We start from the raw sequence: 56060 nt of genomic DNA, 5'->3' as shown, positions 1-56060 counted from the left end.
ATGATCCGCTTCCGCCCGGAACTGCTGACGGCGGAGAGGCTGGCTGGCGAGATCGCCACCCGCGATCTGTCCGCCCGTATCCCGCCCTCCGACGAGCTCGTCGAGATCCCCGTCCGCTACGACGGCGAAGACCTGGGAGACGTGGCGCAGTTGACCGGCCTTTCCGTCGAAGACGTCATCCGCCGCCACACCGGGAGCACATTCACCGTCGCCTTCTGTGGCTTCGCGCCCGGCTTCGGTTATCTCGTCGGCGGCGATCCAGCGCTGCACGTGCCGCGCCGCCAGAGCCCGCGCACAAAGATCCCAGCCGGCTCGGTTGCCTTGGCGGGTGCCTTCAGCGGCGTCTATCCGCAGGCAAGTCCCGGTGGCTGGCAGATCATCGGCACGACGCCGGAAAAGATGTGGGACCTGTCGCGTGATCCGCCGGCGCTGTTCCAGCCGGGCTATCGCGTGCGATTCTTTGATCTGGAAAAGAGCTCGGTCCCGGTTTCCGCCGCGGCGATCAAAACTCCTGACGCCGGCTCGACCGAGTGCACCGCCGAGGCGCTGACGCTGAAGGTTCTGACCGCTCCAATGGCGGCGCTGTTCCAGGATCTTGGTCGCTTCGGCCAGACCGGTCAGGGTGTATCCTCCTCCGGCGCGCTCGATCGGGGCGCGCTCAAAGCCGCCAACCGAGTCGTCGGCAATGCCATTGGCACGCCTTGCCTTGAAATCATCCCCGGTGGCTTCTCGTTCGAATCATCGGGCCGTACGGTGGTGGCGCTCACCGGCGCCCCCTGCCCAATTTCGATCAGTGACGCCGCCGGGCGCACCATCACGGCAGAACCCTATCAACCGATCTCACTTGAGTCCGGCGATGTCGTGACACTTGGCCATGCGCAGAGAGGAATGCGCAGCTATCTGGCCATCCGCGGCGGCTTCCATGTAAAGCCGGTGCTCGGCAGCGCCTCGACCGATACGCTCGCCGTCGTCGGCCCGGATCCAGTCACGGCAGACACGATTCTAACCGTGGAACGAGAAACCTCGGCCCTGACCAGCGTGTCTCTCACCGAAACGCCGGCTTACGAGCTTCCCGCTCCCGGCGAGGTCGTGACGCTTGACGTGATCATGGGTCCGCGCAGCGACTGGTTCACCCAGGCGGGCGTTGACAGCCTCTCCGACCAGCTCTGGCAGGTGACGCCGCAGTCGAACCGCGTCGGCATCCGTCTCTCCGGGGAGATCGCCCTCGAGCGCAAAGGCAAGGAGGAATTGCCGAGCGAGGCAACGGCGACCGGCGCCATCCAGGTGCCGCATAGCGGTCAACCGGTCCTTTTTCTCGCCGACCATCCGCTCACCGGCGGCTACCCGGTCATCGGCACGGTCGCCGAATACCATCTCGATCTCGCCGGCCAGATTCCGGTCAATGCCCAGATCCGCTTCCGGCCCGTGACGACTTTCGCGGATATTCGGCCCGCACGGGCGTAAGACCGCGGGCCGGGCCGTTAAAAAAATCCAGGAGGAGCCATCCATGAAGAGAGTCCTGATCGCCAATCGCGGCGAGATCGCAGTGCGCATCATCCGTGCCTGTCGCGACCACGGCCTGCAATCGGTCGCCGTCTATGCCGATCCGGACATCGACGCGCTCTTCGTCAAGCTTGCCGACGAGGCCTATGGACTCTCCGGCAGCCGTCCCGTCGAAACCTATCTCGACATAGACAAGCTGATCGACATCGCCGTGCGCTCCGGGGCCGATGCCGTGCATCCCGGCTACGGTTTCCTCTCCGAGCGAGCCGAATTCGCCCGGGCGGTAATCGATGCCGGCCTCATGTGGATCGGCCCGGACCCGCACGTCATCGAAGCGCTCGGCGATAAGGTCGAGGCCCGACGCATTGCTCTGAGCGTCGGTGCACCGTTGGTGGCCGGCAGCGATGGCCCGGTCGCAACAGCGGCCGAAGTCGTCGCCTTTGCCGAAAAGCACGGATTGCCCGTGGCCATCAAGGCGGCCCATGGCGGCGGCGGACGTGGCTTGAAGGTCGCCTGGAAGATGGAGGAAGTGGCGGAACTTTACGAATCCGCCGTGCGTGAAGCCAAGGCTGCCTTCGGCCGCGGCGAATGTTTTCTCGAACGCTTCCTCGATCGTCCGCGCCATATCGAGGCGCAGGTTCTGGCTGACAAGCACGGTAATGTCCTGGTGCTCGGCACCCGTGACTGCTCGCTGCAGCGGCGCAATCAGAAGCTCGTCGAGGAGGCGCCCGCCCCATTCCTCACCGACGTTCAGCGCCGATCGATCCATGATGCCGCGAAGAAGATCTGCGAAGCGTCCGGCTATTCGGGCGCGGGCACGGTCGAGTTCCTGCTCGGCGTCGACGGCACAATCTCTTTCCTTGAAGTGAATGCTCGCCTTCAGGTCGAGCATCCGGTAACCGAGGAGACCACCGGCGTCGACCTCGTCATCGAGCAGTTGCGCATCGCCGACGGGCTGCCTCTGCGCGTGACCGAAACGCCTGTCCCGCGCGGCCATTCGATCGAGTTCCGCATCAATGCCGAGGATCCTGGCCGCGGCTTCTTGCCGACACCGGGTGCGATCACGAATTTCGACGCCCCTTCCGGTCCCGGCATCCGTCTCGACAGCGGCGTGGTTTCGGGTTCGACCGTGCCCGGCAGCTTCGATTCGCTGTTGGCGAAGCTGATCGTCACCGGCGGAACACGCGAGGAGGCGTTGAGACGTGCCCGCCGCGCTCTGAAAGAATTCACCGTCGACGGTGTTGCCACGGTACTCCCATTCCATCGCGCCGTGATCGAGAGCGAGGATTTTATCGGCGAGAACGGCTTCAAGGTCCATACGCGCTGGATCGAGACCGATTTCGCCGCCCGTATGGAGGCGGAGGCCCGGCCCGAGCCGGTCGCCGATGCCCATCTGGTCCGCACCCATGTCGAGATCGACGGAAAGCGCCATGAGCTCGGCATTCCGGCGGCACTACTGGGGTGTCTCGGAGGACTTGCGGGCAAGGGGGCGAGTTCGGCGCTGGCAGCCGAGGCAGAAGATCCATTGAGCATAGCCGCGCCGATCTCCGGCACCGTGCAGGCCTTCAAAGTCGAGGACGGGGCAGAGGTCGCTGCTGGCGATCTCATTGCCGTCATGGAAGCGATGAAGATGGAAACCCAGGTCACGGCAGCGCGGGCAGGCAAGATTCGGATCAGTGTCCAGGCCGGCGCCTATCTGCAGGCCGGCGCGGAAATCGCCCGTTTCGAGAGTCCGCGTGGCAGGCGGTGATGAATCTTCACTGCCGATCGGGGCCCACTCGTGGCGCGGTTGGCTGTCGTAGCGCCGGGATTTGTCTCTGGCGAATCGGCAAGGGACGATTGCGGAGAGTCAGGTGCGCCTCACGCTCGCGATCCAATCGGATTTCAGGATATCCATGCCCGTATCGAGGAGGCTGCGGCCGGAGCACGGGGCTTTGCGCATAACGAGAACATCGTTCGACAATTCCCATGCGGCCAGCGCCCTTGCGGATGAGAGTTAAAGAGCGCATGCTCCGGACTTCAGTAGCCATTGTCAGGGCGCTGCTGCTTCGGGGCCTTTGTGTCCTGGCCCCAACGAAAGGAGGACAGCATGTCTTCCGACCTTCACCTTCACATCCTAGCCCGTAATCTCGTTAGCGTCAGCGAATTTGGATACGGCGAAAACGTGCGGCTTCAGCAGAAAAGCAGAAGCGAGCCAGTGGGGGCACCGCGCATCAAGCGGTTCACTTTGGCAGCGCGAGCCGGCAGCCTTTCCTGCCTTCGTGTAATTCGTGCGCGCTGGGCCTAAGAGTACGGCGATGGCGCAGGGCACGACAGCCAAGTTCGTGAACGGGGTTTCAGTCCCGGTCAGAAGCAGGCTGAACCTTATCTTCCGAGTAAGCCGTTTTAGGATAACCTTATGAAACACACGAACCGCCACGTAGCGGAAAGCCTATTCTCGTGCGCAGCGCCCGAAGGCTCAAATGCTGCCAAACTCCAGGAGATACGCGCTAGACAAATTCGCAGGCTGCGTGAGGTCAGGCCAGTCGAAAGGCAGAGGCGTCTCGAAAAGCGTAGGAGGGGCGCCGACGCTTTGCTTGCCCAGGAGCGGGCTCATGCAAACGTTTGATTACACTGCCGGCGCAGGGCTTTATCCCTGTAAAACCGTGAGAAGGACGAGCCGGCTCCGGTACAAGAGATTTGAATCGGCTGCCGAGGCACTTCGCTTTGCGATCGAGGAAATGCCGGTCTCGATGCTCCGCGGCTCCGTTCTGGAGGTGGACGAAGAGCGCTACGATGGTCAACAGATGCGACGGCTCTACGAAGCCGAGGCATACCCTCTGCCGCGGCGGGCCACGTGACGTGGCAGCGTTAGCGCGGTGCCCCGGCGTCGTCCTTTGCTGTGATGAGCGAGGCGGCAAGGCGATCTCGGCTGCCGATTGCAATCTATGATAGTAAATGGGTGAAACTCAAACAACAAGTTGACGCGCGGCTTAAAGACCGGTACTGAAGACCATCGATACTTTGTTTGCCGATATCTGTTGTTGCTGCGCCTCGTGCGCCTTGACGAAGTTCTCCTTTCAAAAGTCGAAAAAATGCCCCGCCGTGCGTCGCCCGGCGGTGATCAATGTTGCTAAGAAAGGGTTCGTTATGACCACTGGCACAGTTAAATGGTTCAATTCCACCAAAGGCTTCGGCTTTATCCAGCCTGACGACGGCAGCGCCGACGTGTTCGTTCATATCTCAGCTGTCGAGCGCGCAGGCATGAACTCGATTGTCGAAGGTCAGAAGCTCGGCTTCGAGCTGGAGCGCGACAACAAGTCGGGCAAGATGTCCGCAGGCCAGCTCCGCGCTGCCTAAAGCTTTGGCCGCCGATGACCACGGATGTACTGGCATGGCGGTAAGAAGTTCGAAAGGCCAGGCGGATGTCTGGCCTTTCTCTATATTGAGGCTCCGTTCGCCGGCACTATCGCCTTCCTTTCCAAATGCGTCACCTGCTCGTCCCGCCCCGACGAGAATTAAGGAGTTCTATTGAGACACCCGAACGACAATGGCTTTGCCGAGCGCCGCTTGGCTGCGGCCGAAGCCAAGCGTCAGCTTCTGGCAAAATTCGCCTCCGCCCCGAAGGCAACCGACCCGGAGACACAGGAGCGGCTTGCCGCCCGCCAAGCGGTGGCGGTTGCACGCGAGTCCCGTCGGGCCGAACGCAAGGCGCTGAAACTGGCGGAAGCCGCAATGGCGGTGGCGGCAGCCGAAGCCAAGGAGCGGAAAGAAGCCGAAGACCGCGAGGCTGAAATTGCTGATCGCGCTTCACGCGTCCTCGCCGACGAGGCTGCACGCAAAGCCGAGCGCGATCGCCGCTATGCCGCACGCAAGGCTCGTCAGGCCTGACACTTTCCACCAGTCCGCCCGCAACTCAGGCGCAAGCCGCAGGCGTGTCAGATGGTTGGCGGGGCAAGAAAAATACGGATCAGTTTTGATGAACGCACATGTCCATCCACCCGCCGCGCTTGCTAAGGATGACGCCGGAGCATGGTTGAAGATCCTTGCGAAATACCGTCAGCCCCGCTTCGGGCGCAGCGTCTTGGAGCTTCTTGTCACCGTATTTCCGCTCGCCGGCTTCTGGGCTGTCGCCTATTTTTCCCTCGCTCATGGCTTCTGGTACGGGCTGATCGCAATCATTCCGGCGGCGGCCTTCCTCCTGCGGCTTTTCATGATCCAGCACGATTGCGGCCACGGTTCGTTCTTCGCTCGTCGCCGCCTCGACGATTGGACAGGACGTGCGATCGGCGTGCTTACCCTAACTCCTTACGATTGCTGGCGCCGGGCGCACGCCGCTCACCATGCCTCGGCCGGTAATCTGGAGGAACGGGGTATCGGCGACATCACCACGCTCACGGTCTCAGAATACCGCGCACTTTCTCCCATGAAGCGCCTCGGCTATCGCCTGTACCGGCACCCACTGGTAATGTTCGGCCTAGGCCCCGCCTGGCTCTTTCTCCTCAAGCAGCGCCTGCCGATCGGGTTGATGAACGGGGGAGCGCTGCCCTGGATATCGACGATGGCGACCAACCTTGCGATCGTGGTGTGCGCCGCATTGATGGCTTGGGCGGTTGGACTGCTGCCCTTCCTCTTGATCCACCTACCGGTTGTGCTTCTGTCGGGTGCGGCCGGCATCTGGCTCTTCTACGTGCAGCACCAGTTTGAAGAGACGCACTGGTCGGCCGGGGAGGATTGGCACTTTCCCCAGGCAGCCCTACATGGCGCCTCCCACTACGATTTGCCGTTGGTGCTGAGATGGCTGACCGGCAACATCGGCATTCATCATGTGCATCACCTGGCGAGCAGGATCCCTTACTACAGGTTGTCCGAAGTTCTGCGCGACCACCCACAACTCGCGAGCATCGGCCGCATCACCCTTTCGGAAAGCTTTCAGTGCATCAGGCTTGTCCTTTGGGACGAACGGCGCCAGAAGCTTGTTTCTTTTCGTGAGGCCGCTGCCGTTCACGCATAACCGGCTTTTGCGGCGGAACTGGAATTCACGCAGCTCGGTGGGGCGGGGCAGCCGACGGTCCGGCCCGTTACGATGTTGAGCTAGCTGCTTTTCGGTTCTGTTGGATGGTGTAACGCAACCGGTTCGCTCACTTTAGCCCGTCGCTCTCCGGCTTGCCTTTCGCTCGTCTGCGTTCGTCTAGCAGATTGAGCAAGTCCGTTAGATCGTCCGCATCGAAATAGTCCAGGCCGGTCTGGGGTATGCCTTGCCATCGAGCAGGCCAGCCCGTGAAGCGATCAATCACACTCCACAAGCCGTTGCTATCATCATGCAATTCGTATCGCTGGGTCATGTCGACATTTTAGCGCGCCCTTAAGCGCCGCGCTACGGCGCCCGCCGCATCGGCCCGAAGATCGGACCGATTTTTGGAAAGCACGATGCCGAGAACGAAGGCAACCGCCCGGGGGCGAGGCGGCAGAGGCTCTCTGCCGCCCGCAACCTTACTGGCACTTTGGCCTCAACGCACGGCGAGCCATGCCAAACGGGCAGTATACGAGATGCAGTGTGACTTGCGACCTGATGGGGTTCCCTTTGCTGGTGTTCTGTGGAATGCTCCGTCAATAACGACGCGCGCCGAGACCATCGTGGGCGCACAGAGCAATGAATTGCCAGATGCCTGAGAGGCTTGACCTAACACTTGCAGAGTTGATCAGTAACGAGATCGACCTACGCCATGCAAATGAGCTCCGAGCCGTACTCTCAACCGGGAACGAGATTACGATGCACGGAACGTTTACGGTGGGGAGTGATTTCATCATCTATCGAACGGCGAAAGATGCTAGCGGTAAATGGGCAATGACGCCGTTCACCCACATCGTACAGCTGATTATCTGATTTCAACCCAAGCCTTGATTTTTAGAAATCCCAGCTGCAAAGCCGCGGGTTCAGTACGATAGGAACTCGATCGCGCTCATCGAGGATTTCTACAACGCGGGCAAACCGGTTGCGGCCGTCTGCCACGGCCCGGCTGTCCTGAGGGTCACCTACGGAAAGTGCGTCACCGGCTTCACCAATTCCGAAGAGGAGGCGGGTGCAACGAACCGACGTCGTGCCGTTCCTCGTCGAAGACGAGCTGAAGCGCTGCATGCCCATGTATGACTGGAGACAGGGATTAGTATGGCCCGTCGCGTCGCCTCAGCGGCGGGCCTTTCGGGATTGGCGACGCCGCCGATATGTCGGTCGCGAAGCGAGAGCGGTGGAACGCGTGTCGTCAGACGTCGGATTCGAAGGGATGTGCTGGAAACTCCGGGAGCGGCTCTTGTCGTCCATGACACTGTAATTCAATTTCTCCCGTTCCGCGTAGGCAACGGCGGCATCGCGGGACGGGAAGCGCAATTCGACCTGGTTAAGCGTGTCACTGCCACCTGTGTAGCCCATCAGATAATCGATAACGGGCGGGACTTGTCGTTCGAAAACCAGAAGCCAAGGTCGCTTCGACACGCGCGCCGAGGTCATCACCGAGCGTGACGGGCGAAAAATACGTGCGAAGCAACCGGTCCTCGTTCGCGACTCGATCACGTCGATCGGGCACGTGCCGAGGTGCGCTTCAAACTTCCGGGTAGTACGGATTGTCTGTGCGTCTCGCTTCACGGGCTCGGTCATCGATACCGTCCTCTGCCTGTTCGCGAACAACCAGCCGGGCACGTCCGCACCCGGCTGATTTTGCGGCGTCGGCGCTATTTGGCCCTGTCTATCGAGATCCGCTTGACGTTGGCACCCGCCTTTGCTGTCTTCGGCAGCGTCACTGCGAGAAGGCCGTTTTTGAACGTCGCGGCGACGTTATCCTCATCGACATCGCGGCCAAGAACCAGCCGCCGTTCGAAGCGGCCGTAATAGCGCTCGCTGAACCGGCGTTCCTTGTCCTCGGTTTCTGCTTTGCTCTCGCCGCGGAGCGTAAGCACACCGTCCTCCAGCAGCACTTCGACATCATCTGGCTCGATGCCCGGTACTTCCGCTAGCACGCGGATCTCGTCGTCATTCTCGTCGACTTCCACGTGCGGCCACGAGCCATTGAAGGGCGATGCTCCACTGAGCAACGACGGCGGCCCGAAACCGCGAAAAACTTCATCGAACAGACGGTTGACATTGCGGTGCAGAGACAGGAACGGATCCATATCATCGCTGCGATACATGGTCGGAACCTGGCTTGTGCCGCGGCTCCACGGGATCAGGTCACGTACACTCATAGCTGTCATCCTTTCTTCGGGTTCTTTCCTCCTTTTCTGGCACGGCTGCCCTCCTTCGCCTGCTCGTGAACAGGTGGGAAAGGAGCCGTGCGCGCTGATCAGGCCGCCTTCTCTCCTTCGATCTGCTTCGAAGCCGGTTTCGTCATCTCGGTTTCGATCGCGATCCTACGCGGCTTCATCTCCTCAGGTACTTCCTTCCTGAGGTTGATGACGAGCAGTCCGTTTTCGAGCTTTGCGCCCTCGACGATCACATGGTCAGCGAGTTCAAATCGCCGCACAAACGGCCTTACGGCCAGGCCCTGATGGAGATACCGTTCCTCTTCGTCCTCGGATTTCGCGCCGTTAACCACGAGCATGTTCGCCTCGTGGGTGATCGTCAGTTCGTCCTCTGCAAAACCCGCCACCGCGATGGTGATGCGGTAAGCATCTTCGCCAATTTTGACGATGTTGTAGGGCGGCCAGTTTTCAGCGTCGAGGCTTGCGTTCTCGAGCAGGTCGAAGATGCGGTCGAATCCGATGCTCGACCTGTAGAAGGGGGAAAAGTCGAAGCTCGTTCTCATAGCTACATCCTCCGTAGAGCAACATAGGTACGAGGGAGTGCCAAGAAGCTCGGCGCTCCCTGACTCCGACCCCATATCGGCGGTCGGCAACGATGAGGTGGGAATTAAATCGGGCGCCGTCAAGAGGGAATGCGGCCATCCCCTGGCGCCTCCATCACGGGGCGGCAACTCTGCGCACTAGGACGGCAGAAACGCAAATAGCTCCATGAATCCACGTAGGTAGCACTCTCAAATGTCGAGTGCCAAAAAATCTGTGCCGTCCTCTTGAAACTCGAAAAATCAGAAACCAGATCGATTGCGCGCGATGCCGAAAGGATCGGCGCTCCGCGTCGGTTTCGCTTCGAATGCGGCGCGGAGGACCTCTTGTGAAAGCTGTTTGTCCATAGGAGAGCGACATGACGTTCCGTCCCTTGCACGACCGTATTCTAGTTCGCCGTATCGAGGCCGAGGAAAAGACGGCCGGCGGCATCATCATCCCCGACACGGCGAAGGAAAAACCACAGGAAGGCGAGATTGTTGCTGCCGGCCCTGGTGCGCGTGACGACAGCGGGCAGTTGCGACCGCTTGATGTAGAAGTGGGCGACCGCATTCTCTTCGGCAAATGGTCGGGCACCGAGATCAAGCTCAATGGCGAGGATCTCCTGATCATGAAGGAATCCGACGTGATGGGCGTGATCGAGGTCGACGCTCAAGCGCGAAGCGCAGCCTAGGATCTAGGCCCGACAAAGGAATGCTGCCCCAGGAAGGAGTAGAAAAATGGCCGCCAAGGAAGTGAAATTCCATTCCGAAGCCCGTGAGAAGATGCTGCGCGGTGTCGACATCCTTGCCAATGCCGTGAAGGTTACGCTCGGCCCGAAAGGTCGGAACGTCGTTATCGACAAGTCGTACGGGGCGCCCCGGATCACCAAGGACGGCGTAACGGTCGCCAAGGAAGTCGAGTTGGAGGACAAGTTCGAGAACATGGGCGCACAGATGGTGCGAGAGGTTGCCTCGAAAACCAGCGACATTGCTGGTGACGGCACCACCACCGCGACAGTTCTCGCCCAAGCGATCGTCAAAGAAGGTGCGAAGGCGGTGGCGTCGGGCATGAACCCGATGGACCTGAAGCGCGGCATCGACAAGGCCGTCGACGCGATCGTTCAGGAGCTGAAGATAAATGCGCGGAGAGTTACAAAAAACGACGAAATTGCCCAGGTAGGCACGATATCGGCCAACGGCGACACCGAGATTGGTCGCTTCCTCGCTGAGGCGGTTGAGAAGGTCGGCAATGAAGGCGTCATTACAGTCGAGGAAGCCAAGACCGCTGTGACTGAGTTGGAAGTCGTCGAGGGCATGCAGTTCGACCGCGGCTATCTGTCGCCGTACTTCATCACCAACCAGGACAAGATGCGCGTAGAGCTCGAGGAACCCTATATCCTCATCCACGAAAAGAAGCTCTCGAACCTGCAGGCGCTGCTTCCGGTTCTCGAAGCGGTTGTTCAGTCGGGAAAGCCACTCCTTATCATTGCCGAGGATGTTGAAGGCGAAGCACTGGCGACGCTCGTCGTCAACAGGCTGCGCGGCGGCCTGAAGGTCGCTGCTGTCAAGGCGCCAGGTTTCGGCGACCGTCGCAAGGCGATGCTGGAAGATATCGCCATCCTGACCGGCGGGTCCGTGATCTCCGAAGATCTCGGCATCAAGCTCGAGAACGTGACGCTCAATATGCTTGGTCGCGCCAAGAAGGTCGTCGTCGAGAAGGAAAACACCACGATCGTCGATGGCTCGGGGTCGAAGACGGAGATTCAGGGCCGTGTCGCCCAGATCAAGGCGCAAATTGAGGAAACCACGTCGGACTACGATCGCGAAAAACTGCAAGAGCGGCTGGCAAAGCTTGCGGGCGGGGTTGCCGTCATCCGCGTCGGCGGCTCGACCGAGGTCGAGGTGAAGGAACGCAAGGACCGCGTCGATGATGCCATGCATGCCACGAGGGCGGCCGTTGAGGAGGGCGTGCTGCCCGGCGGCGGGGTCGCTCTGCTGCGAGCCGTCAAGGCACTGGAGAGCCTGCAGACCGAAAATACAGACCAGAAACACGGTATCGAGATCGTCCGCAGAGCACTCGAGGCGCCGGTCCGGCAGATCGCTGAGAATGCCGGTGCCGAAGGCTCGATCATCGTCGGTAAGCTGCGCGAGGTTACCGACTTCGGCTATGGCTGGAACGCCCAAACCAATGAGTTCGGTGATCTTTACGACCAGGGCGTGATCGATCCGGTCAAGGTTGTTCGCATCGCGCTGCAGGACGCTGCCTCGGTCGCCGGCCTGCTGATTACCACGGAGGCGATGGTCGCCCAGAAGCCGAAGAAGGAGGTGCCGGTCCCGCCGATGCCGACAGGTGGCATGGACTTCTGACTGAAATGATCAGTCCGCGCCCCTGACCGGGCGCGGACGTCGGCAGATTCTTGGACCAAAGATGCTTTGCACCTGAACGGATGCCCTAACGGTAAGCTGGACCCGAGGGCCGCAGCCCGAGGCGAAGGAGGAATTGCAGATTGGAGAATGTCATGCCGGCGGTCGTCGACATTGCAGTGAACGGAGGAGAGCGATGGAATGGGATCAATTTCGGCACCCTGTCACAATCCTTGTGGGTCTCGGATTTCCGGTCGACATCAGCAGCGTGAGAGAGGCCTATGCGTTGCTGAACGAGCGGCAGCCGTCGAAGCGAAACCAAACGCACGCCATCGCGCTGAATGCTTGCAGAGCAGCCCTTGCGGGCGAGATGGACGTCGAGACCGCTCGCGGGGCATTTGTCGCCTTCGTGCAACAGGCCAATGTCCTCGCACCCGCCACTGACGCCGTGCCGGTGGCGCGAGTGCACTCGACGCCGTTTTCGCGTGCCAGCGGCAAATCGATGTGATTTGGAGGACGGGGCAGGGTGATGGGCGATGTTCAGTTTCCCGTTCCGGAGTCCCCAATCCTGGCAAGCTCTGGGTGCCATGGTTACAGAGCCGTTGGGTTTGGTCCGATGAATGCCGGTTTTGGAGCATTGTAACGCTGACGAGTACCGGTCAAGGCGCTCACTCAGTGGTAACGTGTAGCTTTGACGAGCGGTTCTCGAACTGGCTGCGCTTCCCCATGTTGGAACAAGCTCGAAGACTCCTTGTTATCAGGGTGTATCGAACCGGCCTCCATCTAACTGATGATGACACATGAGTGAACGCGAGCCGACACGGCGTGATTTCCTTTATGTGACGACCGGCATGTGGACCGCAGTCGGTTTGGTCGGCGCCGCATGGCCCTTCATCGACCAAATGCGTCCCGACGCGGGGACGCTGGCTCTTTCGATCGTGGAAGTCGACATTTCTGCAATCGAGCCCGGGATGTCGTTGACCGTAAAATGGCGAGGCGTTCCAGTGTTCATCCGCAATCGCACCGAAGAAGAGGTCGTGGCAGCGCGACGTGTGGACATTTCGGCGCTGAAGGACCCGCTGGCCCGCAACGCGAATATTGCCGGCGATGCGCTGGCAACGAATGATGCCCGGTCGCCAGAAGGGCGGGAGAACTTGATCATCATGGTCGGCGTGTGTACCCACCTTGGTTGCGTGCCGCTGGGGGAGGCTGGCGAATTCGGCGGCTGGTTCTGCCCTTGTCACGGGTCTCACTACGACACCGCCGGCCGAGTTCGAAGAGGTCCAGCGCCGTCGAACTTGGCTGTTCCACCATACGAGTTCGTCTCCGACACAACTGTTCGGATCGGATAGATAGGAGACGGATCGCTGGGGCGCCAACGCGAGGCCGCGGCAAAATCTCCTCTGACCGATCCGCCTCGATTGAGGATGCAGGTATGCCTGTCGAACGAGAAGCTCAGGTCCAAGTAGTGTCGCTCGTCGCCAGCGAAACCGCTGCCTGCTGGCAAAGCTGCTGACACACAAGTTCCCCCGGTAAAGTCCGGGGCCGCACGCCGAGACCGGCGCGCTGATACCTCCCGCTGCTATGCGGCATCCGGTAGCTCAATGTCGATCGTGCAGACAATCCCGTCCAACCGGAAATCGCGGCGGACGGTCGCTCCCGGCAAACTCTTCTCGATCAAAACCCCGCCGAAACCTTGTTCCTCCGGAGGCTTCACCGGTGGTCCGCCGATCTCCCTCCAAGTGACGGACAACCGCCGGCCCTCGCTCCCAAGTTTCCAACTGAGCGCCACCTGTCCGTTTGCGACCGCGAGTGCACCATACTTGGCGGCATTGGTCGCGAGCTCGTGAAGCACAAGGCCAAAGGGCGTCGCAATGTCGGGTGGCAGCATGACGCTCTCGCCCTCGATCCGCAGCCTTTGGCGATCGCCTCCGATGTAGGCCTCGAGCTGGCTGAACGCCAGCATGCCAAGTTCGGCGCCGCGCCATTCGGATTCGACGAGCAGCTTATGAGCATTGGCCAAGGCTGTGAGTCGCCCGTTGAGAAGTTCGACGAAGTCTTCACTCGAATGGGCGGTTCTCAGCGTCTGCCGCGCGAGCGACTGGACCACGGCCAACGTATTCTTCACCCGGTGGCTCAACTCGCTCAGTAGCAGTTGCCGCCGGTGCTCCCAGCGCTTGAGCTCCGTGACGTCCCGTGTGCCCTCGAGAACCAACCGCCGGTCACCGAGCGGCTGAAGCTCGATATGGCTCTCAACTGTCAGCACCTGGCCATCCTTGGTGGTGTGACGCAATTCGCCGCTCCAATAGCCCTTTTCTAGAAGCGTCTGCCGTAGAGCCTCGAAGGAAGAGCCCGGCACGACGGTCTTGAGCAATTTTTCCTTCTGCTTCCCGAGAGCCTCATCGCGCGAATAGCCGTAAAGCTCCTCGCTGCCGCGGTTCCACTGCTGGATGCCGTCGTCGAAATCCCACACGAAGATCGGCGAACGGGAAAGCTCGACCAGCCGCATTTCCTGATCGAGGCGCTGCTTGCTCTCGCGTGCAATCTCCTCGGCGCGACGGCGGTCGGTGACGTCGACGAAGGTCGCCACGACGCCGTCGATCTTGTGGTCGATCGTGCGATAGGGCCGCATTCGCACGAGATACCAGCGGCCGTTGCGGCTCTCGATCTCGTGCTCGACGGGCGCGAGACCCTTTAGCACCGTGCGCGCGTCGTCGACAAAATTGGGACAGTCGAGCTGATGGGTGAAGTCGGTGATCGGCCGCCCTTCGTCATTCGGAGTGACGTTGAATATCTCCATCAAGCGCGGCGTGAATCGCTTGATCTGTAGGGATTGATTGAGGAAGAGCATCGCGACGTCTGTCGCCGCCATCAGGTTCTGAAGATCGCTATGGGCGCGTGAGGGGCTTTCGAGCTTCAGCTTGAGCTCGTTGTTCGGAAGCTCTTCCTCGCTGGTCTCGGGTTCTTCCCCCGTAGAACGATACCCTTCGTCGCCGGAGCGACCGGGCGCGGATGCGGCCGCGGCTCGGCTTGCGATCAGTGCGCTCAGGCGATCGGGTATCTCGCGGATCGGCAGCACGAAGTCGGCGGCCTCGGCGGCGATGGCGTTGTAGGGCATGGAGGCATATTCCGCCTCGTCCGGATCCTGAACGAGCACGATGCCGCCGGCCTCCTTGATCGCCCTGACACCGATGGCGGCGTCGGAGCCGGCGGCGGTGAGAATGACGGCGAATGCGCTGCCATCCTGCTCCGCAAGCGATCGCAAGAAGAAATCGACCGGCGTCCGATGCGCTTGCGGCTCATCGAACTCAAGCGTTCCTATCATGCCGTCGGCGATCTTCACCCGCCGATTGGGGGCGATGACGTAGACATGGTTGCTTTCAAGACGTGCCTGACCTGCAACCTGCTTCACCGGCATCCGCGTGCACCTTGCCAGGATGTTGCCAAGGTCGCTCGTATTGCCAGGACTGAGGTGGACGATCACGACGAAAGCGGCGCCCGTATCGTCCGGCATCCGATCGAAGAAGGTCTGAAGCGCCTGGACGCTCCCTGCCGAGGCCTCGATCCCGACGATCGGTGGATGCTCTTCGTGCTTCATGCTTCCCCCTCCCGTGAACCGCGGCCTACGGGCTACAGCGCGCGGCTCCGCTAAATGATGACCTGCTCGCCCAACTCGACCACTCGATTTGCCGGCAGATGGAAATAGTCGGTTGGATCGATCGCCGAGTCCGCAAGCGCGATGAATAGCTTGTCCTGCCAGAGCGGCATGCCTGAGTTGGGGTCTGCGATCAGCTTGCGCCGGCCCAGGTAGAACGACGTCGTCATGATCTCGAATTTGAATCCCGCCTTCCGGCAGTGCGCGAGCGCCTGCGAGACATTCTGTTCGTCCATGAAGCCAAACCGCAGCTCCAGTTTGCTGAAGCGGTCTGAGAGCTTCGTGATCGTGAAGCGGTCCTTCTCCCGCACATAGGGGACTCTGGCGGTCCTGATCGTCAGGATGACGTTGCGCTGATGAAGCACGTGATTGTGCTTGATGTTGTGCAACAGAACCGCGGGGGTGGTATCCGGCGTCGCCGTCAGAAAGATCGCCGTTCCCGGGACGATGACGGGCGCATGCTCGGACGTTCGTTCGACTGCGGCTATAAACTGGCTCAGCGGAATCTCCTGACGCGTAGTCTTCTCGCGCAGAAGTTTCACACCTTTTCGCCACGTCCACATCATCGTCATCATGGCGCCTGCGAACAGTATGGGCACGAAGCCTCCATGGTGAATCTTGAAGAGGTTGGCGCCGAGAAAAATCGGTTCGATCAGGAGCAGCGGAAACAGAAACGCAGTCGCGGTCAAGGCTGACCAGTTCCACAAGTGCCGGACAAAGGCGAAGGCGAGAACCGTGTCGACTATCATGGCACCGGAGATCGATACGCCGTAGGCCGGGGCAAGAGCTTCGGAGCTTCCGAACACGAACATGAGAACAAGTACACCTAACAGCAGTGCGGTATTGACGAATGGCAGGTAGATCTGTCCGGTCTCGGTTTCGGAGGTGTAGCGAATCTCCAAGCGAGGCAGGAAGCCCAGATGGATCGCTTGCCGCACCAGCGAGAAGGCTCCGGTGATTACGGACTGGCTGGCAATGATGGTCGCAGCGGTGGCAAGGAAGACCACTGGCAAGATCGCCCAGTTCGGGAACAGCAGGAAAAACGGATCCGAGATTGCATCCGGATGGGCAAGAACCAGTGCGCCCTGGCCGAGGTAGTTCAAGGCGAGAGCCGGAAAAACAACTATGAACCAGGCCGCCTCGATCGGGCGCCTGCCGAAATGGCCGAGATCGGCGTAAAGCGCCTCCGCACCAGTGACCGTGAGGAAAACGGCTCCAAGCACGATAAAGCCCACAAGACCGGCATTCCACAAAAAGATGACGGCATGGGCGGGATTGAAGGCCGACAGAATTGCGAGATCGTCACCGACATGCGCGATACCGGCTCCGCCGAGCACCAGAAACCAGACGAGGGTTATCGGTCCGAAGAAGCGCGATACCGCTCCCGTGCCTTTGGACTGGATTGCAAACAACAGCACCATGATCGCGACCGAGATCGGCAGGACGTAATCGTGGAATGCTGGCGCCACGAGCTTCAATCCTTCGACAGCCGACAGGACGGAAAGGGCCGGTGTGATCATCGCGTCGCCCAGAAAGAGTGCGGCGCCTAAAATGCCGGTCACGAACATCACCGTCGTATTCCGTGGTGCTCGTTTCATGAGCAACGCGAGAAGCGACAGCGTGCCACCCTCGCCATCGTTATCGGCGCGAAGCAGAAACAGCACATATTTTGAGGTGACGATGATGGTCAACGTCCAGAGCATCAGCGACACGAGACCAATGACCTGACCGCGCTGGACCCCTTCTGCGGCAAGGGGACGAAGCGCCTCCCGGAAGGCGTACAAGGGACTGGTTCCGATGTCGCCATAGACGACCCCGACGGATCCAAGTGCGAGCACCAAAAACTTGCGACTGCCTTTCGCTTGTGCAGGCGTGTTGCGCGTGGACACTGTCATGGCGCTCCCCCCACCCGACGCCGCTCGTGCCGATGCCCATGCCATTCGAGCGGCTGAATTTCGGTACAACATGTACCTTTTTCCGCCGCGAGACCAGTGGCCTGGTCGTCCAGTCTACAGGGCCGTCGCGGAGTCCAAGATGCTCGCGAGGGATAAACAGCCGACACCACGGACGGGCGCTCGCAGCCTCCCGACCGGCTCAGCTGGATGTGAAGTTCGCGTTGCCGCGTTCGATCTGAACGGCAATGAAGCGCGTGGTCTCCGGATGTTGACAGACCGGTCTATAGGCGTGCCTCTGGTTAGCTTGGCGCAATCGGCCGATCGGATTTCTCAAAAGCGGCTGGATTCAGCGGCACGGCCCCGCGATACGGCGGGTGAGACGCCCACGGTCCTTTTGAACGCCCGGCTGAAGGCCGCTTCGGATTCGTAGCCGATTTCACGGCCCACCGCTGCCACCTTCATGGAACTGTCGGCAAGAAGACGCGCGGCGATCTGCATACGCCAGAGCGTCAGATACTGCATCGGCGCGTGGCCGACGAGCTGAGTGAAGCGTGCCGCCAACGCCGCACGCGACATGCAGGCACGGCTCGCCAGCTCGTTGAGGGTCCACGAATATGCGGGTTGCTCGTGGAGCATCACCAGAACCTTGCCGATCGAAGGGTCGCGCAAACCTGAAAGCCAGCCGGTCTCGCGGGCCGGCAGCGTCTCCAGATACCGGCGCATCACCTCGACGAAAACCAGTTCGCTCAGTCTCAGCCGGATGGACTCGCCACCGAGACGCGGCCGCCGTGCCTCGGCAAGCGTGAGATCGATGAGGCGGCTCAAGAGATCTTCGCGTCCGTTGCGAGGCCGCTTGATCCGCAAGAGGGGCGGCAGAGTGGAGAGCACAGGATTGAACGGCTGCATGTCGCACCCCAGGAAGCCGCAGACAAATTCACTGCGCGGCTCGCCGCCGCCGCCTTCCTTGGTCACGAAGGGCAGCCTGCCCTCCGCCATGTCTCGGAAAAAGTTCATCGTTGCTTCGATGTCGAATTCCGGCGGCTGGCCGGGTTCGCTGAGCATCGAATAGGGGTCGCCATGCGGAAGCACCAGCACATCGCCCGCCTCGAACCAGGTAGAGGCGACGCCGGGAATGCTCGCCCAGCCCGCACCCTTCAGGATAATGTGGTACGAGACGATGTGCTGCGCGCGCGGTAGGATGATGGAGGAGAACGCTTCCGCACGCGGCACCTCCACGCCCCAGGGGAAAGACGCATCCACCAGGAAAAAGAGCGCCCCCGTCAGCTTGACGGCGCGCAGGACATCGGAAAGCGGATCCGTGCCATGCGTCGCGCATGCGGTGGGCGGCTGCATCGTTGCCGAAGCGTCTGCCGACCGCTCCGCATCCAGCACCATGGACGATGCGGCAAGCGACAAAGACGTATGGTCATGGGCCTGCACCATGCCGAAGCATACCCTGTGTCCGCTGGCATATCCACCGAATGTGCCGGAGATGGAAGACCAGGGCGGAGAAGGACAATGACTACGGAAGTGCGCGGTCCGGCGGAGATCTACGACACCCATTTCGTGCCGGCTCTGTTTGCCCAATGGGGACCGGTTGTCGCTGCCGAGGCCGGGGTGCGGAAGGGCGACCGCGTGCTCGACGTGGCCTGCGGCACCGGCGCTCTGACGCTCGCCGCAGCGAAGATCACCGGCCCTTCGGGCTCCGTGGTTGGGCTCGATGCCAATCCGGACATGCTGGCGGTTGCGCGTGGCAAGCCCGGGCAGATCGAATGGCTGGAAGGAAAAGCCGAGGCGCTGCCCTTGCCGGACAATGGCTTCGACGTCGTCGTAAGCCAGTTCGGCTTCATGTTCTTCGAGGACAAGCCGAAGGCACTCGCCGAGATGATGCGAGTCCTGAGGCCGGGCGGGCGGTTGGCGGTCGCCGTGTGCGATGCAGTTGAGAACTCTCCGGGTTACGGCGCCTTCGCGCTGTTGCTCGATCAGCTGTTCGGGAAAGAGGTGGGAGACGCCTTCCGCGCACCCTTCAGCCTCGGCAACGTTGGGCGGTTGCAAGAAATCTGCAGTGAAGCGGGTCTTATGGAGGCGGAGATCGTCCAACGCAATGGAAAGGTCCGCTTCAGATCGATAGATGCGCTGGTGTCGACGGAACGCGCCTGCGTGTGGACGCTCGGCGGCGTGCTGACCGACCAGCAGTTCGAGCGGCTTCTAATGGAGTCGGAGACCGCGCTCGGGCCATTTGTGATCGACGGCGGCACGATCGAGTTCGACATGCCGTCCCTCATCATTAAGGCATGGAAGTCCTAGTCGTCTATGGTGATAGGGGCTGTGCTCCGTGGCGGGTTGGCGGCCGGAGGAGTCAGAGTCTCGGTATAGATCGCCGGCAACCTGCCGAAGGGCAGAGAGGGGGCGAGAATAACCATCGCCCCACGGAGACCCTCTTCACATGCCAAGCCTTGCTGAAACAGCCGCATTCTCTGTTTTGCTGGCAAGCGACAGCTTGTATGCGGCGAATGCGACGTCGAGATCTTCGAGGAAATATGGGTGCAGCGCATCGGCGATGCTTGCCATGCGCCAGCCTGGAACATAGGCCCGATTGCTGCTGTCGTGCGTAGAGCTGCCGGAGTTGCTGCGGTCAAGTCACCGGCGTCGCACCTGACCGCAGCGGTGCAGTTGAACTGACCAGGCGCACTTGTATTACTTCGCATCGATCCCAATACGATCGTAAGCTTCGGGCGGGGCATCATTGGCGCGCATGAGATCTTGCATGAGACGGATCATTGCCTCCTCGATCTCCTGGGAAGAGACAGGCGTATCCTGCCCAGGATCATCAGCAAGGTCGTAGAGCCGCGTTTCACTCTCAAGGAGCGCGCCGGGACCGTAGTTGTCGAACATCGGCGACCGCTTGATGACCGGTATCTTAAGAACCGGCGCTCCCTTCGTGAAGGGCATCGGCTGTGCAAGCGAGGCTCCAGCCAGTTCATCCGGCGTGAACGGCTCCCAGATGTGCGTCGGCATCAGTGTATATTGATAGAGCTCCTGCGAGCGAGGATCGGGCGGAAACCTATGATAGGTATAGCGCCCATCGGTCACGTTGATCGCACCGCCGAAATAGCCGAATAGGGCGCCGTGCCGCAGCGAACGATCGGCGTCGAGCAGCGGCAGCAGGGAATGTCCCTGCATCTCGGCCGGGGTCGGCACGCCGAACAGATTGAGGAATGTCGGCGCGAGATCGATGGTCTGGGTGAGTCCCGTTCGCCGGGCCCCGACGCTCCCCGGCCGCCGCGGATCGTACACGAAGAGCGGGATGTGTACGATCTCCTCATACATGTTCATCCGGTTCTTCGCCCAGAAATCATGCTCGCCAAGAAGAAATCCGTGATCCGTGGTGACGACAAGCGCGGTATCGCGCCAGAGGTCGTGCTGATCGAAATAATCGAGAAGCTGGCCGATGAGAACATCGCAGAGCGCAACGACAGCGTAGTAATTGGCGCGCAGTTCCTCGCATTCTTCCGGCAGCTCGTCGACGCGGCCATAACGCGGCCAGTCGCGAACCGGACCGTTCCAGCCCGTGGTGAATGCTTCGCGAAACCGCACGGGCGCAGTGAATGGTTCATGCGGGTCGAACGTCTCGATCTGCAGGAACCAATTGTCCGCAGTCCGGTTCCGCTCGAGAAACTCCAGTCCGGTGGCGAAGCAACGCACCGACGGGAACTCGCTCTCATCCTTGATGAACTCGCGATTCACGATGTTGCGGCGAAACTTGTCTCGTGCCGTCTCGCTGAACTGCCGCTCATGGTACATCTGGCGCAGCCGTTCCCACGGTGGCTGCACCATCGCCTTCCAGGGGTCGCCCTCCTGCCCGCGGATGAAGTCGTAGCTATCATACCGGGTGTGATAGGTCGCGCCGCCATCTTCGAAATAATGGAAGTGATCAGTGACGAGATGACTATACGAGCCGGAGCGGCACAAGATCTCCGGATAGGAATTGTCGAAAGGCTCGAGCGGACCCCAGCTCCTGTGGAGAAAGCTAAGCCGCCCGGTCTGCAGGTCGCGACGCGCCGGCATGCAAGGCAGGCTGCCGACATAGTGGCGCTCGAACGTCGTCGTGTGCTCAGCCAAGCGGGCGAAATTGGGCGTCGGCACCCGCCTTCCCCCGTATGGCGCGAGAGCGTGTCGGTTGAGCGAATCAAACAGTACGAAGACGGCCTTCATCGGCTGTCCCTCATTCAGAGCTGCCGAAAGGAACTCGGCCGCAATGGAGTGTAGACGATCACCGGATCCAGTACACCCTTGCGATCGACGCTGAAGAGTTCGCGTCGGGAAGATGCGCGGCCGCGACCCCGAGCAAGCGCTCGGCTGCGCCGGATCACTTCGATGAAGTCTCAGCCGGTGCGGCCGGCGCGCTTCACGAGCATGGCGATGAACGGCACGTCATCACCCGAGATCGTGTCGATGAGCCCGTCGGCGATCCATTGCACGAGGCCTGGCAGGGGATCGCGTCCGCCGCGCCAATACTCAGTGAGCATGTCGGGGCGAGGTATGTGTACGCGGTTGCCGAAGCCGGCTTCATGCAACGCCCTCGCATCGTCGGGGTGGAACATGTCGAGCTCGATCGATACCGAATTCGCGCTGCACGCCCGCAAAACCCCGATGAGGTCGGCGTGGCGAGCATGGGTAATGGCTTCGGTCTTGAGGTCCGGATGGCGCTCGGCCGCCCGCTTCAGCAGCACATGATCGAAGCCGATGACCATCACCCGGTCGACAGTGCCGGTCGAGCGCAGCAATCCTGCCACCAGATCAACGGCAAGGTCCGGCCGCTCTGCCTCCTTGATCTCAAGCACAACACCCATATTGTCCGCCTTCGCCCAATCGAGCACCTCCGCCACTGTCGATATCTTCGTTCCGGCGAAGGCCGAATGGAACCGGACACCCGCGTCCAGTCTGCGGATCTGCTCGAGGCTGAGGTCGGCCGCAAAGCCGTGTCCGTCCGTCGTCCTGTCGACGGTCAGGTCGTGCAGGACGATCGGCTCGCCGTCCGCAGTCAGCAAAACGTCGATCTCGACCGTGGTTGCCCCTGCAGCCTTTGCCGCCTCGAACGCCGGCAACGTGTTCTCCGGGTAATGCAGGCTGTAGCCGCGGTGGCCGCAGATATGGACACGTCCCGCTTCGTGCGCAAGAAAGCTGAAGGCCATTCAATCCTCTGTCGCGCAGCGCGACTTCTTAGCCGACGTTCCTCTGACTACTTCGCGAATAACGAACTCGCCCCCCGCTGGGCTAATGCGCATTGATAGTTGGACATTCCCCCAAGCGCATTCATAATGCTGTTGCATCATTGCAATAGTCAATGAAAAGACACGGCGAAAGCGTGTCGCGGCTGGGAGGAATCACGATGATTCACTGGAAAATCGGAACTGCCGCACTTCTGAGCGCGGCATTGGCGGGCGGCGCTGCTGCATTCCTTGCGGCGACGCCTTTGTTGGCGCAGGAAACCGTGAAGCTCGAACTCTGGTCGCGTCAGGATCCCTCGGGACCGCTGCGCCCAGGCAATGTGGTCAAGGCTGCCGAGCGGCTGAACAAGGAACTCGAGGCCGAGGGCTCCCCCAAGCGCGTCGAGGTTGTCGTCCGCGAGAGCCCCGCCAAGGGCTTTGATGATGACGCGCTGCAACTTCTCAGAGTATTCGGCATCGGCGAGGGCCCGGACATGTTCATCGCCGCGCACGAATGGATCTGCGCCTTCCAGGAGGAAGGGTTCGTTCTCAAACTGGACGACTATATCGCCAAGTATCCGCAACACTTCGGAACGATCTTCCCGTCGCTGTGGTCGTCGGCGAAGTGTCCCGATGGCACCTACGCAATTCCGCAGGATGCCGAGGCGAGGATGTTCTTCTACAACAAGAAGCTCCTGCGCGAGGCGGGTTATGACGACGCCTTCATCGACTCAATGCCGGAGCGCACCATGTCCGGCGACCTGACCATGGACGAACTGTTGGACATCGCCAAGCAGGTCGTCGAGAAGACAGAGGCGCAATACGGCGTGCTTCATCGGCCGAACAAGGGGCCGGACTACATCATGGCCTTCAATTCCTACGGCAACGACTTCGTCGATCCGGAAACCGGCAATCTGCTCCTTGAGCGCGAAAAGCTCGCCGCCGCCTTTGGTTGGTTCGAGCGCGGGGTGAAGGAAGGTGTCATCCCGGCCAATAACACGGCGATGGAATTCGATGCACTTCGCAGGGAATTCTACACCGGTAACGCCGCATTCTGGATGTACGGCATCTGGGATCTCGGCAGCGTTGCGTTCCCGACCTACGGGTTGCCGCAGGAAGAGGAGGCCTTCTTCAAGGATTGGGGATGGATAGCCGGGCCGGCAGCAGAGAAGGGCGGCTCGCCGGTCAGCCTGACCCATCCGATCGTATATGTGATCGCCGCCGACACGGAGGAACCGGAACTCGCTGTTCGCCTGCTTGGCCACGCTTCGGCGCCAGACCTCAATACCGATCACGCGGTCACAACGACCCATCTCGGCATCAAGCCCGAGCAACTCGAAGATCCGCGCTATGCCGAGGCCTGGCCGCTCGCCAGGGCAACCGAACTGCTCAAGATCACCAAGTTCCTGCCCAATAATGCGCAGTTCGGCGAACTCAACGGCATCATCTATGCCGGCATCCAGGGTGTGGAATCGGGGCGTCTGTCGGCGCAGGAGGCAGCCGATTTCGTCATAGAGGAGGCGTCGTCCAGCCTTGAGGACGTGATCGTCAAATAGGCCCGGTCGGTATCGCGACCATCGGCCGGTCGGCGCCGGCCGATGTTTGCGAGCCATCCTCGGTGCGAGTCAGACAATGGCGACGATAGCACATGAACTGACGATCGAGCGGCGCGGCCATGCGGCGTCGGCGGCACGCCGGCGCACGAACTTCGTGATCTTTCTTGGTCCGGCGATCGTGCTAACGGTCCTGTTCTTCGTCGTCCCCGTGATCATCGATATCGCAGTGTCGTTCACCGACCTTGGCCGCTCTCTGCGCATCACCGAGTTTACCACCGAGCAATACCAGAAGATCTTCCGAACCGACCGCCGGTTGACACAGGTCATCGGTCTGACCTTCATCTACGTCTTCGGCACGCTGGCGATCTTCAACGTGACCTTTGGCCTTATCCTCGCCATCACCACCACGGCGATCAGGAACGTGTCCGGCAGCTTCTTTCGAGGTGTATGGCTGCTGCCGCGCATGAGCCCATCGGTCCTTTACATCCTGCTCTGGCTTTGGGCGGTGAGCCCAACCGAAGCCGGCCTCGTGAACCAGGTCCTCATGCAGGCGTTCGGCCTTGACACGCCGCTCGACCTGCTGACCTCGGCCCCGATCGCGCTCATCGTTATCTCCAACGGCTTCATCGGCGCTTCGATGGGCATGATCATCTTCACCGCCGCGATCCGCGGGATCCCTGAGCACCTGTTCTACGCCGCAGCGGTGGACGGTGCCGGAACATTCGCAACGATCCGTTTCATCACCCTGCCGGCGCTGCGCTGGCCGATCAGCTTTGTGACGATCTACCAGACACTCTCGCTGCTGGTCAGCTTCGAATATATCCTGCTCCTCACCAAGGGCGGCCCATTCTATGACACGACCGTCTATGCGCTTTACGTCTATCGTCGCGCATTCGAAAGCGGCCAATACGCCTACGGAGCGGCGCTGGCGCTGTTTCTCATCGTGATCGGCATCGTCGTCGCGCTCATCGGCTGGCGCTTCTTCGATATGGAGCGCCTGCTGCAGCGCCCACGTATCGAGGTGCATTGACATGGCGACGCAAGCAGCCCCTACCATGACCATGGCGGCGTCCGAGCCGGTGGTCGATTGGGATGCATTGGCAGCGCGGGCGCGTCTCGCCCGGCGCACCAAGGCGGCCGTTCTCTATGCCTTCCTGATTGCCGTGTCACTGCCGATCATCGTCCCCTATTTCTGGCTCGTCACGATCGCCTTCGCGGCCAAGACCGGGGTTGCCGAAACAGCAGTTCTGTGGCGCTCGATGGCTGTGGTCGTACCGGCCGTGGTCGGTTTTTGGATTGCAGCCGCGCTCGCGCAAAGCCGACGGCAACTGTGGATCGGTTTTGCCGCAGTCGCCGTGATCGCCGTCTTCGCCTTTGCCCTCTTGGTCGGGCCCGACCTGCATCTCGGCAATTTCATATTTCTGTGGGAGCCGGACTTCGCCTCGGTGGTGCGGTCGCGCGTGGGGGAAGTCAGAGGCGCGGTCCAGTTTCCCAACGTCTGGCATGCCTTTGGTAATTCGATCCTGATCGCCGGCACGCAGACCGCCATCGTCGTCACCGTCGCCTCGCTGGCGGCTTACTACCTGTCGCGCTTTCAGTTCCCCGGCCGCTCCTCGATGCTGCGCTCGCTCCTGGTGCTCCACGCCTTCCCCGTGCTGACGCTGATCGTGCCGATGTTCCTGATGCTCTACTGGATCGGACTCCTCGACACGCTTTCTGGGGTCATACTCGTGCTTGTTGCCTTCGAGCTGCCATTTGCGATCTTCATCATGAAGGGCTTCTTCGACGCCGTGCCGTGGGACATCGAGATGAGCGCGCTGACCGACGGCGCATCACGGCGGCAGGCATTCGTGAGCGTGGTGCTGCCGCAGGTGAGGAACGGCATTCTCGCCGTTGCAGTTTTTACCTTCATCCGCGGCTGGGAGGAATACATCTTTGTCTTCACGTTCCTGATCAGGAACAGCAACTGGACGATGAGCCTCTACATGTACTGGGTCCGTGACGACGTCATGGGTGTCGACTACGGCGTCGTTTCTGCGGTCGGTGTCTTCTATCTCGTGCCGAGTCTCGTCCTCTACATGGCCGCGCAACGCTATCTCATGCAGATGTCGATCGGCGGGGTGAAGGGCTGACGATTATGGCTAGAATCGAATTCCGTCACGTATCGAAGCGCTTCGGCGCCGTCGAGGTGATCCCCGATATGAACCTTGTTATTGAGGACGGCGAGTTCGTCGCGCTTCTCGGCCCCTCTGGCTGCGGCAAGTCAACGAGCCTGTTCATGCTCGCCGGCATCTATCTTCCGAGCGCGGGCGAGCTCCTTTTTGACGAGCATGTCGTCAACGAGGTGGAAGCACGCGACCGTAACGTCGGCATCGTATTTCAATCCTACGCGCTCTACCCGCATATGAGCGTGCGCGACAACATCCTCTTTCCGCTGCGCTTCAAGAAGACGCCGCGCGACGAAGCGCTCGATCGGGTGAATGCCGCCGCGGACCTTGTCCGAATCGCGGAACTCTTGGACCGTCGCCCCAGCGAGCTTTCCGGCGGTCAGCAGCAGCGCGTCGCCCTTGCACGCGCCCTCGTCAAAAAGCCACAGTTGCTGCTTCTCGACGAACCCCTCTCCAACCTCGACGCTTCCCTTCGCCTTTCGATGCGCAGCGAGATCAAATCGCTGCACGAACAGCTCGGCGTCACGACCGTCCTCGTCACCCATGACCAGATCGAGGCGACAACGATGGCCGACCGTATCATCTGCATGCGCGGCGGGCGCATCGAGCAGGTTGGAACGCCGGACGACCTCTATCTCAGGCCATCGAGCCTGTTCGTTGCCGGATTCATCGGCTCGCCGCCCATCAATCTCATTGCCGGCGAAGCCCAAGGCGGCACGGTCAACGTGAATGGCACTAGATTTCCGGTCGAGGGCGCGTCTGGGTCGGTGACAATCGGGCTGAGGCCGGAGCATCTCGGATTCAAGGATGCCGGCTTTCCCGGCCGCATCGCCCAGATTGAACCGATGGGCCGCGAGATCCTCTATGTCGTCGAAACCGGCATGGGCCCCGTCCGCGTACTCGAACAGGGCTCGTCCGCCGGCCACGCGACGGGAAAGCAGGTCAAGATCGGTTTCCAGCCCCAGCATTCGCTTGTGTTCGACACGGAGCGACAGAAGCTCATTGCCGGCGCCCGTGTTCGCGCACCGGATTGACGAAATGGAGCGGCCGTTGCCCCATCTCTCAAGACGGAGTAGGAGTCCGCGCCCGTGACAGCGTTTGAGACGCACGACCGGGCATCGAACACGCCGGTGGCAGTTGAAGGTCCACATGGCCCCGTCCGGCTCAAGTGGCACAAACTGCGCACGCAACTCGCCGAGGCTCCCTTCAAGCGCTCCAACCTCGCCCTCGGCTGGCAGCTCGGCGCGAGCCTCGAGGTCGATATACTCGCGACCGCTGACGGCCGCTTCGCTGTTCTCCACGATGCAACGCTCGGTCCGTCGACGACCGGGCGGGGCCACGTTGCGCGCACGCCGATCGCATCGATGCGAGGGCTTTTCCACCTGGACGCCGACGGTAAGCCGGACCCCGATGCACCGGTGTTACCGCTCTCCGAACTGGTGGCGCCGCTACGAATGCTGCCGAGAGCCCCATCGACCAACCTTCAGCTCGACCTCAAGCTGCTCAAGGGACATGCACTTCCGGACGCGGCGGTCGCCGATGCCGCGGCGGCCGTCGCCGGACTGGAGGACGCCATCATCGTCGGATCGCATCATCTGGATGATGCACGCCGTCTCGTCGCCGCCATTCCAGGAGCGAGGCTCGGCTACGACCCGATGCTGGCAGTGTCCCGTCAGCGGGCTCTCTGCGATCCCGAGCGGCTCCTGCGCCACATCGAGCGGCGCAGGTCAGGCGTGAGCCTCGTTTATCTCCGGTTCGACGCCATCGTCGCCGCCGAAAGCCAAGGCTTTCCACTCGCCGCGCGCCTGTTGGATCTCGGCATCGAGACCGACGCCTGGACGGTCAATCCGGGTCGGAACAGCATCGACACCATCCTCCGTACGCTCATGGAAGCGAATGTGCGCCAGGTCACGACCGACGCGCCGGGCGAGATTTTCGCTGCTGCTTCGTCTTAGTTGTTAGGTGGATTCGTCGGGTCGCCGGTTGCCCTCATTCCGGCCCATCGAGGAAGAACCGCACCATTTCGGAAGAGGCATCCGGACCATGGGGATCTGTATAGGTTCCAGCGGAATGGCCGCCGGACCAGGCATGGCCGGCCCCGACCACCAGCCAATATTCGACCACCGGCCGCCCCGCGGGGTCCGCGACAATCGTTCTCGCATAAGTCCGCCCGCTGGTGGAGCGGCCGGATTCCTTCCGGACCGCCCATCCGGCGCCAGTTGGCGTTGCCGCGACGACGATCCGATCGGCGTTGGAGGGGTGGACCGTCAGATCCGCACTTCCTTGGAAGACGATCGTTCGGAGCCGGTCCACATTGGCGAGCCGCCTCGGGTTGGATGCGAGACCGCCATCGCCGCGCATCGCGGAGAAAGCCGATATGAGGTCGTTGGCCGATCCGTAAGGCAGGCCGGAATGGATCCCCACGGCGGAATAGAGATCGGGATAGGTCTCGCCCATGACCGCCGCCATTGCGGCCCCTGCCGATAGGCCTGCCACGAAGACTCGGCCGCGATCGAGGCCGAATTCCGACATGATCTCCTTGGTGATCCCGGCAATGATTGAAGGTTCTCCCCCGTCGCGCATCTGGTCGGCGGGTCTGAACCAATTCCAGCAGGACGACGCATTGTTAGCCCCGCTTTGACGGGGATAGGCAACCGCCAGGCCGTGCGTCTCGGCTACCGCGTTCATGCGGGTTCCTGCAGCAAAGTCTTCGGGATCCTGCTTGCAGCCATGAAGCATGACGACAAGGCCGCGCGGCCGATCGGGTGCGGATGCCGGAACGTAGAGCCTGTAGCTTCGCGAACCCGCGGGGCAGGTGAAGGATCGCGCCAGGAACTGTGCCCCGTCCGGCACGAGCGGCGGGGGGACCTGTTTTGCCAGTCCCGGCAGGCCGACGCCATTTAGCGATCCAAAAACGCCCGATGCCAATCGGCTCTCGCGCAAGATCCGTACCGTTTCTCCCAAGGGTTTCCGCAATCGTCGCGACGCGGCAACATCGCCAGCCTTTTTGGCGGCTTCTTTCGCCTCAGGCTTTGCCCAGGGCTCGATGACCTCCGCATCCGGATCCACCGGAAAAGGGGTGGAATGCTGATACGGCGGCGGGGGTGTGATGTCCGGTGTCAAGGTGCAAGTATCGGAGACCGATCGACCGGCCAGCGCATCCTGGATCACGCGTGTCGCCTCGGCGACGTTCAAGGCGCGCGTGGACCGCACCGCACGGCGCATGGCCGCTGCAAAATCGTCATTCATGGAGGTGTCCTTGTTGGTCGGGCCGCAGTTCTATCGGATGCGTTCGGCCAGCGCTGATTTCAGCTCGGTGCTGGCCTGGAGGGCACCGAGCACGGTGATGGATTCAATTGTTGCCAAAGCAAGTTCCGGTGTAACGTCGGGCGCGATCCGGGCAAGTCCGACCACCTTAATGTGAAGTCTTTCGCCGGCCGCCTTCAGCAATTCCAGATCGGCTCGGCTGTAGTCGCGCAACCCTATCTCAAGCGAGTGCCGAACGACCGACCGCTTGACGGCCTCGGCCTCGGCCTCGGCAGCAAGCTGGTTTCGGATCGCTGTGCGGATGAAGTCGGTGCGATTGGAGTAGAATCCTTCCTGCACGAGAAGGTCGATGCGACCAAGATCGACGTAGCCGAGATTAATGGTGATCTTCTCCGATTCACCGCCCTTGTCGCGTAGCTTGTAAACATTGTCTGTCATGCAACGTCACCATCATAACCATCCGTATGGATGGAGTATGGATGGTTTGTCGAGCTGTTGCAAGAGACTTGTTGTTTGCTGGCGATGTTCCGCTCGGGGTCAGCGGCCGCTGATCATCCAACGAGAAGCGAATACATGCGCAAAGCAGCGCGTCCACACACAGAATTTTGAGTGGACCGGCGAGGACCGCGCCTTATAGATGCTTCCGAAGACTGTCGAGGCTCGTAATGCAACGTAAACTCGCAGCAATCGTAGCAGGCGACATCGTCGGCTACACCCGTCTGATGTCTGAGGACGAATCCTCGACGTACGCCGCACTGCGAGCGGCCTTCACCGAATTGATCATCCCGACCGTCGAAAAGCATGGCGGGCGAACTTTCAAGACCACCGGCGACGGCTTTCTAGCGACCTTCCCGAGCGTCAACGAGGCGCTCGATGCGGCGATCGAAATCCAGAACGGCTTCGCCGAGCGACCGTTCAACATGCGCGTTGGCATCAATCTCGGCGACGTCATAGAAGACAATGGCGACATGTTCGGAGATGGCGTCAACGTCGCCTCGCGGCTGGAAGCCATGGCCGCGCCATCCAGCATTTTCGTGAGCGAGGCGGTGGTCCGAAGCGCTGACCGGAGCCGCGGCAAGCTGTTCTACAGTATCGGGCGAAGGCAGGCCAAGAACATAGCCGAGCCGCTCGCCGTCTACGCCGTGCGGCTCGCACCAAAGCAGGTGAGCGGCCGGGGTTGGACATCGCGGCTTGTCTTCCGCCGGCGCGCCGCTTTGCCATTTGCGCTCGGCGCCGCAGCTCTTATCGTCGTCGCTGCTTTCACCCAGGTGCCCGCATTGCGAGCGATCGGCGCCGATCTGACCGACAGCCTCGTGCGTCTGTCAGGCGGTGAGCCTTTGGACGCCCGGCCAACTGTCGCGGTGCTGCCCTTTGACAACATGAGCGGTGACGCCGACCAGGGCTATTTCGCCGACGGGCTGACCGAGGACATCATCGCCAATCTTGCGCGAAGTCCCGAGCTTCAGGTGATCGCACGCAACTCGACCTTCGCGCTGCGCGGTCAGGCGGAGGATATACGGAGCATCGGTGGAAGATTGGGGGCCGGCTATGTGGTTGAAGGAAGCGTCAGGCGTGCCGGCGACCAGCTCCGTGTGGTGGCGCAGCTCATCGATGCGCGCAGGGGCGCCCATCTCTGGTCACGCACCTACGACCGGCGCCTCGAGGACGTTTTTGGGCTTCAGACCGATTTGACTTCGGAGATCGTCTCGCATCTGGTGTCTTATGTGCGCCAGTCGGAGGTGTCGAACGCGGCTGAACGCCCGACAGAAAACCTTCAGGCCTACGACCTAGTCCTGCAGGCGCGTGACCGCAACAAGCACGGTTCGGATGATGCCGAGGCGCTGATGGAGGCGCGCGCGCTGCTTCATCGCGCTCTCGAGCTGGATCCCGGCTACGCCGCGGCACGGGCTCATCTCGGCATGACCTATATCGTCGACTTCGCACAGAACCTCAGCGGCAGGGCGACCCTGACCGATGTGGAAACGGGTCTCAGCGAGGCGCGCCAGGCCGTTCGCCTCGATCCCAATCTAGCTGTCGGCTATCAGGTCTTGAGCTTCGGCCTTTCACTCAAGGGCGACTATGCCGACGCCATGCAGGCAGCGCACCGCGCGGTCGAGCTCAATCCGAACGATCCGGATAGCCTGATGGCGCTGGCAAAGGCGCAGGTCCGATTCGGGAGTTACGACGAGGCGGTGCACAATGCCGAGCGGGCGCGCCGGCTGCATCCGATGGCTCCGGAATACTACACTTATGTCTACGGGCAGGCGCTCTATGCCGCTGGCAGGATCGATGAAGCCGACGAGATCCTGCGGGAGTGCCTGCTCCGTGCGCCTCGCGAGGCGGATTGCCTGTTGATACACACGGCCGTCCTCACTCAGCGCGGAGATGTGCAGGGAGCGCAGCGCACGATGGCACTCCTGACGGACGCGGATCCTGAGTTTTCACTCGCCGACGAGCGCGCCAATCGTCGCTTCGGCAATTCGCCGCTCATGGAGCGGTTCCTCTCGCAGCTTGCAGAAGCAAGAGCTCCCGACGCGACCAGTGGCATCCTTTCCCCGAGCCTGCGGCCATTGCTGTAGGCCCTTGGTGCCGGAAAAGCGAGCAACGGCTTGCCTCCGATCACAGCTCATGCCGATACGAGCGGGCGCAGCCAAGCGTCTCGGCAAATGGGGGGTGGAGGGCGCGTTTTGCGGCGCCGCCGCGACCGGCCAGCATCAAAATGGTCAGACACTGCTGCGCAACGGAGGGCTACCACAGAGGCTAAGTTTCACTCCGTGCAGTTCGGCCAACTGTATCTCGTTAGCTCCCTTGTCCAGCTTCTGTATCCGCTCATCTGTTCCTCCTGTTGAAGTCGCGTTTGCCCCTGTTACGCATGAGGATTTCGGAAAGGACTCCCCGGTCATCCTCGGACATGGCGGCAATCCACTGGTTGGTGAAGTACCCCAATTCGTGGGTGGAGAAGGGGGCCGGGTTCCTCGCGTGGGGAACGAGGGTGTCGATCAGCGTCTGCCCCAACAGAAAGCGGTCCCAGTCCTCCTTGATATCCGGCTCTGCTTCCTTCGGTTCGACCGCGACCACCCGGGGAACCATCTTGATCGTGCCCCCGGTGAAAACCGGCCTGCCCTGCAGGACCGTCACGCTCTTGAAATTCTCCGGCTTGCCGAACAACCATTCCATCAGGCTCATCGCTTGCCCTCCAACATCGCGGCACCCTTCTCGTCATCGTCCACGGCGCCCGAAAGGCAAAGCGGACGAGAAAGTTCTCCGTTGATCGATCCTTCAGTGACTGGGATTGCGCCGACGCCAAGTGCGGCATCAGGTTGGGACTTCCTTTTCCTTTCCGCCGGCGCCGTGCCGCTGATATAGACTTCATTAAACCTTTCGATCCATTCGGCCTGTTGGCCGATAGAGTTTCCGGAGAGGATCACCCGGTTGGCCTAGTCCGTCGGATTGGCTCTTTGCCGCGCTTGGAACGGCGCCGCCGGCGGAGGGTCGCCAGACACACGCATCCTCCGCCCGAATATGGCTTCCGCTGCGATCTCTCTGACTATCCCCGGCGTCACGCTCATTGAAACGGGGTTGTCTCTCCTCACGCGCAAGTGCGGAACCGAAGCGAGCGAGCTAGCGTTCGGTCAGCTGTGGAGGCATACCCCGTGAATTCTATCGCCAATCCAGAAACCGCATTGCAACCCGTGTTCGGCCTAGGAGGCCAGGTGGCAATTGTGACCGGCGCGACATCCGGGCTAGGTCGTGCCTCTGCCCTCGCGCTTGGCCGCGCCGGCGCAACCGTCGTGGTCAATCACCTGCCGGGCAGCGAAGAACTGGCGGACGAAGTCATTGGTAAGATCGGGGCTAGCGGCGGGCAGGCGGCACCCTTTGCCGCGGACGTTTCGCAAAGCAACGTCCGGGCCATGTTCGAAGAGGCGGTCAGCAGATTCGGCACCGTACACATCCTGGTCAACAATGCCGGCATTCAGTCCGGCGCCGGCTTCCATCAGATGACGCTAGAGCAATGGCGACGCGTAATGGCAGTCAATCTCGACGGTCAGTTTCTCTGCGCCCGGGAGGCGGTCCGCGAGTTCCTGAGGCGCGGCCCACAACCGGAAATCTCCGCCGCGACCGGTAAGATCATCTGCATGAGTTCCGTTCACCAGCGCATTCCTTGGGCATTCGAGGCCAATTACGCCGCATCCAAGGGAGGTGTCGCCCTTCTGATGCAGTCCCTGGCCCAAGAGCTTGCGCCCGCCCGCATTCGCGTCAATGCGATAGCGCCCGGCGCCATCCGCACTCCCATCAACCGTCCTGCCTGGGAAACACCGGAAGCGCTTTCGAATCTTCTCAAGCTTATCCCCTATGGCCGCATCGGCGAGCCGGCCGATATTGCCAACGCGATTCTGTTCCTGGCGTCCGACCTTTCGGACTACATGACCGGAGCCACCGTGTACGTCGATGGTGGGATGGCCTTATATCCGGCATTCCGGGGTAATGGTTAGGTGCCATGAGCAAACCAATCGAAGACTATGGGCTGATCGGGAACATGCTGTCCTGCGCCCTGGTCGCACGCGACGGCTCGATCGATTGGCTTTGCCTGCCGCGCTTCGACTCCGACGCGTGCTTCGCTGCCTTGCTCGGCACGCCGGAAAACGGCCGGTGGCGCATAGCACCCATCGACGAGAAGGCGTCCGTCTCCCGACGCTACCGGGCCGGCACGATGATCCTCGAGACGACCTTCGAGACGGAGGAAGGGGTGGCGACCGTCATCGACTTCATGCCGCTCGCCACCGACGAGGATCATGTCGATGTCGTGCGTCTCGTAAGGGGCGACCGCGGGCGGGTTCGCATGCGCTGCGAATTCACCCTGCGTTTCGGCTACGGCAATACCGTTCCCTGGGTCCAGCAGGCGGACTTCGGGGTGCGCGCGGTAGCGGGCCCGGATGCCGTGGAACTGCACACGCCCGTCTCGCTCGCCGGCGAGGACCCTCACACGACGGCCGAGTTCACCGTCGGCGCCGGCGCGACGGTCCCGTTCGTCCTGGCCTGGCATCCTTCGCACCGACGCGAGGAGCGCAGCAAGGACCCCCGACGGCGACTGAGCGAAACGGAAGCCTGGTGGCGCGACTGGTCCGATCGGTGCAGTTTCCGCACGGAAGAGCCACACCCGTGGCGGGAAGCGGTGACGCGGTCGCTGCTCGTGCTGAAGGCGCTGACCTTTGCGCCGACAGGAGGGATAGTCGCCGCCCCCACCACCTCCTTGCCAGAGGAGATCGGCGGCGAGCGGAACTGGGACTACCGCTACTGTTGGATACGCGACGCGACGCTGACACTCTATGCACTGCTAACGTCTGGCTACCGGGACGAGGCGAAAGCCTGGCGGGAGTGGATGCTGCGCGCAGCGGCCGGCCATCCGGCCCAGCTGCAGATCATGTATGGGCTCGCCGGTGAGCGGCGCCTGACCGAGATCGAACTGCCATGGCTCCCGGGCTATGAAGGTTCCAGGCCGGTGCGCATTGGCAACGGCGCTCACGGGCAACTCCAGATAGATGTCTACGGGGAATTGCTGGATGCCCTGCATGTCGGCCGCAAATTTCAGCTTCGGCCGTCCCATGAGGCCTGGAACTTTCAGAAAGCGCTGCTCGAAGACCTGCAGAAGCAGTGGCGCCTTGCTGGTCATGGCATCTGGGAAATACGCGGCCCGCCGCGGCACTTCACTCACTCCAAGCTCATGGCCTGGGTGGCTTTCGATCGCGGTGTGCGCGCGGTGGAGGATTTCGGCCTCGCCGGGCCCGCCGAGGAGTGGAAAGCCGTGCGCGAGGAGATCCGGGCCGAAATCCTGTCGAAGGGCTGGAATAAGCAAATGCAATCCTTCGTTCAGCACTACGGCGGGACGGCGCTCGATGCATCCTTGCTGCTGGTGCCGTTAACCGGGTTCCTGCCGCCGGATGATGCACGTGTGGTCGGCACAGTCGAAGCGATCCGGCGCGAACTGGTCGAGGACGGGCTCGTTCTTCGCTACCGCCCGGAGGACGCGACGGACGGGGTTTCCGGTACCGAAGGCACGTTCCTGGTCTGCAGCTTCTGGCTTGCCGATGCCCTTACCATGATGGGCCGCTCGAATGAGGCCACCGAATTGTTCGAGCGGCTGCTTTCGCTGCGCAACGATCTCGGCCTCCTCGCGGAACAGTATGATCCTCGGGCGAGCAGGCAGCTCGGGAATTTCCCACAAGCCTTTTCGCATATCGGCGTCGTCAACACGGCTCACAATCTTCTCTCCGCACGGGGGCCGGCCGAACAGCGCGCGGATCGAACGCAACCTACCGAGCGGCCGTCATCATGAAGAGCTGAAACTTCCCGGGGGCGATATCGATGCGCCGCTCAACGCAAAAGCCGGGTACCGGTGCGCGCCTGCGGGCGTCATTCGCGCCGTGGTTCGCTGAACGACGGCTGAATGCCCGGTTCAGCCTGGGTTCGAGGACGGCTCCTTACAACGAGACCGTCAGTACGCGGTGCCAGCCGCCAAACCCAGGAGACGGAAAATGAAGAGCAAGTTCCTCATCACCAGCGCCATCGCCGCCCTCATCGGCTTCACGACGGTCCCGGCCATGGCCAACGATGTCTTCATCAGGCAATACGGCTTCGCGCATTCCGCGGGCGGCGCCCAGACCGGCTACAAGAACCGGATCGGCATTCACCAGAAGGGCCGATCCAACAACGCCGTTGCCAACCAGAAGGGCCGGCGCAATCTCGTGGCAATCGGCCAGGATGGCTACAACAACGATGCCGATGTCTATCAGCGCGGCAGGCGGAATAGTGCCGGCGTCGGCCAGTTCGGATCGAACCACACCTCAATCCTCACCCAGGACGGCCACGGCAACATCGCCGCTGGCGTCCAGGTCGGCAACGGCTGCCGCGCCGATGTGAATCAGGCGGGCGGCGGCAACGTCGCCGCCTTTGTCCAGGCCTGCCCGTAACGCCAACACGCCCCCAATCGAGATCGATTGAAGAGACATACAGCAGTGGGCCGAGGGATACTGTCCCGTCGGCCCCCCACCGGCAACCATGGAGAAGAGAGATGTTCAGCAAGGGTACGCGCTTCACCGCACGAATCGTGCCGCTGCTTTTCGGCCTCGGTGCGGCCGCCATCGCGATCGGCGCAGGTCACGCCGATACGACGGCCGGGCCCGTCCGCTGCGAAATCCGCGCCGACCTGAGCGGCGGAACGACAAGCCTGGAAGGCGTGGTTCATGCGGACAAGGCGGTCAGTGGCTCCTACCGATTCCGCGTCGAGAGTGCCGGCGCATCCGGTCGTTCCAACATTGACCAGGGCGGCGACTTCACCGCCGGCCCGGGAAAACCCGCGACGCTCGGCTCGATCATGCTGGACATCCGAGGCGCTCGTTACGATGCGAGCCTGACGGTCACCGTGGAAGGCAAGACGATCGAGTGTGCCGACCACATTGGCGGCGCGATTTGAGCGGTCTGGATCGCCCACGGCATTTCGTAAGGGCTCCTCAGACCGGGGCCTTGCCTTTCGCGAACCCGCGTCGCCAGCCGCGGTGCTGGGTTAGCGGCGGCTGAACGCCCGGTTTCGGTCCGGTGCAGCGTCGCCGCGGCAGTATGGTCGTATCGGCCGAGACAAAATTACCACGACAGCGTGCCAGGAGAAAAATGATGACGAGCAGGATCACCAACACCATGATGGCGGCCCTCGCCGCAGCACTCATCGCATCGACCGCCTTGCCTGACCCGGCGAGCGCAGGCGGGTCCGTATCGTTCAGCCATACGCCGTCCAGTGATCGGAGCGTCCGTGCCCTTCGGGCGGGCCTGCAGTTCTATTCGCTGTACAAGGGCTTGAAGAACGGCGCCAACATCCGCCAGCGCGGTTGGAATAATGCCGCCGGTATAGCCCAGTATGGATCCGGAAATCAGGGCATCATCCGCCAGAAGGGCAGCGGTCATTCGGCGACGCTCCGGCAGACCGGCAAGGAGAACGCCTATGGTATCTTCCAGTTCGGCAAGAACACTTCCGCCAACGTCTCGCAGTACGGCAACGGCCAGGCGGGAACGACCTTCCAGTTCGGCTGGTAGCACCCACTGCGATCGCGTGGAATTGCGCGATCATCACAGCTTTGCGCGTCTTTTCAGGCGCATTCAGACGCGCAAAGGTTCCATGGGGTTACACTGACCTGCATCAGGAACTCGCGAGTATCGCACACCGGGTGACGCTTTGCGTCCTTGCCCGGATGAGGTCGATGGAAGCTCGCGATGATGTCGTCTTTTTGGTGAATGCTGCCCATCCTGTCCCGTTCACTTCTGTTCCTGCAGCCACTCCTGAAGCTCGGATTCGGCTTTCTCCAAGGCGCTGTAGTTCAGCAGCTTCCTGAGGAAAGCGACGGTCACGGCGCGGGCGCGGAGATTGAATTGGCCGTCGGATTGTTCCTCGGCGACGGCCTGGTAGACGTCGAGCTTGTCGTAGAGCTGCTGCAAGCGGTTCTGGACGCTGCGCAGTGACAGGTTGCGGCGTTTGGCAATAGTCCGGTCCGTCAGGCCGAGCGCGATGTCGACGAGGATCTCGTATTCGGAATCGGTGAAGCTGTTCGCGTGGCCGATGCTCCTTTGCTGTAAACCGCGCACCTCGCGGTCGATCACGCATTGGCTTTCCACGAAAATCGAGCGAAGCGCCAGCTTCAGCCGCTCGTCGGAGGCGGACTTCAGCACGTAACCATAGGCGGCCCCGTCCGGAACGATGCGCGACACGCCACGGACATAGGCCTCGTCGGAGTAGTTCGACCAGAAGAGGATGCGCGTTTCCGGGCGCTCTTTCCAGATGGTGCGCGCCGCCTCGATCCCGTTGCGGGTCTGCATCTGCAGGTCCATGACGATGTGTGCCGACTTGTGATCGCGCGCAAGCTGCTCGCCGGCGATGCCGTTCTCCGCCTCGATGACGGTGTCGCATTCGGGAAGGGCGGCACAGACCGCCTCGTGCAGATACGAACGGTGAAGCGGATCGTCCTCCACGATCAGTACCTTCATCGCTGATCCTCCCTCATGGTTGTGGCTCCCCTCCTGACTGGGGCTCCAGCTCCGCTGAGCGCTCCTCGAGCGGCAGCAGGACAGCGACCTGCGTGCCGCGGTTCCTATCACCCGGTCCGATCGCGAATTTCGCGGAAATGAGCCGTGCCCGCGTCTTCATATTGTCGATGCCGCCGCCGATGCGTCCGCGGGCTCTTGCCAGACCGCGCCCGTCGTCCGAAATCTCGATTGCGAGCTCGCCTGCCTCGAGCCAAAGCCTGACGGTGATCGCCATCGGCTGGGCGTGGCGGACCGCGTTGTTGATCGCCTCCTGCGCAATTCGGAAAAGTGCAATGCTTACGGTGGGTTCAAGGCCGTCGAGAGCACCCCCGGTCTCGTCGACGAGAGCCCACTCGATCGGCATCCCGCTGTCGCGCACCGACCGGTCGAGGTGGTTTTCGATTGCCTGGGCAAGGCCGAACAGCTGCAAAACGGACGGCTTTGCCTGTTCGATGATCTGCCGCAAATCCTGCATGCAATGATGCAGACCGCGGGAAACCGGTTCCAGCGCCTCGTTGCTCAGCTCGCCGGCACGAGCCAGGCGATCGATGCGGCGCGACAGCCGCGTAAGATCGGCAAGGGTCTGGTCGTGGAGGTCCATGCCGATGCGCTGGCGCTCCTGTTCGAGCGCCTCGGTCAACTTCAACGCACCCTGCCTTAATCCTTCCTCGCGCGCACGCGCCTCCGCCTCGACGATGGCGGATTGCTGGGCCTGTTCGGCGGCCCTGAGCGCGAAGAAATAGGGTGCCAGCAGGTCGGCGATGATCCGCGCCCTGCCGATGTCCTCCATCGTGTATATGCCGGGCGTCTGGGACGAGCAGCTGAGCGCGGCGATGATACTGCCCTGCACCTTCATCGGGACATGCAAGCGGCTGCGCAGGGATTGTTCGATGATCGGCCGCTTGAAGGCGCCCTCGAAATGGAAGCGCGCATCCTGGATGGCGTCGTCGGTCAGCAGGTAATCGACTTCGCCCCAGAGGAGGGAACGGATCGGGCTGTTGGCGACCGGCGCCGAGGCGACATCGCCCCATGCGGTGTCCATGCCGGTCTCATAGGCGGTGTGATAATTGCCGTCGACCATCAGAATGCAGACGTCGAGATGATCGTGGGGGATGATATGCGCCACTTCCGCCGCGACGGCGCGGATGGCCGAGCGGAAGTCGAGCTGCCCGGCAAGCAGCCGGGATATGCCAAGATAGTGATCGACCAATGCGGCCGGCGCCAGGTGCGGCATGTCCGCAGTTCCTCCCGCGATCGCGTCCGCTTCTTTGGGTGCAGCGACCGCCAGCTCCATTAAGCGCTCGACAGGGCGTGCTCGTCTTGCACAAACACGCAGCCTTTGGTGCCAAACCCCGCAAACGCGTTGCCGCATACGATCTATACAGGCAGCAGATTCTCCCTCATCCTGCCCTTACTGAGAGGAGGAAGCTCAGTGCAAGTCCTATTTGCAGACGACCGCACATAAGCGGCCGATGAGGCGATCCGATCGAAACCGGATCCAGAGGGAGGAAGACATGACATTTCGCAAGATGCTTCTGGCGTCAGCGGTCGTCCTGTGCGCCGCAATGCCGAATTCCGCGTTGGCCGACACATCCGACAAGAAGATTGCGCTTTCCAATAATTATGCCGGAAACTCCTGGCGGCAGGCGATGCTGACGAGCTGGGACAAGGTGACCGGTGAGGCCGTCAAGGCCGGCGTGGTTGCGGCTGCCGATGCGTTCACGACGGCGGAAAACCAGGCAACCGAGCAGGCCGCGCAGATCCAGAACATGATCCTGCAGGGTTATGACGCGATCGTCCTCAACGCCGCCTCACCGACCGCGCTCAACGGTGCGGTCAAGGAGGCATGCGATGCCGGTATCACCGTCGTCTCGTTCGACGGCGTCGTGAGCGAGCCCTGCGCCTGGCGCATTGCCGTCGATTTCAAGGAAATGGGCCGCAGCCAGGTCGAATATCTGTCGAAGAAGCTGCCCGAGGGCGGAAACCTCCTGGAGATCCGCGGCCTTGCCGGCGTCTTTGTCGACGATGAGATCTCGGCGGGCATTCACGAGGGCGTCAAGCAGTTCCCGCAGTTCAAGATCGTCGGCTCGGTCCATGGCGATTGGGCGCAGGATGTCGCCCAGAAGGCGGTGGCCGGCATCCTGCCGAGCCTTCCCGAGATCGTCGGTGTCGTGACGCAGGGCGGCGACGGCTACGGCGCCGCCCAGGCGTTCGCTGCTGCCAAGCGACCGATGCCGATCATCATCATGGGAAACCGCGAGGACGAGCTGAAGTGGTGGAAGGAACAGAAGGATGCAAACGGCTATGAGACCATGTCGGTCTCGATCGCGCCCGGCGTCTCCACGCTCGCATTCTGGGTTGCCCAGCAGATCCTCGATGGGAAGGAGGTCAAGAAGGACCTCGTCGTGCCCTTCCTGCGCATCGACCAGGACAATCTGGAAGAGAACCTCGCCAATACCCAGGCCGGCGGTGTTGCGAATGTCGAATATTCGCAGGCGGATGCGATCAAGGTGATCGAATCCGCGGATTGACGGCCTTCCGCATGTCGCGCGGCCCGGCCGGGCCGCGCGACAAACCCCAAGTATAACAGACCCAAATACAATTGACCCCAGCACGACAGACGGCGGCAAATGACGGGTAGAATGTCGAAGGCGATAATCGAGGTTGCCGACGCCAAGGTGAGTTTCGGAGCGGTCAGGGCGCTCGACAGCGTGACGCTCGCCATTGGGGCGGGGGAATGCGTCGGCCTCGTCGGCCATAACGGCGCTGGCAAATCGACGATCGTCAGCGTCATCAATGGCGGCCTGACGCCGCAGCAGGGCAGCATCTCAGGCGACGGCGAACCTCTCGCGCGCTATGGCATCAACGCCGCGAGAGCGCGGGGCATACGCTGCGTTTTCCAGGAGCTTTCGCTCTGCCCGAACCTCACCGTGTTGGAGAATACCCGCATTCTGCACCGCCATCTGGGCGGCCTCGGCTGGCGCAGGCGGGCAAAACACGTGATCGAGCGCAGCCTCGATGCGGTGTTTCCCGGACACGGTATCGAAAGCGACCGGACGGTCGGCGATCTCTCCATCGCCGAGCGGCAGATGGTCGAGATTGCAATGGCATTCTCCGATGCCGGCATTGCGCCCCGGCTCATCATCCTGGACGAGCCGACATCCTCGCTCGATGCGAGCCTCGCGGAGCAGATGCTCGCCCATGTCCGGCGTTTCGTCGCGAGCGGCGGTGCGGTCATTCTGATTTCCCATATCCTCCACGAGATCCTCGCCACGGCGAGCCGGATCGTGGTCATGAAGGACGGGCGCATCGTCGCCGAACGGCCTGCCGATGCCTGGAGCGAGCACGGTCTGGTCGAGGCCATGGGAAGCGTTGTCAAGGGCGAGGCGCATCGCCGCACGTTGCGCGACCTTGCCAGTGAGCCCGTGGTGATCGCGCAGACCGGCCGCGGCCTGCCCCTTCAGGCCAAACGCGGCGAGATCGTCGGGCTCGCCGGGCTCGCCGGACACGGCCAGACTGGCATGCTGATGAAACTCCATGCAGCGAGCACCGCCGATTGGCTGCCGCGCCGCGACCCGGCAGTGAGCTTTGTCGCGGGGGATCGCCGCCTGAACGGCGTCTTTGAACTCTGGAGCGTCCTGAAGAACTTCTCCATCGCCTCGCTCCACGATCTTGCCGCACGCGGCGTCGTTGACGCCGAGGCGGAAGCCGAGCGTGCCGGAGAGTGGAAGCGGCGCATCGATATCCGCACGCCCGACATGGCCAACCGCATGCTGTCGCTTTCGGGCGGCAACCAGCAGAAGGTGCTCTTCGCCCGGTCGCTTGCGACCCGGGCGCCGGTGGTGCTGATGGACGATCCCATGCGCGGCGTCGACGTCGGCACGAAACAGGAGGTCTATGAAATCATCCGGCAGGAGGCTCAGCGCGGCCGCACCTTCGTCTGGTATTCGACCGAGATGGAGGAGGTCTGCCTCTGCGATCGTGTCTATGTCTTCCGCGAAGGAGAGATCGTTGCGGAACTGGCGGGCGACGCCGTCAGAGAGGAGAACATCCTCGCCGCGTCCTTCAGGGGGGAAGCAGCATGAGGCTGAAGCCTTCCGCCGATGCGCTCCGGCTCGCCATTCCAGCCCTTTCGCTCACCGTGCTTCTTGCGGCCGTCTTCTGGCTGCAGCCGCGGGCGATGAGCTATATCGGCCTCAACCTGCTCTTCAATCTCGCGGTTCCGATCGCGCTCGCGACGATCGCCCAGATGCTCATCATGTCGGTGAACGACCTCGATCTCGCGATGGGCACCTTCGTCAGCTTTGTCGCCTGCGTGACGGCGACCTTCCTGCGTGACGAGCCGCTTGTCGGGATCCTGATCCTTGCCGGCGCCGTCGCCGTCTACGCCGTGCTCGGCGTCGTCATTCACCTGCGTGGCCTGCCGTCGATCGTCGTGTCGCTCGGCATGAGCTTCGTCTGGGCGGGGCTTGCCGTGCTTCTGCTGCCGGCGCCGGGCGGCCAGGCGCCGGAATGGGTCCGGAGCCTGATGACGATGAAGCCGCCGGTCGCTCCGATGGCGATCGTCGCCAGCATTGTCATCGCCATCGTCGCGCATTTGGTCGTGATGCGCTCCTCGCTCGGCGTGCTCATCCGCGGCATCGGCGGCAACCAGCGTTCGGTGGAGCGGGCAGGCTGGTCGGTGCTCGCGGCCCGCGCTGCGGCCTACGGGCTTGCCGGCGTCTTCGCGGTGCTCGCCGGCATCGCGCTCGTCGGGCTCACCACATCGGCCGACGCAAACATCGCTCTCAGATATACGCTGCTCTCGATCGCGGGCGTGATACTCGGCGGCGGCGAATTCATCGGCGGGCGCGTCTCGCCCATCGGCGCGGTCATCGGCGCCCTGACGCTGACGCTTGCCGGTTCGTTCCTCTCTTTCCTGCGCATCTCGCCCGACTGGCAGATCGGCGCGCAAGGCGCGATCCTCATCATCGTGCTCGCCTTGCGCCTTCTGCTCAATCGTCTGGAATATCGGGAGAAGCGGGGATGAGGATCGTCGACCGTATTTCGCGCGCGCCCTGGATCTGGTCGTGGTTCGCCGCCTTCCTGGTCTGGTTCGCGACGATCATGGTGACCGGCGGCGCAAGCACGCTCGGCCTCTCCCAGGCCGCGCTGACCTTCGCCGCTTTCTCGATCATCGTCGGCATCGGCCAGATGTTCGTCATCACCCTCGGTCCCGGCAATATCGACCTGTCTATACCCGCCACCATGACGCTCGCGGGCACCGTGGCGCTGAAGCTCATGGACGTCGACAACGCCATGATCCTGCCGGGGCTCATGACCGCAATCCTGATCGGGATCGGCGTCGGCCTATCGAACTATGCGCTCATCAAGGCCTTGCGCATTCCCCCGATCATCGCGACGCTGTCGATGAGCTTCATCATCCAGTCGGCGGCAATCTGGACCAATCGCGGCCTGCGCATCAAACCGCCGAGCTTCCTCGCCGATTTCACGACATCGACCACGCTCGGCGTGCCCAATGTCTCCCTCGTGGCGCTGGTGATTTCCCTCGCCGCCTGGTTCCTGCTCGAAAAGACCGTCTACGGCCGCTGGATATCCGCGATCGGCCAGAGCATGCCGGCGGCGCGCATGGCGGGCGTTCCGGTCGACGGCACACGTTTCGTCACCTACGTGCTCTCAGCCGTGCTTGCCTCGCTTGCGGGCTATCTGCTCGCCTGCTTCTCGGGCGGCGCGGCCCTCAATATGGGCACGGAATACCTCCTCATGTCGATCGCCGTCGTGGTTCTCGGCGGCACCGCGGTCGCCGGCGGCGATTCGAATGTGCCGGGCATCTGGGGCGCCTCGCTCTTCATGTTTCTGGTGGTCTCCATGCTCAACACCTACGGCCTCGGCGCGGGCATCCGCCTGATCATGACCGGGCTCATCATCATCAGCGTCATCATGCTCGCAGGCGGCCGACAGCCGAGCGCGCGTTAGTTCGGGGGCGGATCACATGGCCGGAGAACCCATCTACGAGATCAACGATCCGCGCTTCGTGCATCTGATCGTCGGCAGCGCGCGTCTCGAGGAACTCTATTCCGGCTGCCGCTGGGCGGAGGGACCGGTTTGGTTCAACGATGCCAACCAGCTCGTCTGGAGTGACATCCCGAACGAGCGGCTGCTGCGCTGGACTCCGGAAGGCGGCGTTTCCCTCTTCAGGCAGCCGTCGAATTTCGCCAACGGCCACACGCGCGATCGGCAGGGACGCCTGATTTCCTGCGAGCACGGAACGCGCCGCGTCGCCCGTACCGAAAACGATGGCTCGATAACCACGCTTGCCGAAAGCTACGGCGGCAGGCGGCTCAATTCGCCCAACGACGTCGTCGTCCGGTCGGACGGAACGATCTGGTTCACCGACCCGACCTACGGCATCCTTTCGGACTATGAGGGCTATCGGGCGGAGCCGGAACAGGAAAGCCGCAATGTCTACCGGCTGGACCCGGAGACCGGCGAGCTCGCCGCGGTCGCCACCGACTTCAACCAGCCGAACGGTCTTGCCTTCTCTCCCGACGAGAAGATCCTCTATGTCGCCGACTCCGGCGCAAGCCATGACGACGCTCTGCCGCGGCATATTCGCGCCTTCGATGTTCTGGACGGACGGCTAGCCAACGGCCGTGTCTTCGCGACGATCGACAAGGGCATCCCCGACGGCATCCGCACGGACACGGCAGGAAATCTCTGGTCGAGCGCCGGCGACGGCGTGCACTGCTTCGCGCCGGACGGAGTGCTCATCGGCAAGATTTTCGTGCCGCAAACGGTTGCAAACCTCACTTTCGGCGGTCCGCGCCGCAACCGTCTCTTCATTGCCGCGACGACATCGCTCTACGCGATCTATGTCACCGCGACGGGCGCCCAGGTTCCGTGAGCAGGGGCTCGATTGCCCAAGATGGGCTCTGATCCGGCGGATAGCCCGTATTCCGTGAAGGGTTGCGCTGCAACGACGTGGAACGGCCGTCGCTGTGGTTGCCGGAACACTAAGGAGGTAGCCACCGCCGAACGCGGTCGTCGCATCTTCAAGCCTCGCAGCCTGGCGATTGCATCTGCTTGCTCGACCAGAAGCAAATCTCAGCTGCGGGGCTGCAACAGCGCCAAGGCGACCGTCGATGCGGCTAGCACAGCGGTAAGGGTCAAGGGCCCCAGAGCGCCGTAGTGATCCACTACGTAGCCGCCGAATACCGCGCCGATACTAATGGCGACCTGGAAAGAGACGACCATTAGGCTGCCCGCTGGCTCGAGAGCGTCGGGTGCCGCGCGGGACAGATTGGTAGGCAGCACCACCGGCGCCATGCCGAAAGCGAAGCCCCAAAACGTAACAAAGCCGAAGGCAACGCCGATGTGTGCGCCCCAAAGCACCAAAGCGAGCGCCGCAAACGCCATTAACGCGGCTGTGACAGCGAGTGCCACGCGGATATTGGCGTCGGCCATTCGGCCACCGGCAATATTACCGATCACAGCGGCGATGCCAAACCCGAGTAGCGCCAGCGCAATCGGCCCGGTTTCAAGGAGCGTCACTTGTTCGAGGAAGGGACGCACATAAACTGAGCCGGCAAAATGCCCGGTCATCAGCAAAAGGATGGCAATCATTCCCAATTGAACACCACGCCGCCGTGTCAGCTGGAAAACATCGGCCAGGCTGTTGCTTGTGCTTGCAGGCAGGGTCGGCAAGCTGAGCACCTGCAGCAGCATGGCAAGCGCGGCAAAGCCCGCTGTCATGGCCATAGCGCTGCGCCAGCCCAGCCAGTCGCTGATCAAAGCGCCCATCGATGGTGCAGCTATGGTGGCGAGCGAGACACCGAGAGTGACGATAGCCATGCCCCGACCTGCGGCATCGGCCCCAACCAGCCTCGCCACGACGGCGACGGAAAGCGCCCAGAAAGCGCTGAGGGCGATGCCAAGCCCAGCCCGGCCCAACAACAATAGCCAAAAGTCGGCCGCTAACGCCGCAAGAATATTGGAGCCGACCGCCAACGCCGTGAGCCCGACCAGCACGGTCTTGCGGTTCAGCCTGCGGATGAGAACATTGCTCAATAAGGCCGTCACGGCGCCGACGGAAGCAGTGGCGGTGACGACCTGTCCGGCTGTTCCCTCGCTGATGCCGAGATCTCGCGCCATGGGCGTCAACAGTCCTGCCGGCAGGAACTCAGCCGATACCAGCGCAAAGCTCGTGGCCGCCATTGAAAGAACGGCGAACCAGGTGGCCGCGCTCCACGCGGCTGGCTCGGCCGCTTCAAAGTCTATCACCGAGCCGTCAAGCTGTGATGTTGTGTCCGTCATTGAAAAATCTCCAAGGGTTCGGAGATTTCATAGACGAATTTCGCAGGATGATATGTGTCTTAAAATCCGAAATCCATGTCCGTTCGTCCGGGAATTGTGCGACGCACAATGCCCGGTGAGACGCCGGTAATGCGCTTGAACGCGCGAGCAAAGGATGCCTCGGATTCATAACCCAAACGGGAAGCAACCTTGGCAACCGACATGCCGCTTTGCCCCAACAATTCGCGCGCAAGCTGCATACGCAAACGGGCGAGATAGCGTGCCGCACCTTCCCCTAAGACAGCGCCGAAGCGTTCAGCGAAGATCGAGCGTGATTGGCCTGCCACGCCAGCGAGGCTTTCGAGAGTCCAGTTATGACCGGGGTCTCGGTGCATGGCTGCCAGAGCGCGACCGATGTGGGGGTCGCGAATAGCGGCGAGCCAACCGGTGGTCGAGGCTCCGCTGCAATTGACCCAGCAGCGGATGAGCCGCGCGGTGAGCAAGTCCACCATCCGCGACAAGACGGTTGCGCTGCCTAGTTGGGGTTGTGCAGCCTCCGCCGTCATGGCCGCTAGCAGGGGGCCTATGATTGGGTCATTGCCGGCCACATCGCAGCCCTTGATGATTGGCGGCATCAAAGCGATCAAGGGGTTAAGGGCATATGCACCCAAAGCCATGGAGCCGCAGAAAAGGGTGCTCATCGCACCCGTTCCTTCCTGCACCACTTCGCAGACGTTGCTCCCCAACTTTGTCACCTGGCAGCCCTTGAGCGAGTCGCCCACAACATCCGGCGCGCTGGCCAATCGATGTGCGATACCTTGCGGCAGCAGCACCAGATCGCCATGGTTCAACTCCTGCCATCCCTGGGCTTCGGTATGGATCCAGCATGGACCCCGGCTGACAAAATGAAAACGAAGCAATTGTTGTTGCGGAAAGGCAATGCTCCATGGATGTCGGAGCTCGCAGCGGCCATAGTTGACTCCACTCAAGCGGAAGTCTTGCAGGACTTCCGATAGCGCATCCATTGGGATATGTGACGGCGACTGTCGAGACGAATGGTCAAGCATCCGACCAATTTAGATGTCAAGCGTCCGACGTACAAGTGGACAGATTTCACAGTCGCCTTTCCGCCACTTTGAGTACGAGGTGGCGCTTGCCAGTTAAAGAGAATGCAGCTGTCGGGCAGATACGGCCCCGATCAAGAGAGTGCAGCAGGCACAGACTGCCTCGGCCGGCGATGTCCAGGTTTGAGCTCGCCGAGGCAGCCTTCCCCTGACGCAGGCCGCCAGAGCATTGGGCGTAAGCAAACAGGCGGTCACGACCGCCCTCTCTCTGTCGGCTGTGCGGCGCCCTGAGATCACGACCCATACAAATATGCAGATCGATGGCGACGATGACCCCCGCCCGCTGCACTCCGTCGCCGTGGAGATCGAAATTCAGTTTGAGGTGGATACCCCCTTTGCGGTGGACATGGTCATTATTCTCCGGGAAAAATGCGGAGAATTCACTTGCGGGCGTGGAGATTAAAAGCCCTATTCACCGCAAAGGACGCGGAGTTGATCGTCCATTCCACGCCACCGTAGCCTCCATGAGCAAAGCGATGGTCGTGGACCATTTCGGCCTAACCGGACCGGGCAGGAAAGCCGGATAGTGTGGTCGTGGAGCCGCTGCTAAGCCGGGCCGATTTACAGAGGGAGAACGTCGCATGCCATCTGAACCTCGGTCACCGCGCCTTGCGGTGCTCATCGATGCCGACAACACCTCGGCAAAGATTGTCGACGGGTTGTTCGAGGAGGTCGCCAACATCGGCGAGGCCAGCGTCCGTCGCATCTACGGGGATTTCTCGGGCACGCGTTCCAAGGCGTGGGCGGATGTCCTTGCGAAATACGCGATCATCCCGCAGCAGCAGTTCGCCTACACGACGGGGAAAAATGCTTCGGATATCACGCTTGTGATCGACGCCATGGATCTGCTGCACAGTGGGCGCTTCGATGGCTTCTGCCTCGTTTCGTCGGACAGCGATTTCACGCGTTTGGCCGCCCGAATCCGGGAGCAGGGCATTGATGTGTTTGGCTTCGGGGAGCAGAAGACTCCGGAAAGCTTCCGGCAGGCCTGCCGTCGGTTCATTTACACCGAGAACCTCGTTCCCGGCGCGGTCAAAGAGGGACAGAGCGCGGCGTCGGCCACTCAGCCCTTGCAACCGGCAAGCGCTGCCGTGCCGTTGATCAAAAAGGTGCTTGCACAGGAGGAGACAGAAGACGGCTGGGTCAACTTGAGCACGGTTGGCAAGCAACTGCTTAACCTGGCGCCCGACTTCGATCCGCGTACCTTCGGGTTTCGAAAACTCAGCGATCTCATCCGGAAAACAAACCAGTTCGAGATCCAGCAAGCTGAGGGACGCCCAGTCAGTATTCGCATCAAGCAGCGAGGAAGGCGGATGGCCGCCTCTTGAACGAGGGCCACTCGCTCGGTCAGATGATCAACCGAGCTGCGCGGCCCAGCTTGCGCTCGGCGTTGTTGTAATAGCTCGCCGCCTGGGTCACCGATTTGTGCAGCGACTGCTGCATCGCTTCGGGCAACGGAATGCCGCGGTTCGCCGCCTCGGTCAGATAGCCGGAGCGCAGCCCATGCGCGGAAAACAACGCCGGGTCGAGGCCGGCCTGATTGGCACGGGCCTTCAGCATCAGGTTGACGGACTGCGGCGTCAGCGGCCGCCGATCGATGTTGCCCCATTGGTCGATGCGTCGGAATACCGGGCCCTCCTTGATCCCGGCTTCCGCCAGCCAGCGCTTCAAGGCGGTCACCGGCCGGCCGATCAACAGCACATGTTCGTCGTCGTCGCTTGTCGTCGTCTTGGTGCGGCCGAGGCGGATCGACAGGCAGGGCAGGGGAGGGGAGTTTTCGTCGGCGGGATTGGCGCGCACCGGCTCCTCGTCGGTGAGATCTTCGACGCGCAACGCCGCCACCTCCGAGCGGCGGCGGCCGCCGGAGGCAAAGGCGGTCAGGAGCAGCGCGTGATCGCGGAGGTCAACCAGCCGATCGCCAGCACAGGCCTGCAACAGCTTTGCCAGCACGTCGAAAGTCACCGCCTTCTTGCTCTTGCGCTGGCGCGGCCGGGCGCTGGCGCGCACCGCGAGGCGCAGGGCGGATTTGAGCGACGGTGCGGCGAAGGCGCCGGTCATTCCGCGCCAGCGCGTCAGGATCGACCAGGAGGTCAACCGTCGTTGGACCGTGCCCGGCGCGTGCGGTCCGGGGGACCGGAGCAGGCGTTCGGCGCGCAGTCCCGCCTCGACGTCGGCCGGCATACCGTGGGCCGCGTCCTCGGCACGCTGGACCGGATCCCAGAGGTGATGGGCGACGAATTTCAGGAGCAGCGCTTCCGGCGCCGGCCAGGGGAGGGGGCCACCGGTGGCGAGGCGGCACCAGGCCTCGAGGTAGCCGAGATCGGAGGCAAGTGCCCGCAGCGTGTTTTCGCCCATGCCTTCGCCGGCCAGATGCTTGAGCGTCGCGACGTCGTCGTCGGTCAGTAGTTCAGCCAACTGGTCTCGACGGTCGAAAGGCAGGATGGCGTCGAGCGCGTCGAGCTCTTCGGCGCGGCGAAGGACCGCCTGGCTATCGGGCGCCGCTGATCTGACACCCTCACTCATCGATTTTCACGCTCGGGTACCGCTGACGCCGGATGAGACTTCAGATTGGTCCTGGCAAAATCGTTGCCCTTGAACAAGAGCGGCGCCTTGGCGATTGCGGCGACCGCATAGGAATAGCAGTCGCCCATGTTGAGCGCCGCCGGATGCCGGCCCTTGCCATAGCGGTCATAACCTTGCTCGGCCGCCGCGTAGTGCTTGCCGTCGAAGGTGACAGTCGTGACGTTCGGCGCCTCGGTCAGCCGGGCAACGATGTCGCCGGCGTTGGAAAACCCCTTCGCCGCAAGCACGATCCGGCTTTCGAACAGGGTCGGCCAACCGATCAGCAGGGCCTCCTGGCGCAAAACCGCCTTGAAGCTTTCGGCTTCCGGCTCGTCGAGTACGACCGTGAGAATGGCGGAGGTATCGACGGCGATCATTTGGGCAGGCCATGCTCGTCGTAAAGATCGTCATGGGCGGAGGTCGCGTCGGCCGGCACGCCGTGCCGGCCTTCGGCGGCGAGCTCCCAGACCGCATCGATCGGGTGGCGGTTCTTTTGTTGCCTGAGCTCGCTGTCGTAGTGCTCGAGCGCCCGTTCGACGAGCTTGTTCATTGGCAGGCCGGTGCGGCGCGCCAGTGCATGCGCCAGTTCCTTCGCCCTGGCGCTGCGAATGGAGAGTTGCGGCTCGGACATCGTTCGGCGCTCCTGCTGGAAATTACGCCTTCAAGATAGTCGTTCGACCCGCAGATAGCAAGAAATCATGCCGAGATGGCTAACTATCGATACTTGATCCCTATCGATAATGATATCGCGCGGAAAGCGGCGTCCGGATGACGGAAAAATGACCGCAGTTAGCTTCCGTTTGTGAGATTTGTCGCGGTTAATTCATATGGTTAAGGTTCTGTAAATTCGGGTCCGGTGCTCTACTGGCCGATGCCCTGCCACATCGGCACAGCGCAGGCGCGACTCGACGAGCGCATTGCCCGCTCGCCGGTCGGCGAGGGTTGGATCGCGCGCATGCACTTTGCCGACGCCTGCGCCTCGCAGTGGATCGGCGGCGAACTCGTCCATCTCGAGGACCTCGTCCTCCAGGACGCCCCCCGCGGCGTTCGCACGCCGTCCCGCGAACTGAGCATCATACGCATCGATACCGCCCGACCTTCAGGGGCTGACCACGCATTTCACGAGCGCTGGGCCGCGCAACGCATTCTTCAATAGGATTGCCTTTCGCCGCGGCTATAGAGGGGATTACCACGGACGAGCCACCGCGAAACAGCAAGCAGCAATTCCCCATTGCAGCTCTCATCGAGGAGGGAATTTATAGGGCGATACAGGCCGAGAAAGCCGACCTCAGTTGGTTGGCCATCTTGACGGCAAGACGCTTGAACTCTGGCACACTCAGCGAGCCGCGCTCACGGACTTTAGATCCCGGTTTTGCAAGTCGCTCCGTGACGGCCGCATACGGGGCTGTCCACATCTCGCGGAGATCCAATGTGGCGTTGTCGAGTAACATCAGTAGCACCGTGTCGCACGCGGCCGCTGCTTGATCCATCCGAGCCGCTGCCCTGGGTTCGCATCCGGGCCGAACGCGCGTCCCTTGACCTGGATACGCTCCTCGCTTCCGTCGGTGGTACGACGGATCGCATCGTAGCCTGCCGTGCGCGGAGGAGCCAGCTCGAGCCCGAGAACGTCGGCTGCAATCGCTTCTGCCACTTCGCCGGTGAGCCCGAGGGGGTTCCCGTCAAGCGATAGTATCCCGCGGCCAGCGTCTTGATGGCGGTCAGGATTTCGCGCACCCGCGCGGCGCATTCTTGCTCGGTCATGGAAATCTAGGGAAATTATTATTCCTGATCTAAATCGACGCCACGGATGACCGCGAGCCATTGCTCGAAATCGTTCGTGCCGTACTTGTTTTTTGCCAGATTGCAGGCGAGGTGCGTGATCCAGAGATTCTCGTCGTCGTAGGCGCCGTTGGCGCTGTCGATACGGTCGGCTGACGGCTGCAGCATGCTGCTTCCATTGCCCGTGGCGAGCTGTCCGCCGCAAAGAGAACAGCGGCCCCGCTGATCGGTCCATTTCCGCATCAGGAGCACATACAGGTCCGAGAGGTTGGGCGCATACCGAATCGGATTGGTCTTCACGCCGATGTCACCACCGCGCTCCACCCGATCGACAATCAACCGCGCCATTCGGTTGACGTTTTTCTTCACCAAGGAATCACGTTCCGAAGATAAACTGCTGCGCAATTCGAAGTAGGCCCGCACGTCCTCACGAAGGTCCAGTGAAATCGGCTCAATGTTGAGAGACATGACAGCCTCTCGCTCGCTTTCCAGCGCTTCCACGACACCGCCGCGGTTGGCGATTTCGGAAAACGATCGGTAAGCGGCGGGGATAACATCGTGGGCGGCCGGAAAGGGCGGTCCGACGATGTTGGCGGCGGAGATGACAGCCATCGAATAGGGCCATCGATCGCCCCATTGAGCATTCGATTTCGCCCACACGTCCACAGGCACGATTTTACGCGTTTCGAGAACCTGGTTCGGTTCAATGGTTACGGCCGAGATTAAGCGACTGCGATGCTCCGGCAACCGTGTCGTCTCGGGATCTGTCGTACCGACGTAGATCAGCACGTCGCGGCCGGCTACGAACTCGCGCCTCAGCCGGTCTCCAACAGACCGCTTTGTGAAAGAAACACAGGGCCATTCGTCACTGATCTGGCCCCATTCGCTTTTAAGAAACACCCGGCCGCCGGGTTTCATCATATCGGCTACGCGCATGCCGTAAACCTCAGTCGTCCCACACGGCTCTTCTCTAGCAGCACGGTCGGGGTGATTACCAGCTGCAGGCGTGAACTTGAAGGGGCGGGAGGAGAGCGCGAGGGGAGGGGCCACGAGGGGGCCCTCCCAGCCCTAGTGCGGCACGGGTCGAACCCGGTCGGAACAGGTTGCCGGGGACGTCCCGGAAAGGCAAAGAGCCCGGCAAGATGATGCCCGGGCCTTCATGGCTGGTTGTGATTGCTGGTCATTCGTTGCACATACGGCGAGCATTCTCGACACGCTGAGGGATGCGACGAAATATTGGCATTGAATTTCGCAACGCTGGGTTGGAATTTCGCGCGCGGAATTCCTATGTTGTAGCGAAGGGTTAATTGGCTGCGAAAGGGCCATCGGACTCGCCCGCACTTCCAGAGGTATATATGGTCCCGAACGCACGTTTTCTCGAGTTTCTGCAAGATATCGAACCCAGCCCCACCACTGTAAGCAATTCATCAAAAGCCCATACGGGCGTCCGTAACCATCTTAAGGCGCACGACGACTTTAAGGCAAAGATCGAGGGAGACTTCCTCTCTGGAAGTTATGCGCGCAACACGTCCATCCGACCCAAGACGGATGCCGACGGCGTCGTGCGTCCTGACGTCGATATCATCATCGTGACCAACTACACGGAAGATGACGAGCCGGACGACGTCCTGAACGATCTGTGCGCCGCTCTCGAGGACGGAGGTGACGGCTACGTGGTCGAACGCATCAACAAGCGGTCGATCAAGCTGATCACGTCCCTTGCCGAAATGGATGTCGTGCCGGTGATCGAATGGGGGGAGCAATACAAGATCCCCGATCGTGAATCGGGCGAATGGAAGCTGACCGACCCGCCGGGCCACATCACCTGGAGCCGCGACCGCAACAGCGATTTCGGCGGACGTCTCAAGCCGCTGGTCAAGCTCTTCAAGTGGTGGCGCCGCCAAAACAACTCAGGCAAGCGGCCTAAGGGGTTCGTGCTCGAGGTCCTGACCGCGCTCCATGCGCCGCAGAACGAAACCCACTACGGTGAGGCCTTCGCCCAGATGCTCGAGAACATCCACAAGGCTTATGCTTTCCAGGCGGAGATGGATATCAAGCCCATCATATATGACCCTTCTGTCGCCGGCAGCGATATCCTTGCGAAGGTGTCGATCACGCAGTGGAAGGCCTTTATAGCCAAGGTGAAAACCTATGCCGACTACGCGCGGAAGGCCCAGTCGACCGACAACATGGACGACGCGACCTGGTACTGGCGCAAGGTGTTCGGCAGCCGGTTCCCGGCGACCGAAACGGAGAAAGTTGCCAAGGCAAGCAGCCTTCTTGAGAAAGCGGCTGCTACGGCAGGCACATCGTCATATGTATTTCCGGATGCCATGGCCGCACCGACCAAGCCGCGCGGATTTGCATGAGCATCTGGTGGCTTAACAACACCGTCCGCGTTGCTCGGGAAAAAGAAGCGGTAGAGAACCTGGCGATCGAAAACGAGTGGTTCGTTTTCGATCGCTGGGAGATACACGATTACAAGTTTGCGGCTGCCGGTTCGATCGTCGCGCACGGCGCCACCTATCCCGTCCGTCTCGTTTATCCGGACAACTTTCCGCTCGTGCCCGCCTGGGTGGAGCCGCAGGACCCTGAAGCGAAATGGTCCTATCACCAGTACGGCAAAGGCGGTGCGTTTTGTCTCGAACTGCGCCCCGATAACTGGACGTCCCGCGCTAGCGGGGCAGATGTTCTGCGTAGTGCCTTTGGCTTGCTCAACCTCGAGAACCCTTTGGGAGACGGGGAGAAGGGCAAGGTTACCTCGGCTCATAATGTAGGTGAGATCCAGAAATATAACTGGGGCGAGTCACCGGTCTTCATCGGGCATGAATGCCTTGAACGGCTCTTGAAGGGCGACATTCAAGACGTTCACGCACTGCGGTGGTCGGCCTCGGACAAAGTTTGGCCCATCTTTCTCAGCGACTCCATTGACCGTGAGGGTGTTCAGCGGCCACCATCGGTGGATCTGGACACTTGGCGGTTTCCCGTGCCCGTAGCTCTGGTAAGTGGGAAAGTGCCCGATGGTCTTCCTTTAGAGCGAACCGCCTTCACATCCACTCTCTGGGAGAGTTCGCCCGTGGAAGGCGAAGTGCACTTCGTAACTGTGTTCATCGAAGATGATGGCATCAACGTCTTCCATGTGCTTTCGGATAATGCCTATCACCGCAAGGTCTATATCCTGCCTCCCGAAACGGGTCTGCGCTCCGGTCGTGCACCGTCTTCACAAGGCAAAAAGGTTGCCATTGTCGGGGCCGGTTCGGTGGGCTCGAAAGTTGCGGAAATGCTGTTGCGTAGCGGGATCGACACCCTGCGCATCTTCGATGGCGACGTGTTCCTGCCGGGCAATCTGGAGCGCCATGTTCTCGACTGGCGGGACGTCGGATATCACAAGGTCCATGGGCTAAAGCGCCGGCTTCTGCATATCGTCCCGGGCGCAAATATCATGACCGTTGACCAGAACCTGAACTGGCAGAAATCAGCTAGCACCAACGCGGCTCATTTCGATCTGATCACGGCCTGCGACATCATCGTGGATGCCGCCGGCGATCCTGCGACTTCGATGCTGCTTGGTGCCCTGGCTTTCGAAAACCAGAAGCCATTCGTTTCTGTGGAAGTGTTCGAAGGCGGAATCGGGGCCTTGGTTGCGCCGTCCGTACCGAAGCGAAATGCCGCTTATACCCTCGGCCGAGAGGCCCTCCTGAACTGGACAGATGAAAAAGGGCGCGTCGTGCCGCTTTCGGCCGGCGATAGGGCTTATGAGGCAATCAGCCACAACGGCGAGATCATCGTAGCGGATGATGCGGCGATCAGCATGGCCGCC

General features: G+C 61.8%; 53 protein-coding genes and 2 pseudogenes (2 of these 55 running past the window's edge). 33 read left to right on the top strand and 22 right to left on the bottom strand.

All coding sequences use genetic code 11. The features are described from left to right. From SJ05684_RS25190 to SJ05684_RS25160, 6 genes are all read left to right on the top strand, one after another. Positions 1-1464, top strand: partial view of a 5-oxoprolinase subunit B/C family protein gene (locus tag SJ05684_RS25190; protein ID WP_034857886.1) — the 3' portion only. It extends 138 nt beyond the left edge of the window; 1464 of the gene's 1602 nt are visible here — the last part of the coding sequence; its start codon lies off the left edge, out of view; it ends in the stop codon at positions 1462-1464. 43 nt (positions 1465-1507) lie between these two features. Further along, on the top strand, positions 1508-3253 hold the full coding sequence (locus SJ05684_RS25185) for an acetyl/propionyl/methylcrotonyl-CoA carboxylase subunit alpha (RefSeq protein WP_034857889.1): 1746 nt from the start codon (positions 1508-1510) through the stop codon (positions 3251-3253). Positions 3254-4097: 844 nt separating this feature from the next. Next, a complete protein-coding gene (locus SJ05684_RS25175) occupies positions 4098-4343 on the top strand; it encodes a hypothetical protein (protein WP_034857893.1) in 246 nt (81 codons plus the stop codon). 289 nt (positions 4344-4632) lie between these two features. Further along, entirely contained in the window at positions 4633-4842 is a 210-nt protein-coding gene (locus SJ05684_RS25170; protein WP_011970048.1) for a cold-shock protein, read from the top strand. Positions 4843-5013: 171 nt separating this feature from the next. Beyond that, positions 5014-5373, top strand: a complete 360-nt coding sequence (locus SJ05684_RS25165; RefSeq protein WP_095694380.1) for a DUF6481 family protein — start codon at positions 5014-5016, stop codon at positions 5371-5373. A gap of 88 nt (positions 5374-5461) precedes the next feature. Further along, positions 5462-6496, top strand: a complete 1035-nt coding sequence (locus SJ05684_RS25160; RefSeq protein WP_034857905.1) for a fatty acid desaturase — start codon at positions 5462-5464, stop codon at positions 6494-6496. A gap of 127 nt (positions 6497-6623) precedes the next feature. On the opposite strand, the gene SJ05684_RS30995 is transcribed toward SJ05684_RS25160, so the two are convergent. Continuing rightward, positions 6624-6827 carry a hypothetical protein gene (locus SJ05684_RS30995; RefSeq protein ID WP_034857907.1) on the bottom strand — a complete coding sequence of 68 codons (204 nt, stop codon included), beginning with the start codon at positions 6825-6827 and terminating at the stop codon, positions 6624-6626. Between the two features lie 308 nt (positions 6828-7135). Here SJ05684_RS30995 and SJ05684_RS30990 point away from each other — a divergent pair, with 308 nt between their 5' ends. Beyond that, positions 7136-7369, top strand: a complete 234-nt coding sequence (locus SJ05684_RS30990) for a hypothetical protein (protein ID WP_034857909.1) — start codon at positions 7136-7138, stop codon at positions 7367-7369. 57 nt (positions 7370-7426) lie between these two features. Next, positions 7427-7634: pseudogene (locus SJ05684_RS30685) on the top strand (type 1 glutamine amidotransferase domain-containing protein); the annotation flags it as partial. 35 nt (positions 7635-7669) lie between these two features. Here SJ05684_RS30685 and SJ05684_RS25140 read toward each other — a convergent pair. The 3 genes from SJ05684_RS25140 to SJ05684_RS25130 form a co-directional block, all read right to left on the bottom strand. Further along, positions 7670-8137 carry an NADH dehydrogenase ubiquinone Fe-S protein 4 gene (locus SJ05684_RS25140; RefSeq protein ID WP_083846241.1) on the bottom strand — a complete coding sequence of 156 codons (468 nt, stop codon included), beginning with the start codon at positions 8135-8137 and terminating at the stop codon, positions 7670-7672. Positions 8138-8211: 74 nt separating this feature from the next. Continuing rightward, complete coding sequence (locus SJ05684_RS25135) at positions 8212-8721, bottom strand: Hsp20/alpha crystallin family protein (protein WP_034857911.1); 510 nt, start codon at positions 8719-8721, stop codon at positions 8212-8214. A 98-nt stretch (positions 8722-8819) separates the two neighbouring features. Further along, positions 8820-9281 carry an Hsp20 family protein gene (locus tag SJ05684_RS25130; protein WP_034857913.1) on the bottom strand — a complete coding sequence of 154 codons (462 nt, stop codon included), beginning with the start codon at positions 9279-9281 and terminating at the stop codon, positions 8820-8822. 395 nt (positions 9282-9676) lie between these two features. Between SJ05684_RS25130 and SJ05684_RS25125 the strand changes: the two genes are divergently transcribed. The 4 genes from SJ05684_RS25125 (at position 9677) to petA (ending at position 13015) form a co-directional block, all read left to right on the top strand. Beyond that, positions 9677-9991 carry a co-chaperone GroES gene (locus SJ05684_RS25125; RefSeq protein ID WP_034857915.1) on the top strand — a complete coding sequence of 105 codons (315 nt, stop codon included), beginning with the start codon at positions 9677-9679 and terminating at the stop codon, positions 9989-9991. Between the two features lie 46 nt (positions 9992-10037). Then, entirely contained in the window at positions 10038-11666 is a 1629-nt protein-coding gene (gene groL, locus SJ05684_RS25120) for a chaperonin GroEL (RefSeq protein ID WP_034857918.1), read from the top strand. 193 nt (positions 11667-11859) lie between these two features. Beyond that, entirely contained in the window at positions 11860-12171 is a 312-nt protein-coding gene (locus tag SJ05684_RS25115) for a DUF982 domain-containing protein (RefSeq protein WP_034857919.1), read from the top strand. Positions 12172-12463: 292 nt separating this feature from the next. Beyond that, positions 12464-13015 (top strand): ubiquinol-cytochrome c reductase iron-sulfur subunit, encoded by a 552-nt coding sequence (gene petA, locus SJ05684_RS25110; protein WP_034857921.1) that lies wholly within the window; start codon positions 12464-12466, stop codon positions 13013-13015. A 230-nt stretch (positions 13016-13245) separates the two neighbouring features. Here petA and SJ05684_RS25105 read toward each other — a convergent pair whose 3' ends face one another. The 3 genes from SJ05684_RS25105 to SJ05684_RS25095 all read right to left on the bottom strand — a co-directional run bounded on the left by SJ05684_RS25105 (position 13246) and on the right by SJ05684_RS25095 (position 18656). Beyond that, positions 13246-15261: a chemotaxis protein CheB gene (locus tag SJ05684_RS25105; protein WP_034857923.1), complete on the bottom strand. Its 2016-nt coding sequence runs from the start codon at positions 15259-15261 to the stop codon at positions 13246-13248. Between the two features lie 50 nt (positions 15262-15311). Further along, entirely contained in the window at positions 15312-17213 is a 1902-nt protein-coding gene (locus SJ05684_RS25100) for a potassium transporter Kup (protein ID WP_034857924.1), read from the bottom strand. Between the two features lie 330 nt (positions 17214-17543). After that, positions 17544-18656, bottom strand: a complete 1113-nt coding sequence (locus tag SJ05684_RS25095) for an AraC family transcriptional regulator (RefSeq protein ID WP_244426699.1) — start codon at positions 18654-18656, stop codon at positions 17544-17546. 75 nt (positions 18657-18731) lie between these two features. Here SJ05684_RS25095 and SJ05684_RS25090 point away from each other — a divergent pair, with 75 nt between their 5' ends. Next, on the top strand, positions 18732-19520 hold the full coding sequence (locus tag SJ05684_RS25090) for a class I SAM-dependent methyltransferase (protein WP_034857927.1): 789 nt from the start codon (positions 18732-18734) through the stop codon (positions 19518-19520). Positions 19521-19655: 135 nt separating this feature from the next. Here the strand turns inward: SJ05684_RS25090 and SJ05684_RS30870 are convergent, their stop codons facing one another. The 3 genes from SJ05684_RS30870 to SJ05684_RS25080 form a co-directional block, all read right to left on the bottom strand. After that, positions 19656-19784: a hypothetical protein gene (locus SJ05684_RS30870; protein ID WP_280109816.1), complete on the bottom strand. Its 129-nt coding sequence runs from the start codon at positions 19782-19784 to the stop codon at positions 19656-19658. A 126-nt stretch (positions 19785-19910) separates the two neighbouring features. Continuing rightward, on the bottom strand, positions 19911-21428 hold the full coding sequence (locus tag SJ05684_RS25085) for a sulfatase family protein (protein ID WP_034857929.1): 1518 nt from the start codon (positions 21426-21428) through the stop codon (positions 19911-19913). A 170-nt stretch (positions 21429-21598) separates the two neighbouring features. Continuing rightward, complete coding sequence (locus SJ05684_RS25080) at positions 21599-22408, bottom strand: glycerophosphodiester phosphodiesterase (protein WP_034857930.1); 810 nt, start codon at positions 22406-22408, stop codon at positions 21599-21601. Between the two features lie 197 nt (positions 22409-22605). On the opposite strand from SJ05684_RS25080, the gene SJ05684_RS25075 reads away from it, so the two are divergent. The 5 genes from SJ05684_RS25075 (at position 22606) to SJ05684_RS25055 (ending at position 28102) form a co-directional block, all read left to right on the top strand. Then, a complete protein-coding gene (locus tag SJ05684_RS25075) occupies positions 22606-23979 on the top strand; it encodes an ABC transporter substrate-binding protein (protein WP_034857931.1) in 1374 nt (457 codons plus the stop codon). A 76-nt stretch (positions 23980-24055) separates the two neighbouring features. Continuing rightward, positions 24056-25009 (top strand): carbohydrate ABC transporter permease, encoded by a 954-nt coding sequence (locus tag SJ05684_RS25070; protein ID WP_034857932.1) that lies wholly within the window; start codon positions 24056-24058, stop codon positions 25007-25009. A 1-nt stretch (position 25010) separates the two neighbouring features. Then, on the top strand, positions 25011-26111 hold the full coding sequence (locus SJ05684_RS25065) for a carbohydrate ABC transporter permease (protein WP_034857933.1): 1101 nt from the start codon (positions 25011-25013) through the stop codon (positions 26109-26111). A gap of 5 nt (positions 26112-26116) precedes the next feature. Then, the gene (locus tag SJ05684_RS25060) at positions 26117-27181 is read left to right on the top strand and encodes an ABC transporter ATP-binding protein (protein WP_034857934.1); all 1065 of its coding nucleotides are present in this window, start codon (positions 26117-26119) and stop codon (positions 27179-27181) included. Between the two features lie 54 nt (positions 27182-27235). Further along, complete coding sequence (locus tag SJ05684_RS25055; RefSeq protein ID WP_050980145.1) at positions 27236-28102, top strand: glycerophosphodiester phosphodiesterase; 867 nt, start codon at positions 27236-27238, stop codon at positions 28100-28102. Between the two features lie 34 nt (positions 28103-28136). Here the strand turns inward: SJ05684_RS25055 and SJ05684_RS25050 are convergent, their stop codons facing one another. Both SJ05684_RS25050 and SJ05684_RS25045 read right to left on the bottom strand, forming a co-directional pair. After that, positions 28137-29396 (bottom strand): extracellular catalytic domain type 1 short-chain-length polyhydroxyalkanoate depolymerase, encoded by a 1260-nt coding sequence (locus tag SJ05684_RS25050; protein ID WP_034857937.1) that lies wholly within the window; start codon positions 29394-29396, stop codon positions 28137-28139. Between the two features lie 30 nt (positions 29397-29426). After that, the gene (locus SJ05684_RS25045; RefSeq protein WP_034857939.1) at positions 29427-29852 is read right to left on the bottom strand and encodes a ribbon-helix-helix domain-containing protein; all 426 of its coding nucleotides are present in this window, start codon (positions 29850-29852) and stop codon (positions 29427-29429) included. Between the two features lie 227 nt (positions 29853-30079). On the opposite strand from SJ05684_RS25045, the gene SJ05684_RS25040 reads away from it, so the two are divergent. Then, positions 30080-31993: an adenylate/guanylate cyclase domain-containing protein gene (locus SJ05684_RS25040; RefSeq protein WP_034857941.1), complete on the top strand. Its 1914-nt coding sequence runs from the start codon at positions 30080-30082 to the stop codon at positions 31991-31993. 250 nt (positions 31994-32243) lie between these two features. On the opposite strand, the gene SJ05684_RS25035 is transcribed toward SJ05684_RS25040, so the two are convergent. Together SJ05684_RS25035 and SJ05684_RS25030 are read right to left on the bottom strand one after the other, a co-directional pair. Then, complete coding sequence (locus SJ05684_RS25035; protein WP_034857942.1) at positions 32244-32600, bottom strand: hypothetical protein; 357 nt, start codon at positions 32598-32600, stop codon at positions 32244-32246. Further along, the gene (locus SJ05684_RS25030; RefSeq protein ID WP_034857945.1) at positions 32597-32842 is read right to left on the bottom strand and encodes a hypothetical protein; all 246 of its coding nucleotides are present in this window, start codon (positions 32840-32842) and stop codon (positions 32597-32599) included. The genes SJ05684_RS25035 and SJ05684_RS25030 overlap by 4 nt, the downstream gene beginning before the upstream one ends. Before the next feature lie 255 nt (positions 32843-33097). On the opposite strand from SJ05684_RS25030, the gene SJ05684_RS25025 reads away from it, so the two are divergent. From SJ05684_RS25025 to SJ05684_RS25005, 5 genes are all read left to right on the top strand, one after another. Continuing rightward, a complete protein-coding gene (locus tag SJ05684_RS25025; RefSeq protein ID WP_034857990.1) occupies positions 33098-33907 on the top strand; it encodes a glucose 1-dehydrogenase in 810 nt (269 codons plus the stop codon). Between the two features lie 5 nt (positions 33908-33912). Then, positions 33913-35748, top strand: coding sequence for a glycoside hydrolase family 15 protein (locus SJ05684_RS25020; RefSeq protein ID WP_034857948.1), 1836 nt, complete (start codon positions 33913-33915; stop codon positions 35746-35748). A gap of 199 nt (positions 35749-35947) precedes the next feature. Continuing rightward, a complete protein-coding gene (locus tag SJ05684_RS25015; protein ID WP_034857951.1) occupies positions 35948-36382 on the top strand; it encodes a curlin in 435 nt (144 codons plus the stop codon). A gap of 101 nt (positions 36383-36483) precedes the next feature. Continuing rightward, positions 36484-36885 carry a curli-like amyloid fiber formation chaperone CsgH gene (csgH, locus tag SJ05684_RS25010; RefSeq protein ID WP_050980146.1) on the top strand — a complete coding sequence of 134 codons (402 nt, stop codon included), beginning with the start codon at positions 36484-36486 and terminating at the stop codon, positions 36883-36885. A 197-nt stretch (positions 36886-37082) separates the two neighbouring features. Continuing rightward, entirely contained in the window at positions 37083-37499 is a 417-nt protein-coding gene (locus SJ05684_RS25005) for a curlin (protein ID WP_034857953.1), read from the top strand. Positions 37500-37718: 219 nt separating this feature from the next. Here SJ05684_RS25005 and SJ05684_RS25000 read toward each other — a convergent pair whose 3' ends face one another. Both SJ05684_RS25000 and SJ05684_RS24995 read right to left on the bottom strand, forming a co-directional pair. Further along, complete coding sequence (locus SJ05684_RS25000) at positions 37719-38444, bottom strand: response regulator transcription factor (RefSeq protein ID WP_034857955.1); 726 nt, start codon at positions 38442-38444, stop codon at positions 37719-37721. Positions 38445-38457: 13 nt separating this feature from the next. Then, on the bottom strand, positions 38458-39717 hold the full coding sequence (locus SJ05684_RS24995; protein ID WP_034857994.1) for a sensor histidine kinase: 1260 nt from the start codon (positions 39715-39717) through the stop codon (positions 38458-38460). A gap of 280 nt (positions 39718-39997) precedes the next feature. Here SJ05684_RS24995 and SJ05684_RS24990 point away from each other — a divergent pair, with 280 nt between their 5' ends. The 5 genes from SJ05684_RS24990 (at position 39998) to SJ05684_RS24970 (ending at position 45387) form a co-directional block, all read left to right on the top strand. Continuing rightward, positions 39998-41014, top strand: a complete 1017-nt coding sequence (locus SJ05684_RS24990) for an ABC transporter substrate-binding protein (RefSeq protein ID WP_034857956.1) — start codon at positions 39998-40000, stop codon at positions 41012-41014. Between the two features lie 99 nt (positions 41015-41113). Continuing rightward, positions 41114-42568, top strand: a complete 1455-nt coding sequence (locus SJ05684_RS24985; RefSeq protein WP_095694379.1) for an ATP-binding cassette domain-containing protein — start codon at positions 41114-41116, stop codon at positions 42566-42568. Then, positions 42565-43512: an ABC transporter permease gene (locus SJ05684_RS24980; RefSeq protein ID WP_034857959.1), complete on the top strand. Its 948-nt coding sequence runs from the start codon at positions 42565-42567 to the stop codon at positions 43510-43512. The genes SJ05684_RS24985 and SJ05684_RS24980 overlap by 4 nt, the downstream gene beginning before the upstream one ends. After that, positions 43509-44459 (top strand): ABC transporter permease, encoded by a 951-nt coding sequence (locus tag SJ05684_RS24975; RefSeq protein WP_034857960.1) that lies wholly within the window; start codon positions 43509-43511, stop codon positions 44457-44459. The genes SJ05684_RS24980 and SJ05684_RS24975 overlap by 4 nt, the downstream gene beginning before the upstream one ends. A 16-nt stretch (positions 44460-44475) precedes the next feature. Next, complete coding sequence (locus SJ05684_RS24970) at positions 44476-45387, top strand: SMP-30/gluconolactonase/LRE family protein (RefSeq protein ID WP_034857961.1); 912 nt, start codon at positions 44476-44478, stop codon at positions 45385-45387. Positions 45388-45587: 200 nt separating this feature from the next. Here SJ05684_RS24970 and SJ05684_RS24965 read toward each other — a convergent pair whose 3' ends face one another. Both SJ05684_RS24965 and SJ05684_RS24960 read right to left on the bottom strand, forming a co-directional pair. Next, positions 45588-46796: an MFS transporter gene (locus SJ05684_RS24965; protein WP_034857963.1), complete on the bottom strand. Its 1209-nt coding sequence runs from the start codon at positions 46794-46796 to the stop codon at positions 45588-45590. Between the two features lie 59 nt (positions 46797-46855). Next, on the bottom strand, positions 46856-47842 hold the full coding sequence (locus tag SJ05684_RS24960) for an AraC family transcriptional regulator (protein WP_083846242.1): 987 nt from the start codon (positions 47840-47842) through the stop codon (positions 46856-46858). 638 nt (positions 47843-48480) lie between these two features. Here SJ05684_RS24960 and SJ05684_RS24955 point away from each other — a divergent pair. Further along, positions 48481-49227: an NYN domain-containing protein gene (locus SJ05684_RS24955; protein ID WP_034857966.1), complete on the top strand. Its 747-nt coding sequence runs from the start codon at positions 48481-48483 to the stop codon at positions 49225-49227. Positions 49228-49246: 19 nt separating this feature from the next. Here SJ05684_RS24955 and SJ05684_RS24950 read toward each other — a convergent pair whose 3' ends face one another. From SJ05684_RS24950 to SJ05684_RS24940, 3 genes are read right to left on the bottom strand one after another with little or no spacing between them, the layout of a single operon-like run. Continuing rightward, on the bottom strand, positions 49247-50422 hold the full coding sequence (locus SJ05684_RS24950) for a site-specific integrase (protein WP_034857968.1): 1176 nt from the start codon (positions 50420-50422) through the stop codon (positions 49247-49249). After that, positions 50419-50838: a type II toxin-antitoxin system VapC family toxin gene (locus SJ05684_RS24945; RefSeq protein WP_034857969.1), complete on the bottom strand. Its 420-nt coding sequence runs from the start codon at positions 50836-50838 to the stop codon at positions 50419-50421. Before SJ05684_RS24945 ends, SJ05684_RS24950 begins: the two co-directional genes overlap by 4 nt. Beyond that, the gene (locus SJ05684_RS24940; RefSeq protein WP_034857971.1) at positions 50835-51092 is read right to left on the bottom strand and encodes a type II toxin-antitoxin system VapB family antitoxin; all 258 of its coding nucleotides are present in this window, start codon (positions 51090-51092) and stop codon (positions 50835-50837) included. The genes SJ05684_RS24945 and SJ05684_RS24940 overlap by 4 nt, the downstream gene beginning before the upstream one ends. Before the next feature lie 240 nt (positions 51093-51332). Here SJ05684_RS24940 and SJ05684_RS24935 point away from each other — a divergent pair. Further along, positions 51333-51542 (top strand): annotated as a pseudogene (locus tag SJ05684_RS24935) (RHE_PE00001 family protein); the annotation flags it as partial. Positions 51543-52240: 698 nt separating this feature from the next. On the opposite strand, the gene SJ05684_RS24925 reads toward SJ05684_RS24935, so the two are convergent. After that, a complete protein-coding gene (locus tag SJ05684_RS24925) occupies positions 52241-53176 on the bottom strand; it encodes a hypothetical protein (RefSeq protein ID WP_083846243.1) in 936 nt (311 codons plus the stop codon). Positions 53177-53547: 371 nt separating this feature from the next. Between SJ05684_RS24925 and SJ05684_RS24920 the strand changes: the two genes are divergently transcribed. Beyond that, entirely contained in the window at positions 53548-54609 is a 1062-nt protein-coding gene (locus SJ05684_RS24920; protein ID WP_244938026.1) for an SMODS domain-containing nucleotidyltransferase, read from the top strand. Beyond that, positions 54606-56060, top strand: the 5' portion of a protein-coding gene (locus SJ05684_RS24915) for a ThiF family adenylyltransferase (RefSeq protein ID WP_050980147.1). It continues 234 nt past the right edge of the window; 1455 of the gene's 1689 nt are visible here — the first part of the coding sequence; it begins with the start codon at positions 54606-54608; its stop codon lies beyond the right edge, outside the window. The genes SJ05684_RS24920 and SJ05684_RS24915 overlap by 4 nt, the downstream gene beginning before the upstream one ends.

Source organism: Sinorhizobium sojae CCBAU 05684 (assembly GCF_002288525.1).
Taxonomy (GTDB): Bacteria; Pseudomonadota; Alphaproteobacteria; order Rhizobiales; family Rhizobiaceae; genus Sinorhizobium; species Sinorhizobium sojae.
The sequence above is the reverse complement of the archived record's forward strand: the minus strand, read 5'-3'. Positions and strand labels throughout refer to the sequence as shown.

Coding starts and splice junctions, on each gene's coding strand:
- SJ05684_RS25005 (WP_034857953.1), top strand. CDS start 37,083: ATGACGAGCAGGATCACCAACACCATGATGGCGGCCCTCGCCGCAGCA.
- SJ05684_RS30870 (WP_280109816.1), bottom strand. CDS start 19,784: ATGGCAAGCATCGCCGATGCGCTGCACCCATATTTCCTCGAAGATCTC.
- SJ05684_RS24950 (WP_034857968.1), bottom strand. CDS start 50,422: ATGAGTGAGGGTGTCAGATCAGCGGCGCCCGATAGCCAGGCGGTCCTT.
- SJ05684_RS24955 (WP_034857966.1), top strand. CDS start 48,481: ATGCCATCTGAACCTCGGTCACCGCGCCTTGCGGTGCTCATCGATGCC.
- SJ05684_RS24965 (WP_034857963.1), bottom strand. CDS start 46,796: ATGACGGACACAACATCACAGCTTGACGGCTCGGTGATAGACTTTGAA.
- petA (WP_034857921.1), top strand. CDS start 12,464: ATGAGTGAACGCGAGCCGACACGGCGTGATTTCCTTTATGTGACGACC.
- SJ05684_RS25160 (WP_034857905.1), top strand. CDS start 5,462: ATGAACGCACATGTCCATCCACCCGCCGCGCTTGCTAAGGATGACGCC.
- SJ05684_RS25125 (WP_034857915.1), top strand. CDS start 9,677: ATGACGTTCCGTCCCTTGCACGACCGTATTCTAGTTCGCCGTATCGAG.
- SJ05684_RS25175 (WP_034857893.1), top strand. CDS start 4,098: ATGCAAACGTTTGATTACACTGCCGGCGCAGGGCTTTATCCCTGTAAA.
- SJ05684_RS25115 (WP_034857919.1), top strand. CDS start 11,860: ATGGAATGGGATCAATTTCGGCACCCTGTCACAATCCTTGTGGGTCTC.
- SJ05684_RS25135 (WP_034857911.1), bottom strand. CDS start 8,721: ATGAGTGTACGTGACCTGATCCCGTGGAGCCGCGGCACAAGCCAGGTT.
- SJ05684_RS25090 (WP_034857927.1), top strand. CDS start 18,732: ATGACTACGGAAGTGCGCGGTCCGGCGGAGATCTACGACACCCATTTC.
- SJ05684_RS24975 (WP_034857960.1), top strand. CDS start 43,509: ATGAGGATCGTCGACCGTATTTCGCGCGCGCCCTGGATCTGGTCGTGG.
- groL (WP_034857918.1), top strand. CDS start 10,038: ATGGCCGCCAAGGAAGTGAAATTCCATTCCGAAGCCCGTGAGAAGATG.
- SJ05684_RS25015 (WP_034857951.1), top strand. CDS start 35,948: ATGAAGAGCAAGTTCCTCATCACCAGCGCCATCGCCGCCCTCATCGGC.
- SJ05684_RS25170 (WP_011970048.1), top strand. CDS start 4,633: ATGACCACTGGCACAGTTAAATGGTTCAATTCCACCAAAGGCTTCGGC.
- SJ05684_RS24925 (WP_083846243.1), bottom strand. CDS start 53,176: ATGCGCGTAGCCGATATGATGAAACCCGGCGGCCGGGTGTTTCTTAAA.
- SJ05684_RS25100 (WP_034857924.1), bottom strand. CDS start 17,213: ATGACAGTGTCCACGCGCAACACGCCTGCACAAGCGAAAGGCAGTCGC.
- SJ05684_RS30990 (WP_034857909.1), top strand. CDS start 7,136: ATGAATTGCCAGATGCCTGAGAGGCTTGACCTAACACTTGCAGAGTTG.
- csgH (WP_050980146.1), top strand. CDS start 36,484: ATGTTCAGCAAGGGTACGCGCTTCACCGCACGAATCGTGCCGCTGCTT.
- SJ05684_RS24995 (WP_034857994.1), bottom strand. CDS start 39,717: ATGCCGCACCTGGCGCCGGCCGCATTGGTCGATCACTATCTTGGCATA.
- SJ05684_RS25085 (WP_034857929.1), bottom strand. CDS start 21,428: ATGAAGGCCGTCTTCGTACTGTTTGATTCGCTCAACCGACACGCTCTC.
- SJ05684_RS25000 (WP_034857955.1), bottom strand. CDS start 38,444: ATGAAGGTACTGATCGTGGAGGACGATCCGCTTCACCGTTCGTATCTG.
- SJ05684_RS25065 (WP_034857933.1), top strand. CDS start 25,011: ATGGCGACGCAAGCAGCCCCTACCATGACCATGGCGGCGTCCGAGCCG.
- SJ05684_RS25185 (WP_034857889.1), top strand. CDS start 1,508: ATGAAGAGAGTCCTGATCGCCAATCGCGGCGAGATCGCAGTGCGCATC.
- SJ05684_RS25040 (WP_034857941.1), top strand. CDS start 30,080: ATGCAACGTAAACTCGCAGCAATCGTAGCAGGCGACATCGTCGGCTAC.
- SJ05684_RS25105 (WP_034857923.1), bottom strand. CDS start 15,261: ATGAAGCACGAAGAGCATCCACCGATCGTCGGGATCGAGGCCTCGGCA.
- SJ05684_RS24940 (WP_034857971.1), bottom strand. CDS start 51,092: ATGTCCGAGCCGCAACTCTCCATTCGCAGCGCCAGGGCGAAGGAACTG.
- SJ05684_RS25080 (WP_034857930.1), bottom strand. CDS start 22,408: ATGGCCTTCAGCTTTCTTGCGCACGAAGCGGGACGTGTCCATATCTGC.
- SJ05684_RS24960 (WP_083846242.1), bottom strand. CDS start 47,842: ATGCTTGACCATTCGTCTCGACAGTCGCCGTCACATATCCCAATGGAT.
- SJ05684_RS25045 (WP_034857939.1), bottom strand. CDS start 29,852: ATGACAGACAATGTTTACAAGCTACGCGACAAGGGCGGTGAATCGGAG.
- SJ05684_RS24990 (WP_034857956.1), top strand. CDS start 39,998: ATGACATTTCGCAAGATGCTTCTGGCGTCAGCGGTCGTCCTGTGCGCC.
- SJ05684_RS25140 (WP_083846241.1), bottom strand. CDS start 8,137: ATGACCGAGCCCGTGAAGCGAGACGCACAGACAATCCGTACTACCCGG.
- SJ05684_RS25050 (WP_034857937.1), bottom strand. CDS start 29,396: ATGAATGACGATTTTGCAGCGGCCATGCGCCGTGCGGTGCGGTCCACG.
- SJ05684_RS25075 (WP_034857931.1), top strand. CDS start 22,606: ATGATTCACTGGAAAATCGGAACTGCCGCACTTCTGAGCGCGGCATTG.
- SJ05684_RS30995 (WP_034857907.1), bottom strand. CDS start 6,827: ATGACCCAGCGATACGAATTGCATGATGATAGCAACGGCTTGTGGAGT.
- SJ05684_RS25095 (WP_244426699.1), bottom strand. CDS start 18,656: ATGGTGCAGGCCCATGACCATACGTCTTTGTCGCTTGCCGCATCGTCC.
- SJ05684_RS25060 (WP_034857934.1), top strand. CDS start 26,117: ATGGCTAGAATCGAATTCCGTCACGTATCGAAGCGCTTCGGCGCCGTC.
- SJ05684_RS25130 (WP_034857913.1), bottom strand. CDS start 9,281: ATGAGAACGAGCTTCGACTTTTCCCCCTTCTACAGGTCGAGCATCGGA.
- SJ05684_RS25070 (WP_034857932.1), top strand. CDS start 24,056: ATGGCGACGATAGCACATGAACTGACGATCGAGCGGCGCGGCCATGCG.
- SJ05684_RS24985 (WP_095694379.1), top strand. CDS start 41,114: ATGACGGGTAGAATGTCGAAGGCGATAATCGAGGTTGCCGACGCCAAG.
- SJ05684_RS24970 (WP_034857961.1), top strand. CDS start 44,476: ATGGCCGGAGAACCCATCTACGAGATCAACGATCCGCGCTTCGTGCAT.
- SJ05684_RS25020 (WP_034857948.1), top strand. CDS start 33,913: ATGAGCAAACCAATCGAAGACTATGGGCTGATCGGGAACATGCTGTCC.
- SJ05684_RS24945 (WP_034857969.1), bottom strand. CDS start 50,838: ATGATCGCCGTCGATACCTCCGCCATTCTCACGGTCGTACTCGACGAG.
- SJ05684_RS25035 (WP_034857942.1), bottom strand. CDS start 32,600: ATGAGCCTGATGGAATGGTTGTTCGGCAAGCCGGAGAATTTCAAGAGC.
- SJ05684_RS24980 (WP_034857959.1), top strand. CDS start 42,565: ATGAGGCTGAAGCCTTCCGCCGATGCGCTCCGGCTCGCCATTCCAGCC.